At 41.5% G+C, this 56067-nt stretch carries 72 protein-coding genes, 2 pseudogenes and 2 other annotated features (1 of these 76 only partly in view); of the genes and pseudogenes, 3 read left to right on the forward strand and 71 right to left on the reverse strand.

The annotated features are described in order from the left end of the window. Positions 1–184: 184 nt before the first annotated feature. Positions 185–421 (reverse strand): hypothetical protein, encoded by a 237-nt coding sequence (locus tag OTG27_RS24435; protein WP_048677931.1) that lies wholly within the window; start codon positions 419–421, stop codon positions 185–187. A gap of 132 nt (positions 422–553) precedes the next feature. Here OTG27_RS24435 and pdaB point away from each other — a divergent pair, with 132 nt between their 5' ends. Then, a complete protein-coding gene (gene pdaB / locus OTG27_RS24440) occupies positions 554–1306 on the forward strand; it encodes a polysaccharide deacetylase family sporulation protein PdaB (RefSeq protein ID WP_034304945.1) in 753 nt (250 codons plus the stop codon). Between the two features lie 93 nt (positions 1307–1399). Here pdaB and OTG27_RS24445 read toward each other — a convergent pair whose 3' ends face one another. After that, complete coding sequence (locus tag OTG27_RS24445; protein WP_268938419.1) at positions 1400–2080, reverse strand: KinB-signaling pathway activation protein; 681 nt, start codon at positions 2078–2080, stop codon at positions 1400–1402. Between the two features lie 137 nt (positions 2081–2217). Here OTG27_RS24445 and gerD point away from each other — a divergent pair, with 137 nt between their 5' ends. Next, positions 2218–2778: a spore germination lipoprotein GerD gene (gerD, locus tag OTG27_RS24450; protein ID WP_034304948.1), complete on the forward strand. Its 561-nt coding sequence runs from the start codon at positions 2218–2220 to the stop codon at positions 2776–2778. Positions 2779–2823: 45 nt separating this feature from the next. Here gerD and OTG27_RS24455 read toward each other — a convergent pair whose 3' ends face one another. The 4 genes from OTG27_RS24455 to OTG27_RS24470 form a co-directional block, all read right to left on the reverse strand. Beyond that, on the reverse strand, positions 2824–3882 hold the full coding sequence (locus OTG27_RS24455; RefSeq protein ID WP_098185921.1) for an Mrp/NBP35 family ATP-binding protein: 1059 nt from the start codon (positions 3880–3882) through the stop codon (positions 2824–2826). 140 nt (positions 3883–4022) lie between these two features. Then, a complete protein-coding gene (gene cwlD, locus OTG27_RS24460) occupies positions 4023–4739 on the reverse strand; it encodes an N-acetylmuramoyl-L-alanine amidase CwlD (protein ID WP_191930677.1) in 717 nt (238 codons plus the stop codon). Positions 4740–4821: 82 nt separating this feature from the next. Then, positions 4822–5247: a DUF2521 family protein gene (locus tag OTG27_RS24465; RefSeq protein WP_034304952.1), complete on the reverse strand. Its 426-nt coding sequence runs from the start codon at positions 5245–5247 to the stop codon at positions 4822–4824. A gap of 549 nt (positions 5248–5796) precedes the next feature. Next, a complete protein-coding gene (locus OTG27_RS24470; protein ID WP_268938420.1) occupies positions 5797–6327 on the reverse strand; it encodes an ECF transporter S component in 531 nt (176 codons plus the stop codon). A gap of 187 nt (positions 6328–6514) precedes the next feature. Here OTG27_RS24470 and OTG27_RS24475 point away from each other — a divergent pair, with 187 nt between their 5' ends. After that, positions 6515–6664 carry a hypothetical protein gene (locus OTG27_RS24475; RefSeq protein WP_268938421.1) on the forward strand — a complete coding sequence of 50 codons (150 nt, stop codon included), beginning with the start codon at positions 6515–6517 and terminating at the stop codon, positions 6662–6664. Here the strand turns inward: OTG27_RS24475 and OTG27_RS24480 are convergent. The 65 genes and pseudogenes from OTG27_RS24480 to clpC all read right to left on the reverse strand — a co-directional run. After that, positions 6612–6767 (reverse strand): annotated as a pseudogene (locus tag OTG27_RS24480) (TetR/AcrR family transcriptional regulator); the annotation flags it as partial. The gene OTG27_RS24475 and the pseudogene OTG27_RS24480 overlap by 53 nt on opposite strands. Positions 6768–6905: 138 nt before the next feature. Then, on the reverse strand, positions 6906–7298 hold the full coding sequence (gene rpsI / locus OTG27_RS24485) for a 30S ribosomal protein S9 (RefSeq protein ID WP_034304957.1): 393 nt from the start codon (positions 7296–7298) through the stop codon (positions 6906–6908). 20 nt (positions 7299–7318) lie between these two features. Beyond that, the gene (gene rplM, locus OTG27_RS24490) at positions 7319–7756 is read right to left on the reverse strand and encodes a 50S ribosomal protein L13 (RefSeq protein ID WP_034304960.1); all 438 of its coding nucleotides are present in this window, start codon (positions 7754–7756) and stop codon (positions 7319–7321) included. 267 nt (positions 7757–8023) lie between these two features. Next, the gene (gene truA, locus OTG27_RS24495; protein WP_187050331.1) at positions 8024–8764 is read right to left on the reverse strand and encodes a tRNA pseudouridine(38-40) synthase TruA; all 741 of its coding nucleotides are present in this window, start codon (positions 8762–8764) and stop codon (positions 8024–8026) included. 14 nt (positions 8765–8778) lie between these two features. Beyond that, the gene (locus OTG27_RS24500) at positions 8779–9576 is read right to left on the reverse strand and encodes an energy-coupling factor transporter transmembrane component T family protein (protein WP_268938422.1); all 798 of its coding nucleotides are present in this window, start codon (positions 9574–9576) and stop codon (positions 8779–8781) included. After that, positions 9576–10442, reverse strand: coding sequence for an energy-coupling factor ABC transporter ATP-binding protein (locus OTG27_RS24505; protein WP_268938423.1), 867 nt, complete (start codon positions 10440–10442; stop codon positions 9576–9578). The genes OTG27_RS24500 and OTG27_RS24505 overlap by 1 nt, the downstream gene beginning before the upstream one ends. Beyond that, positions 10418–11257, reverse strand: a complete 840-nt coding sequence (locus OTG27_RS24510; protein WP_268938424.1) for an energy-coupling factor ABC transporter ATP-binding protein — start codon at positions 11255–11257, stop codon at positions 10418–10420. Before OTG27_RS24510 ends, OTG27_RS24505 begins: the two co-directional genes overlap by 25 nt. A 365-nt stretch (positions 11258–11622) precedes the next feature. Beyond that, positions 11623–11985: a 50S ribosomal protein L17 gene (gene rplQ / locus OTG27_RS24515; RefSeq protein WP_034304973.1), complete on the reverse strand. Its 363-nt coding sequence runs from the start codon at positions 11983–11985 to the stop codon at positions 11623–11625. Positions 11986–12068: 83 nt separating this feature from the next. Beyond that, positions 12069–13013: a DNA-directed RNA polymerase subunit alpha gene (locus tag OTG27_RS24520; protein WP_034304976.1), complete on the reverse strand. Its 945-nt coding sequence runs from the start codon at positions 13011–13013 to the stop codon at positions 12069–12071. A 177-nt stretch (positions 13014–13190) separates the two neighbouring features. Beyond that, positions 13191–13580: a 30S ribosomal protein S11 gene (gene rpsK / locus OTG27_RS24525; protein ID WP_028390438.1), complete on the reverse strand. Its 390-nt coding sequence runs from the start codon at positions 13578–13580 to the stop codon at positions 13191–13193. 22 nt (positions 13581–13602) lie between these two features. Beyond that, positions 13603–13968 carry a 30S ribosomal protein S13 gene (gene rpsM, locus OTG27_RS24530; RefSeq protein WP_034304978.1) on the reverse strand — a complete coding sequence of 122 codons (366 nt, stop codon included), beginning with the start codon at positions 13966–13968 and terminating at the stop codon, positions 13603–13605. Between the two features lie 22 nt (positions 13969–13990). Then, on the reverse strand, positions 13991–14104 hold the full coding sequence (rpmJ, locus tag OTG27_RS24535; protein WP_003156543.1) for a 50S ribosomal protein L36: 114 nt from the start codon (positions 14102–14104) through the stop codon (positions 13991–13993). 40 nt (positions 14105–14144) lie between these two features. After that, positions 14145–14363: a translation initiation factor IF-1 gene (infA, locus tag OTG27_RS24540; protein ID WP_028390440.1), complete on the reverse strand. Its 219-nt coding sequence runs from the start codon at positions 14361–14363 to the stop codon at positions 14145–14147. 42 nt (positions 14364–14405) lie between these two features. After that, a pseudogene (locus OTG27_RS24545) lies at positions 14406–14857 on the reverse strand (M24 family metallopeptidase); the annotation flags it as partial. A 71-nt stretch (positions 14858–14928) separates the two neighbouring features. Next, a complete protein-coding gene (locus OTG27_RS24550) occupies positions 14929–15582 on the reverse strand; it encodes an adenylate kinase (protein ID WP_048677894.1) in 654 nt (217 codons plus the stop codon). Between the two features lie 58 nt (positions 15583–15640). Continuing rightward, positions 15641–16936, reverse strand: a complete 1296-nt coding sequence (gene secY / locus OTG27_RS24555) for a preprotein translocase subunit SecY (protein ID WP_057276478.1) — start codon at positions 16934–16936, stop codon at positions 15641–15643. Continuing rightward, complete coding sequence (rplO, locus tag OTG27_RS24560) at positions 16936–17376, reverse strand: 50S ribosomal protein L15 (RefSeq protein WP_034304982.1); 441 nt, start codon at positions 17374–17376, stop codon at positions 16936–16938. The genes secY and rplO overlap by 1 nt, the downstream gene beginning before the upstream one ends. A 32-nt stretch (positions 17377–17408) precedes the next feature. Then, on the reverse strand, positions 17409–17591 hold the full coding sequence (rpmD, locus tag OTG27_RS24565; protein ID WP_034304984.1) for a 50S ribosomal protein L30: 183 nt from the start codon (positions 17589–17591) through the stop codon (positions 17409–17411). A gap of 16 nt (positions 17592–17607) precedes the next feature. Next, the gene (rpsE, locus tag OTG27_RS24570; RefSeq protein ID WP_034304987.1) at positions 17608–18108 is read right to left on the reverse strand and encodes a 30S ribosomal protein S5; all 501 of its coding nucleotides are present in this window, start codon (positions 18106–18108) and stop codon (positions 17608–17610) included. A gap of 22 nt (positions 18109–18130) precedes the next feature. Continuing rightward, positions 18131–18493, reverse strand: coding sequence for a 50S ribosomal protein L18 (gene rplR, locus OTG27_RS24575; protein WP_034304989.1), 363 nt, complete (start codon positions 18491–18493; stop codon positions 18131–18133). Between the two features lie 32 nt (positions 18494–18525). Further along, positions 18526–19062, reverse strand: a complete 537-nt coding sequence (gene rplF, locus OTG27_RS24580) for a 50S ribosomal protein L6 (RefSeq protein ID WP_048677892.1) — start codon at positions 19060–19062, stop codon at positions 18526–18528. A 30-nt stretch (positions 19063–19092) separates the two neighbouring features. Then, positions 19093–19491 (reverse strand): 30S ribosomal protein S8, encoded by a 399-nt coding sequence (rpsH, locus tag OTG27_RS24585; RefSeq protein WP_034304995.1) that lies wholly within the window; start codon positions 19489–19491, stop codon positions 19093–19095. A 30-nt stretch (positions 19492–19521) separates the two neighbouring features. Further along, positions 19522–19707, reverse strand: a complete 186-nt coding sequence (locus OTG27_RS24590; protein ID WP_034304998.1) for a type Z 30S ribosomal protein S14 — start codon at positions 19705–19707, stop codon at positions 19522–19524. 25 nt (positions 19708–19732) lie between these two features. Beyond that, on the reverse strand, positions 19733–20272 hold the full coding sequence (gene rplE / locus OTG27_RS24595) for a 50S ribosomal protein L5 (protein WP_048677889.1): 540 nt from the start codon (positions 20270–20272) through the stop codon (positions 19733–19735). 29 nt (positions 20273–20301) lie between these two features. Further along, the gene (gene rplX / locus OTG27_RS24600) at positions 20302–20613 is read right to left on the reverse strand and encodes a 50S ribosomal protein L24 (RefSeq protein WP_057276477.1); all 312 of its coding nucleotides are present in this window, start codon (positions 20611–20613) and stop codon (positions 20302–20304) included. A 43-nt stretch (positions 20614–20656) separates the two neighbouring features. Beyond that, a complete protein-coding gene (gene rplN / locus OTG27_RS24605; protein WP_034305005.1) occupies positions 20657–21025 on the reverse strand; it encodes a 50S ribosomal protein L14 in 369 nt (122 codons plus the stop codon). 41 nt (positions 21026–21066) lie between these two features. Next, entirely contained in the window at positions 21067–21330 is a 264-nt protein-coding gene (gene rpsQ / locus OTG27_RS24610) for a 30S ribosomal protein S17 (RefSeq protein ID WP_048677887.1), read from the reverse strand. 18 nt (positions 21331–21348) lie between these two features. Then, positions 21349–21552 carry a 50S ribosomal protein L29 gene (rpmC, locus tag OTG27_RS24615; protein WP_034305010.1) on the reverse strand — a complete coding sequence of 68 codons (204 nt, stop codon included), beginning with the start codon at positions 21550–21552 and terminating at the stop codon, positions 21349–21351. Next, positions 21542–21976, reverse strand: a complete 435-nt coding sequence (gene rplP / locus OTG27_RS24620) for a 50S ribosomal protein L16 (protein ID WP_034305012.1) — start codon at positions 21974–21976, stop codon at positions 21542–21544. The genes rpmC and rplP overlap by 11 nt, the downstream gene beginning before the upstream one ends. Position 21977: 1 nt before the next feature. Continuing rightward, a complete protein-coding gene (gene rpsC, locus OTG27_RS24625) occupies positions 21978–22634 on the reverse strand; it encodes a 30S ribosomal protein S3 (RefSeq protein ID WP_034305014.1) in 657 nt (218 codons plus the stop codon). A 3-nt stretch (positions 22635–22637) separates the two neighbouring features. Next, on the reverse strand, positions 22638–22979 hold the full coding sequence (gene rplV, locus OTG27_RS24630; RefSeq protein ID WP_034305017.1) for a 50S ribosomal protein L22: 342 nt from the start codon (positions 22977–22979) through the stop codon (positions 22638–22640). 17 nt (positions 22980–22996) lie between these two features. Continuing rightward, positions 22997–23275: a 30S ribosomal protein S19 gene (gene rpsS / locus OTG27_RS24635; RefSeq protein WP_034305018.1), complete on the reverse strand. Its 279-nt coding sequence runs from the start codon at positions 23273–23275 to the stop codon at positions 22997–22999. A gap of 60 nt (positions 23276–23335) precedes the next feature. Continuing rightward, complete coding sequence (gene rplB / locus OTG27_RS24640; protein WP_034305021.1) at positions 23336–24166, reverse strand: 50S ribosomal protein L2; 831 nt, start codon at positions 24164–24166, stop codon at positions 23336–23338. Between the two features lie 26 nt (positions 24167–24192). Further along, positions 24193–24477, reverse strand: coding sequence for a 50S ribosomal protein L23 (gene rplW, locus OTG27_RS24645; RefSeq protein WP_034305023.1), 285 nt, complete (start codon positions 24475–24477; stop codon positions 24193–24195). Then, positions 24477–25100, reverse strand: coding sequence for a 50S ribosomal protein L4 (gene rplD, locus OTG27_RS24650; protein WP_034305025.1), 624 nt, complete (start codon positions 25098–25100; stop codon positions 24477–24479). The genes rplW and rplD overlap by 1 nt, the downstream gene beginning before the upstream one ends. A 25-nt stretch (positions 25101–25125) precedes the next feature. Next, a complete protein-coding gene (gene rplC, locus OTG27_RS24655) occupies positions 25126–25755 on the reverse strand; it encodes a 50S ribosomal protein L3 (protein WP_048677885.1) in 630 nt (209 codons plus the stop codon). Between the two features lie 40 nt (positions 25756–25795). Next, on the reverse strand, positions 25796–26104 hold the full coding sequence (gene rpsJ, locus OTG27_RS24660; protein ID WP_019244375.1) for a 30S ribosomal protein S10: 309 nt from the start codon (positions 26102–26104) through the stop codon (positions 25796–25798). Between the two features lie 409 nt (positions 26105–26513). Beyond that, the gene (gene tuf, locus OTG27_RS24665; RefSeq protein ID WP_048677883.1) at positions 26514–27701 is read right to left on the reverse strand and encodes an elongation factor Tu; all 1188 of its coding nucleotides are present in this window, start codon (positions 27699–27701) and stop codon (positions 26514–26516) included. A 121-nt stretch (positions 27702–27822) separates the two neighbouring features. Then, complete coding sequence (fusA, locus tag OTG27_RS24670; RefSeq protein ID WP_048677880.1) at positions 27823–29901, reverse strand: elongation factor G; 2079 nt, start codon at positions 29899–29901, stop codon at positions 27823–27825. 44 nt (positions 29902–29945) lie between these two features. After that, on the reverse strand, positions 29946–30416 hold the full coding sequence (gene rpsG, locus OTG27_RS24675) for a 30S ribosomal protein S7 (protein WP_048677878.1): 471 nt from the start codon (positions 30414–30416) through the stop codon (positions 29946–29948). Positions 30417–30457: 41 nt separating this feature from the next. After that, complete coding sequence (gene rpsL / locus OTG27_RS24680; RefSeq protein ID WP_034305038.1) at positions 30458–30880, reverse strand: 30S ribosomal protein S12; 423 nt, start codon at positions 30878–30880, stop codon at positions 30458–30460. 104 nt (positions 30881–30984) lie between these two features. Beyond that, positions 30985–31233, reverse strand: coding sequence for a 50S ribosomal protein L7ae-like protein (locus tag OTG27_RS24685; protein WP_034305040.1), 249 nt, complete (start codon positions 31231–31233; stop codon positions 30985–30987). A 295-nt stretch (positions 31234–31528) separates the two neighbouring features. After that, entirely contained in the window at positions 31529–35125 is a 3597-nt protein-coding gene (rpoC, locus tag OTG27_RS24690) for a DNA-directed RNA polymerase subunit beta' (RefSeq protein ID WP_053537043.1), read from the reverse strand. A 185-nt stretch (positions 35126–35310) separates the two neighbouring features. Continuing rightward, entirely contained in the window at positions 35311–38880 is a 3570-nt protein-coding gene (gene rpoB / locus OTG27_RS24695; protein ID WP_268938425.1) for a DNA-directed RNA polymerase subunit beta, read from the reverse strand. Between the two features lie 238 nt (positions 38881–39118). After that, a complete protein-coding gene (locus tag OTG27_RS24700; RefSeq protein WP_063577540.1) occupies positions 39119–39724 on the reverse strand; it encodes a class I SAM-dependent methyltransferase in 606 nt (201 codons plus the stop codon). Between the two features lie 195 nt (positions 39725–39919). After that, positions 39920–40279 (reverse strand): 50S ribosomal protein L7/L12, encoded by a 360-nt coding sequence (gene rplL / locus OTG27_RS24705; RefSeq protein ID WP_048677872.1) that lies wholly within the window; start codon positions 40277–40279, stop codon positions 39920–39922. Between the two features lie 62 nt (positions 40280–40341). Next, a complete protein-coding gene (gene rplJ, locus OTG27_RS24710; protein WP_048677870.1) occupies positions 40342–40842 on the reverse strand; it encodes a 50S ribosomal protein L10 in 501 nt (166 codons plus the stop codon). A 39-nt stretch (positions 40843–40881) separates the two neighbouring features. Next, positions 40882–41032, reverse strand: a sequence feature (ribosomal protein L10 leader region). 50 nt (positions 41033–41082) lie between these two features. Beyond that, positions 41083–41775 (reverse strand): 50S ribosomal protein L1, encoded by a 693-nt coding sequence (rplA, locus tag OTG27_RS24715; protein WP_048677868.1) that lies wholly within the window; start codon positions 41773–41775, stop codon positions 41083–41085. 104 nt (positions 41776–41879) lie between these two features. After that, positions 41880–42305 carry a 50S ribosomal protein L11 gene (rplK, locus tag OTG27_RS24720; RefSeq protein ID WP_034305057.1) on the reverse strand — a complete coding sequence of 142 codons (426 nt, stop codon included), beginning with the start codon at positions 42303–42305 and terminating at the stop codon, positions 41880–41882. Between the two features lie 174 nt (positions 42306–42479). Next, positions 42480–43013, reverse strand: coding sequence for a transcription termination/antitermination protein NusG (nusG, locus tag OTG27_RS24725; RefSeq protein ID WP_048677866.1), 534 nt, complete (start codon positions 43011–43013; stop codon positions 42480–42482). A gap of 258 nt (positions 43014–43271) precedes the next feature. After that, on the reverse strand, positions 43272–43454 hold the full coding sequence (gene secE / locus OTG27_RS24730; RefSeq protein WP_034305062.1) for a preprotein translocase subunit SecE: 183 nt from the start codon (positions 43452–43454) through the stop codon (positions 43272–43274). Positions 43455–43504: 50 nt separating this feature from the next. Continuing rightward, on the reverse strand, positions 43505–43654 hold the full coding sequence (rpmG, locus tag OTG27_RS24735; protein WP_072273931.1) for a 50S ribosomal protein L33: 150 nt from the start codon (positions 43652–43654) through the stop codon (positions 43505–43507). Between the two features lie 193 nt (positions 43655–43847). Then, positions 43848–44480 carry an RNA polymerase sporulation sigma factor SigH gene (gene sigH, locus OTG27_RS24740; protein WP_094246690.1) on the reverse strand — a complete coding sequence of 211 codons (633 nt, stop codon included), beginning with the start codon at positions 44478–44480 and terminating at the stop codon, positions 43848–43850. Positions 44481–44565: 85 nt separating this feature from the next. Beyond that, positions 44566–45075: an NYN domain-containing protein gene (locus OTG27_RS24745; RefSeq protein WP_034305067.1), complete on the reverse strand. Its 510-nt coding sequence runs from the start codon at positions 45073–45075 to the stop codon at positions 44566–44568. Between the two features lie 4 nt (positions 45076–45079). Further along, entirely contained in the window at positions 45080–45823 is a 744-nt protein-coding gene (rlmB, locus tag OTG27_RS24750) for a 23S rRNA (guanosine(2251)-2'-O)-methyltransferase RlmB (protein WP_034305069.1), read from the reverse strand. Continuing rightward, complete coding sequence (locus tag OTG27_RS24755; RefSeq protein WP_034305071.1) at positions 45820–46242, reverse strand: Mini-ribonuclease 3; 423 nt, start codon at positions 46240–46242, stop codon at positions 45820–45822. The genes rlmB and OTG27_RS24755 overlap by 4 nt, the downstream gene beginning before the upstream one ends. 3 nt (positions 46243–46245) lie before the next feature. Then, positions 46246–47643: a cysteine--tRNA ligase gene (gene cysS / locus OTG27_RS24760; protein WP_057276472.1), complete on the reverse strand. Its 1398-nt coding sequence runs from the start codon at positions 47641–47643 to the stop codon at positions 46246–46248. A gap of 1 nt (position 47644) precedes the next feature. After that, the gene (cysE, locus tag OTG27_RS24765; protein WP_034305073.1) at positions 47645–48295 is read right to left on the reverse strand and encodes a serine O-acetyltransferase; all 651 of its coding nucleotides are present in this window, start codon (positions 48293–48295) and stop codon (positions 47645–47647) included. An 85-nt stretch (positions 48296–48380) separates the two neighbouring features. Beyond that, positions 48381–48629 (reverse strand) — a binding site (T-box leader). A 42-nt stretch (positions 48630–48671) separates the two neighbouring features. Then, positions 48672–50129: a glutamate--tRNA ligase gene (gene gltX, locus OTG27_RS24770; RefSeq protein WP_053537039.1), complete on the reverse strand. Its 1458-nt coding sequence runs from the start codon at positions 50127–50129 to the stop codon at positions 48672–48674. A gap of 89 nt (positions 50130–50218) precedes the next feature. Further along, positions 50219–50698, reverse strand: a complete 480-nt coding sequence (gene ispF / locus OTG27_RS24775) for a 2-C-methyl-D-erythritol 2,4-cyclodiphosphate synthase (RefSeq protein WP_268938426.1) — start codon at positions 50696–50698, stop codon at positions 50219–50221. Between the two features lie 14 nt (positions 50699–50712). After that, positions 50713–51402, reverse strand: a complete 690-nt coding sequence (gene ispD / locus OTG27_RS24780) for a 2-C-methyl-D-erythritol 4-phosphate cytidylyltransferase (protein WP_268938427.1) — start codon at positions 51400–51402, stop codon at positions 50713–50715. Between the two features lie 21 nt (positions 51403–51423). Further along, a complete protein-coding gene (locus OTG27_RS24785; protein WP_268938428.1) occupies positions 51424–52521 on the reverse strand; it encodes a PIN/TRAM domain-containing protein in 1098 nt (365 codons plus the stop codon). A gap of 224 nt (positions 52522–52745) precedes the next feature. Continuing rightward, positions 52746–53819 (reverse strand): DNA integrity scanning diadenylate cyclase DisA, encoded by a 1074-nt coding sequence (gene disA, locus OTG27_RS24790; RefSeq protein WP_034305085.1) that lies wholly within the window; start codon positions 53817–53819, stop codon positions 52746–52748. 2 nt (positions 53820–53821) lie between these two features. Beyond that, complete coding sequence (gene radA / locus OTG27_RS24795) at positions 53822–55210, reverse strand: DNA repair protein RadA (protein WP_268938429.1); 1389 nt, start codon at positions 55208–55210, stop codon at positions 53822–53824. 198 nt (positions 55211–55408) lie between these two features. Beyond that, positions 55409–56067: the 3' portion of an ATP-dependent protease ATP-binding subunit ClpC gene (gene clpC / locus OTG27_RS24800; protein WP_034305090.1), read on the reverse strand. The gene runs 1783 nt beyond the window's last position; the window shows 659 of its 2442 coding nt (coding positions 1784–2442); the start codon falls outside the window, past its right edge; the stop codon is at positions 55409–55411.

A 56067-nucleotide genomic window follows, 5' to 3' on the forward strand; every position in this document is an offset into this window, starting at 1 on the left:
TGTTCGCCGTCTCTCTTAGCGACTTTAATATCTTAACATCTTATCACCACTTCGTCAATAACTTTTTTTAAAAAAGTTTTTATCATTCTTTTTCAAATGCTTTGACGTTGCAGCAACTTTTATAATATACCAGCGTATAAATCAATAGTCAATAGGTTTTTTGAATTTAATTCACTTTTAACTTTCATGACTGATTCCACTTGGATAAATTCGATTTCCCCTTCATATACATTAGGATTTCCTCCTCGGTGCTCACCCTTTTAAACAGCCTGAAAAGGATGTTATATTTCTCGTTTATTGCCCTTTTGACTATGTGATCGATTCTGTCATCCTGCAAATCGAATAGTATTTCATCCATCTCTCTTTTTAAAAGGTACTCCAATTCCATTTTTTCTTTGTCATTGATCAATAAACCGAGCATGGTTCACACCTCCATCAGACATCTTTCCCCATTCCCATCAATTTTATGAATTTTCAACCCGTTTTTTTGCATAACAATAATCCTCGCGCATAAATTTGAAGACAAGAGTACTTTGGACAAGGGGATGGATTAATGAAATTTTTCATGGTGCTTCAAGCCAAAAACATCAAGTATTATTCGTTAATTTTGCTTACCGCACTTTTTACCGCTTGGTTTCTTTTTGTACAAAACATTCTTCATGCCCCCGTTTTTTCAACGGAAGATGGGCCGAAAGCGGTTTATAAAGGGGAAAAGAATGTTGCGATCACGTTCAATATTGGCTGGGGTGATGAGAAAGCCGCTCCGATAATAGAGACATTAAAAAGAGAAAAGATTAAATCGGCCACCTTTTTCCTTTCGGGATCCTGGGCAGAACGCCACCCTGACATAGTAGCTGAAATTGTGAAAGAAGGATATGAAATCGGCATGCTTGGTTACGATTATAAGGATTATACCGAAATGGAAGATCAAGAAATCATCCGGGATATTTCTAAAGCCCAGGAAGCATTTAAAAAACTTAATGTAAAGAATATAGAACTTTTACGCGCTCCCACCGGCCACTTTGATAAACGACTCTTGAAGATCAGTGAGAAATTCGGATATACCGTTGTCCATTGGAGCATCGATTCGAAGGATTGGACCAATCCAGGTGTGGATCGGATCATACAGAACATCACCAAGGCCCAAAAAGGTGATATCATTTTATTACATGCTTCAGACTCAGCAAAACAAACGAATAAAGCATTACCGGAGTTATTAAGTGAACTTCGATCAAAAAATTTAAACTTCGTTAACGTTTCAGAGATGATTTCCAATTCCTCGGCAAGCAGTGAGGAAGTCCGCTAACTTAAAAAACTGCGTACTAATGGTCTCCCTGAACCTTTAGTACGCAGTTTTTCTGTTTTGACTTCTTTATGTAAGGTCCGGCCTACATATTGGTCAGCTGCCTTTACCTAATTGACCGGCTTTCATCTTTCCCTTTGCTGGAGTTTGCTTACGCTCTCTTCTATCGGCCAATTCCTTTTGTGAAATTTCAATCAATTTGCCAAGGACCAATAATTGATAAGCATTGCAGACTAGCAATGGAAACAGCATGAAGTAAAGCCAGCCTTCATCATTGGTTTTCAGGACAGGTACCCACTCCAATACCGTGACCACGACCATGAAAAACAAGGCCGGTATGAAGGACTGTTTATTCGTTTGTTTCATTTTGAAATAAGCTGTAATAAGCCCTGCGGCCAATACAACCAATGCTAACACGATATACGAACTGATTCCCTCGCCTGAACCAAAGCTAAGATATCGCAGGTAAACAAGATCGAATACAACAAAAAGAATGAGTACAAGTTGAACGGCATTCCATAAGGAAGCGCTTTTAAATATCCCCAGACCAAAACGATGTATTGTTAAATAGGCAAAAAAGCCGGCTTGGCTTATGACACTGAAAATTAATCCAACACCGAATAACCAAATAAAAGTTGATAGGATGGCACTGACTTCAAAAGAAGCAAAATAAGGCTTAAACTCACTCCATCGAGCCAAGAACCCTACAACTCCGCCAGTTACGCCACCTATAAGCAATGTTGTTAAAAACAATTTAACTAAATTACGGCTGTTCATTGTTTTCCTCCATACATTTCTATTTCATATCCTTAATTGTACCAACCAAATTTGGAAAAATCCACTTATTCCACCAAGGAATAATATCGCCGATTGGAACCATATTAACAGTAAGAAGGATGAAAGGGGCCCTGCGTATGAGAGTGGGAGTTGCTTTGCTTTTCACGTCATTCTTACTCGTTTGTTCCGGTTGTGCTCAAAATGGGGCAGGCGGAGAAAAAATGGAGTACGAAGAGACAAAGAAAATGGTCGTCGATATCTTGAAGACAGATGATGGAAAAAAGGCCATCCAGGATATCATTACTGATGATAAAACGAAAGCTGAACTCATTATGGATTCGGATGCCATTAAGAAATCCATTGAAGATATGGTCACTTCAGATAAAGGGAAGGAATTTTGGAAAAAGACATTCAATGATCCTGAATTTGCTTCCGCTTATGCTAAAGCATTAGAAGACGAACATAAAAAGGTATTGAAGGACTTAACTGCTGATCCTCAGTATCGTGGAATGCTCATGGAAATAATGAAAGAACCGGATATGGAAAAAGAAATGAATAAATTATTAAAAACCAAGGAAATGCGATCGGTCTATAAAGAGCTGATCATCGAGACAATGGAAAGTCCTCTCGTCCAAGCGAAAATGCAAGAGAAATTGGATAAAGCAGCCACAAAGGCGGCCGAGAAGGAGAAAAAGTAAAAAGAATGAAAAAAGGCTGATTCCCAATCGGAATCAGCCTTCTTTTTATTGCAGTTTTTCAATGACCTTTTTAGCAATATCTTCGTAAATCCTGCCAAGCCTATGGTCCGCTGCGTAAATGGATGGAGCAAAGTCCTCTTCGTTCCAATCTGGCTGTTGCAGGGGAAGTTGACCTAAAACTTCTGTACGAAGCTCTTCTGCAAGCTTCTTTCCGCCGCCTTTTCCGAATACATATTCCTTTTCACCGGTCGTTTTACTTTCGAAAAATGACATATTCTCTATGACACCAATGACTTCGTGTTCTGTCTTGATGGCCATGGCACCAGCTCTTGCAGCAACGAAGGCTGCAGTCGGATGCGGTGTCGTAACAATGATTTCTTTACATGAAGGGAGCATCGTATGCACGTCCAATGCAACATCGCCTGTACCCGGCGGTAAGTCAAGGACCAAATAGTCCAAATCTCCCCATTCCACTTCATTAAAGAAACTGTTAAGCATTTTACCCAGCATCGGCCCTCTCCAGATGATCGGCGCGTTATCCTCTACAAAAAAGCCCATTGAGATAACTTGAACGCCAAACCGTTCTACAGGAATGATTTTTTCCCCGCGAACAACCGGTCGTTTTGTTATCCCCATCATATCAGGTACGCTGAATCCGTAAATATCGGCATCAACCAGTCCGACCTTTTTGCCTAGACGAGCAAGTGAAGTGGCAAAATTCACTGAGATCGTAGATTTTCCCACTCCGCCTTTACCACTGGCGATCGCGATGAATTGTGTCTTACTGTTAGGTCCAAGCAAACCTTGGTCCGCCTCACCCTGGGGAATGCTTTCACGATGCTTGGCTAATTCCTCTTCTGAAAGTTCCGTGAAACGGATGCCTACCGATTCCGCTCCGTTCGTTTTCAGCAAGTCCACAACTTCGGATTGCATTTGCATTTGCTCGGCAGTCCCCGTTTTCGCAATCGCAAGTTTAACGCTTACATGACTCTTTTCAGGTTTTATTTTGATTTCTATAATTCCATTTGTCTCTTCAAGGTTTTTATGTAGAAAAGGGTCTTTAAGATCCTTTAATAAATTCAGTACTTTCTCTTCTGTTAACAAGTCGAGCACCCCTTTGAATTTTATTTTCCCATTTTTCAGTATAACATATTACCGAAAGAAAACTTATTATCTGCCTTGTATGCTGGGCCAGATTATTTCCCCATGATAAAAAGGCCTTGTACCTTACAAGACCCCCGACATCACTCTTCATCCGATAGTTTTTCTTCTGTGAAGTACCGTAAAATCCCCATATAAATTGAACTGGCAATCTTTTCCTGGTATTTATCACTGATAAGGCGTTCCCTTTCCTCAGAATTGGAAAGAAAGCCAATTTCCACAAGCGCACCTGGTTTCTTAGCATAATTCATCAAATACACATGATTGATCGTTCTTGCATCACGCTTTGTATTTTCCAGGTTTCTGATGATTTCAGTCTGAATGAATTTAGCCACCTGTTCATTTTCCTCAAACCTGCTTGTATAAAAGGTTTGGGCACCCTTCGATGACGCCGATGGAAAAGAGTTCAGATGAATGCTTAAAAATAAGTCCGCTTCCGAATCATTGATCATTTTAACCCGATTCCGTAAGTCCTCCTGTTTTCGCTGTCGGATCCCCTTTGTATTACCCTGTGCCAGATCCTCATCCTTCTCACGGGTCATGATGACAAGTGCTCCTTGTTCCTGCAAATAGTCCCTGACCTTTAATGAAACGGAAAGGGCAATTTCCTTTTCCATTATCTCTTGTACATTTGCACCGCCGTCCATTCCCCCGTGACCTGCATCCAGAATGATGACCTTCCCTGCCAACGGAAGGTTCCAGGAGTCCCAAGAATCATCTTCTACGAATTTAAAAGTCACAATTAAAAAAAGGACAAACAATCCCATTGCGATTCCTGTATATTTCAGCTTTCTGCGCATGACCGTTCCCCTTCCATGATCTCTATACTAAAAAGTATGGGACAAACCATGGAATTAGAACAAGGAATGGGATTTTGCCTTCTTAATGCAGTTTCATTTTATATCGTTTCTCTCCAGTCTTAAAACCGTCCAGCCACCAATCCCCCACAAATCCTTCACAACAATAAAACAATCCTTCATCGAAAGCGTTATTCGCTGTAACTTCCCGCCAATACAAAATAAAGTTAAAAAGAGTATCGACCAAAAACTTCTCTTCCTTCCAGCACCTGGACCTTACATCATCTTCCGACTCCCCATAATAGCCAAACTTACTATAGTTCGCTCCTAATAAATAAGCTTCGATGGCAACATCGAAGTAGCCTTCCTCCAAAACATCCATCAAATCCTGTCCAAAGTAACGCTGAATCCTCCCCTTCATATCCTCGATAGAAAGTTCCCTGAGCAACCTGCGTTCGAACTTCAATTGCCTTTCCCTTTGCATCTCCTGTAAACCTAATATCACAGCCATAATTCACCTCCGGGGCAATTCCCCATTTCCCAAAATTATTTCCCAAGACATAATTTAGTTTTAGCGTTCTATTTTGAACCATTCATTTATTCCATTGGCAAAAAATAATGAGGATAGGTTCAACAGGTAATTGAAATGCCCTCATATGCTATCTTCCATAAGAAGCTTAAAAGGACAGCCCAAACATTTCGGATGATATTTACTCGCAGAAAAAATTGATACTATCACCCGTAACCCGTTAATTTAGGATGCTACCCGAGGCGGACCTTGCGACTTGGGCAGCTCACTGCGCATGCCTTACATTGATCACACCTGATTATTCATATCGTGTTCTTCCTTAAATTCAAGCAAGCTTTGTGATCTATCGATAAAAAGGACATCCGTGGTAAACGGATGTCCTTTTCTAACATGATATTACATTTTATAATAGCGAATTTATTTAAATACATACCTACTTAGCAGGATGAACTGCCAGAGGTTCATAAAGCACAGTGTATCCAGTCGCCGGTACTACACAAAGTTTGAATGGCTTCCTATATTCATTTCACTTTATATCTGTCCAGCCCTCTTCTTTAATCGGCCAGCTAGAGGCACGACGATTATTCCGGCTATTACGACCTGCATTACGTTTCCGGGGATGGAGCCGAATGGCTGGATCCAGTTACCGTAAAGGATAACTTCAGTAAAATAATAGCCCACGATTTTTATGAACAATGCAACGGCAACGGCCAAAGTGTATACAAGTTCTCTTTTGCCCGGTACCTTTTCAGATATAAGGCCGGCTAGAAAGCCCATTGCTCCGACGATGACGAATGTAAACGGTGCCCATGCTGCCCAACCAGAGAATAAATCGAAGAAGGCCATACCGAAGGCGCCTGCTATCGCCCCTGTTTTTTTGCCATATACCAAGGCTGCTATAAAAAGGGGAACGTTGCCCAAATGGACCAGGCCTCCGTTACCCATAATTGGGAGCTTGATGTTGATGAACATTGTCGCTACAAGGGTTAACGCAATGAATAGTGCATTGATGACCAAGGCTTTTGTTTTAGTTGTTTCAATCGGTGAGTATGTTGAATTCATATGAAGTCCTCTTTCTTTTTTTAAGTATTATCATACTCCTAAGCAGAGACTTAATAAATATCGATTTTACAAATAATTCTGTATTCCACAAATAAACTCATGTGTAAACAAATGGGACCTACCATCCCCAACATCCGAAGCACCCTCCCCACGGCGTTAAATCGTTTTGTGGCTGGGAGGCTGGGACATGACGCAGAAGGGTTCATGGAGCGTGATGTGGGTCATATTATCCCGGTCATTAAAAGGACTTAATGAAATTCAAATTCATTCTAACGGATTAAGAATCATTGCACTCTGTACATTAAATAAATTTGATTGGCAATATAATCCGAACTAAAATGAAGCCCCTTTCTTAACCACCATATTATAATGCCTAGCAATGAGGCCGTTTTAATGTCAATATCAACATAATCAGCAGGTAAATCCTTCTTGGTCTTCTTATTTCCACTAATTGTTTTTAACTGAAATATTTAAAATAAAGCATATCCGGGAGATCACGGATATGCTTTACTAATATTTCGGTCAAAAAAAAGACCCCCAACCAAAATGGTTGAGAGCCTTTCGAGACGGTAATAGAATTAACGTTTTGAGAACTGAGGTGCACGACGTGCGCCTTTAAGACCGTATTTTTTACGTTCTTTCATACGTGGGTCACGAGTTAGTAAACCAGCAGTTTTAAGAGATGGACGGTATTCTGGATCAACTTGTAGCAATGCACGAGCGATACCGTGACGGATTGCTCCAGCTTGACCAGTATATCCACCACCGCTAACGTTTACTAGAACGTCGTAATTTCCAGTAGTTTCTGTTGCAACTAGTGGTTGGTTAACAACTTCACGTAATGCTGCAAAAGGAATATATTCATTGATGTCACGACCGTTAATAACGATGCGACCTTCGCCTGGTACTAAACGTACACGAGCTACTGAGCTCTTACGGCGACCAGTACCATAATATTGAACTTGTGCCAAGATAGTAACCTCCTTAGTAATTATCCGCGTAATTCGTATACTTCTGGTTGTTGAGCAGCGTGTGGGTGCTCAGCTCCAGCGTATACGTGTAATTTTTTGTAGATTTGACGACCAAGAGAATTCTTTGGAAGCATACCTTTGATAGCAAGTTCAAGCATTCTCTCAGGGTAGTTTGTACGCATTTCAAGAGCAGTTCTAGTTTTAAGACCGCCTGGATGCATAGTGTGACGGTAATAAATTTTGTCAGTCAATTTTTTACCAGTCAAATGGATTTTTTCAACATTGATAAGAATTACATGATCACCAGTGTCAATGTTCGGTGTAAAAGTTGGTTTATGTTTACCACGTAAGATGGATGCTACTTCAGTAGAAAGGCGACCCAAAGTTTTGCCTTCAGCGTCAATCACATACCATTTACGTTCTACTTCATTAGCTTTCGCCATAAATGTCGTACGCATGGTTAACCTCCTAAAAAACTTTTTAATTTTTTATATTTATTTTCAATCACAATAAACTTCCGGGGCTTATCGTGGGATTAAAATACATACCATATTATATTAACTTCTCCCAGATTCATTGTCAAGGGAATGTTACACTAGGATAAGTTGTCTATAAAACACTCTCTGCAACTCCAGGAAAAGCTCAGTATCGCATCAAACCGCTCCATTACTGATTTCAGCCCATTACCCACTTGTAAAAAAACTGGTATCACTTTGAAAATATTTTTATTTGTAAAATACTTTCCATAAATACAAGCCTTGGGCTGGGGCTGTTTTCCCTGCAAAGCTGCGGTCCTTCTTGTCCAAAATCCCGCTCATATCATGGGGTGACATCTTGCCGCTGCCGACATCCAGGAGCGTCCCAACCAAGATACGCACCATATTATATAAAAAGCCTTCGCCAACGAAGCGGAATACCAGGAAATCATCGCTCTCTTCAAAATCCATTTCTTTTATGGTTCGAACTTTATCGACCACTTCCGTTTTTGCCGAACAAAAACTTGTAAAGTCATGGGTCCCTATCAAATAGGAGATTGCTTCCCTTATCGCCTCCATATTTAAAGGGTATGGATAATGATAGGCGTAATTCCGCTTAAACGGATCCCGCAGTTTCGAACGGGCTACGATATAACGGTACTCTTTCCCAGTAGTATGGAACCTCGCATGAAAATCGTCAGGCACGATATCGACCTCCAGAGCGATGATATCGGTCGGAAGAAGAGCGCTGAACGCCTTTATCCAATTTTCAGTAGGGAATGTAAGGGGAGACTCAAAGTGAAGTACCTGCCCCTTTGCATGGACCCCTGAGTCTGTCCTGCCTGAAGCAGTCACTTTTATAATTGTGCCTTTATGCATTTGGGCCAAGACTGCCTCGAATTCACTTTGTATGGTGCGTTTCTCAGGCTGCACCTGATAGCCAGCAAAATCCGTGCCATCATAAGCGATCACACATTTATATTTTGGCATAGTTCTCTTCCTTATTATGAACGTAATAAAAATAACATGACCGTTAGAACACCAATTGAGACCATCAAAAGACTATCACTCGTCTTCCAGTTCAATTGGCGATATTTCGTGCGGCCTTCCCCGCCACGGTATCCTCTTGATTCCATGGCAGTTGCCAATTCCTCGGCCCGTTTGAACGAACTTACAAATAAAGGAACCAGCAGAGGTACAATCGATTTAACTCTGTCCTTTATCGGGCCAGATGAAAAGTCAACGCCCCTTGCAGTTTGGGCCTTCATGATTTTTTCTGTTTCCTCCATTAGCGTCGGGATGAATCGAAGGGCAATGGACATCATCAATGCCAGTTCATGTACAGGCATCTTCCACTTTTTCAAAGGTCCCAACAGCTCTTCCATCCCGTCTGTAATGGATATCGGGGATGTCGTCAAAGTTAAAAGTGACGTAACAAGGATTAGTAAAGTAAATCTAATGGATATGAAAAAACCTTGAATCAAACCGCCTTCATAGACTTCAAACCAACCGTATTCAAAAAGCAATTCCCCTTCCTTCGTAAACAATATATGGAGAAGGAATGTAAATACGATCAAGAAAAAGATTGGCTTCAACCCATTATAAAGATAGCGAAGCGGTATTTTGGAAAGACTGATCAAAAGGATGGTGAATACAGCAAGCAAACCGTAAGAAACGACATTATTCGCCAAAAAGACGACACAAACAAACAGGAACACGAGGAGCAGTTTAGCCCTTGGGTCCATCTTGTGCATCAATGAATTTGCAGGGACATAACGCCCGATAATCATTTTATCCAGCATCAGCGGTTCCCCCGTTTCATGGCTTTATCTATTTCTATCGCTAAATCACCGATATTAAGACATGGATGATCAAATCGAACACCAAGTTCCTTCTGAAGCTTTAGCTGAAAGCGGACCGTATCAGGAACATTCAGGCCTAGCTCCATTAATTGTTCCGGCTCTGAGAAAATTTCCTGTGGGGTTCCTTTTTTGAACACCGTACCCTTATGCATGATGATGATGTCATCCGCGTACTTGGCTGCATCCTCCATGCTATGGGTCACCAGAATCGTTGAAATGCCCCTTGCTTTATGCAGATCATAAAACATATCCATGATTTCTTTGCGTCCTCGCGGATCCAGTCCCGCTGTGGGCTCATCAAGCACCAATACTTCCGGCTCCATGGCAAGTACCCCAGCGATGGCCACACGTCGCATCTGTCCGCCGGATAAGTCGAATGGAGACTTTTCAAGTACTTCCTCATTCAACCCGACTTGCGCGATGGCTTTCCTGGCCAGTTTCTTTGCATCGATTTCAGAAACGCCAAAATTCATAGGACCGAAACATATATCCTTTTCAACCGTTTCATCAAATAACTGATGTTCCGGAAACTGAAAAACAATTCCGACCTTTTGTCTTATGGGCCGCAAAGCCTTTTCTTTTCTTCCTGCTTCAATCGTCCGATCCCCAATGAAAACCCGACCCTTCGTCGGTTTTAAAAGAGCATTCAAATGCTGCAGTAGCGTGGATTTCCCGGACCCTGTATGCCCGATGATTGCGGTATAGGTTCCCGGCTCCATTGAAATATTGACATCATGAAGGGCTAGATGTTCAAAAGGAGTATTCACCTGATAGCGGTATTCTACATCATCGAGTGTAATTCGCATAAATCCTTCACCAACTCTTCCTCTGTCAAATGCCCATCAACTACACGAACACCATTTTTTTGTAACTCCTTGGTTAGTTTCACTGAAAAGGGAATATCCAGACCAAGAGCAATCAATTCTTCCTCTAACTCAAAAATATCCTGAGGCGAACCTTCACGATATAACCGACCTTGGTTCATGACTATCATTCGATCAGCTTTCGCAGCTTCCTCAAGATCATGGGTGATTGATATGACAGTGATCTCGTTTTCCTGTTTTAATTCCCTAACTGTTTCAAGCACTTCTTCACGGCCTCTTGGGTCAAGCATGGAGGTTGCTTCATCTAAGATGATTATGTCTGGCTGCAAGGCTATTACACCTGCAATGGCCACTCTTTGCTTTTGACCGCCGGATAGATGGTGCGGCTCTTGATTAAGAAAGGCATTCATCTTAACCTTATTTAACGCACCATGAACACGCTCCACCATAACCTGCTGAGAAACACCGGCGTTTTCTAAACCAAAAGCCACATCATCCTGAACTGTAGTGCCTACAAATTGATTATCTGGGTTTTGAAAAACCATGCCAATTTTCTGGCGTACATCCCAAACGGATTCTTCTGTCAAAAGTTGATTATTAATCGTAATGGTACCTGAGTTAGCGAACTGAAGGCCATTCAATAACTTCGCTAATGTCGACTTGCCAGAACCATTATGTCCGACAATCGCTAGCCACTCCCCTTGATGAATATCAAAAGAAACATCATCCAAGGCGTTTCGAGACTGACCCTCATATTTAAAAACAATATTATTTAAAGAAACCAGCTTCTTCACCATGTGGCCCTCCTCATCCTCGACTGCACTCGCCTAAACTAAGCTCTGCTCACTCAATATAAATATAGTAGTTTTTCCTTCTGAAAATATAAAAAAACGCTGCACCCCTTCCACCGAAAGAATTTTCGGTAAATTAAGAGCAGCTAACAGCGGACCTGTTACGAAAAACAGGTTATCTTATAATCGCTTATCAAAAGCGGGAAGGGGTGCTTGAGCTAGACGTGAAGGCTCCCCGTATGTACAGGTTCCGCCAGCCATCGTAACACTCAATGCGAATTTCTAAAGTACAGAATTTCTATTTAAAAAAAGAAAAAGGGCATAGAACAAGTGAGTATATTCATTTGTCCCGCCCTTTTTCATCGTTGTTATTAAACTAATTCAATAACCACGACTGGTGCACCGTCACCGCGGCGTGGACCAACTTTCATGATACGAGTGTATCCACCTTGACGTTCTTCATAACGTGGAGCCACGTCACTGAATAGTTTTTGAAGGGCATCTGTGCCATTCTCAGCGTCAGCGATTTCGTTACGGATGAAAGATGCAGCTTGACGGCGTGCATGCAAGTCACCACGTTTACCAAGAGTGATCATTTTATCTACTACAGAACGTAATTCTTTTGCACGTGCTTCAGTAGTTTCAATGCGCTCATGGATAATAAGATCCGTAGCTAAATCACGAAGTAATGCTTTACGTTGTGCGCTAGTGCGTCCTAACTTTCTGTAACCCATTAGAGATTCCCTCCTTTGTTGAAGTTCTATATTGTGTGTCAATAACAAGGCTCACAACATAATGGATTGATTCCGCCATGTTATCAGTCGTCTTTACGAAGACCTAAGCCTAATTCTTCTAGTTTCGCTTTCACTTCTTCAAGTGATTTACGACCTAGATTACGTACTTTCATCATATCTTCTTCCGTTTTATGAGCTAGCTCTTGAACGGTATTGATTCCAGCACGTTTCAAGCAGTTGTAAGAACGAACAGAAAGGTCTAATTCTTCGATCGTCATCTCAAGAACTTTTTCTTTTTGATCTTCTTCTTTTTCAACCATGATTTCAGCATTTTGAGCTTCATCGGTTAAACCAACAAAGATATTTAAATGCTCTGTTAAAATCTTAGCTCCAAGTGCTACCGCTTCTTGCGGACCAGTACTGCCATCAGTCCAAACATCAAACGTTAACTTGTCAAAGTTAGACAACTGTCCAACACGTGTATTTTCAACTTGGAAAGATACGCGTGAAACCGGAGTGTAAAGAGCATCGATTGGAATTACACCAATTGGCTGGTCTTCTCTCTTGTTTTGAACAGCAGGAGTGTAGCCGCGGCCGCGACGTGCAGATAAACGCATACGCATATGACCGTTTTTACCAATTGTAGCAATATATAAATCCGGATTAAGAATTTCTACATCACTATCATGAGTGATATCAGCAGCCGTGATGACTCCGTCACCCTGAACGTCAATTTCCAGCGTCTTCTCTTCATCAGAGTAAATCTTAAGAGCTAGTTTTTTCACATTAAGAATGATAGATGTTACATCTTCCACGACGCCTTCAATTGTTGAGAACTCATGTAGCACTCCATCAATTTGTATAGCTGTGACAGCAGCACCTGGGAGTGAGGATAAAAGAATACGACGTAAGGAGTTACCCAATGTAGTACCATACCCACGCTCTAGTGGCTCTACGACGAATTTACCGTACTTGGTATCGTCGTTGATTTCAACCGTTTCGATTTTTGGTTTTTCTATTTCGATCATCAATAAACCCTCCTTCAAAACGTCAAAACCCCGGCAAGTAAACGAAGTCACTTAAACCGAAATTCCCCATGTATACGTTCCCGCTGTGCGCAACAACTGAAAATTAATCCTCTGTAAGAACGCAAACTCAGTATTATATCCCATTATTGACAGGAATACAAAATCTATACAGAAAAATTAAACACGGCGACGTTTTGGTGGACGGCATCCGTTATGTGGAACTGGAGTTACATCTTTAATTGCAGTTACTTCTAGGCCAGCAGCTTGAAGTGCACGAATGGCAGCCTCACGTCCAGCACCAGGTCCTTTAACTGTAACTTCAAGAGTTTTCATACCATGTTCAATTGATGTTTTAGCAGCTGTTTCAGCAGCCATTTGTGCAGCAAATGGAGTGGATTTACGAGATCCACGGAATCCTAGAGCTCCAGCACTTGACCAAGAAATAGCATTACCATGAGAGTCAGTGATCGTAACGATAGTGTTATTGAATGTTGAACGAATATGTGCAATACCAGTTTCTATATTCTTTTTCACACGACGTTTACGTGTATTAGTTTTACGTGCCATGAAAAGTAACCTCCTTTACTAATTATTTTTTCTTGTTAGCTACAGTACGACGAGGTCCTTTACGCGTACGAGCATTGTTTTTTGTATTTTGACCGCGAACAGGAAGACCACGACGGTGACGTAAACCACGGTAAGAACCGATTTCCATTAAACGTTTGATGTTTAGGGAGATTTCACGACGAAGGTCGCCTTCTACTTTAAGCTTGTCAATGATATCACGAATTTTGTTCAATTCGTCTTCCGTTAAGTCACGAACGCGAGTTTCTTCAGAAACGCCTGCTTCTGCAAGAATCTTAATCGCTGTTTGTTTTCCAATACCATATATATATGTTAATGAGATAACAATACGTTTGTCACGGGGAATATCTACTCCAGCAATACGTGCCATGCTTGAGTGCACCTCCTTCTATTTAGCCTTGTTTTTGTTTATGTTTAGGGTTTTCGCAAATAACCATTACTTTACCTTTTCTGCGGATAACTTTACACTTTTCGCAGATTGGTTTGACTGATGGTCTGACTTTCATTGCTATCTAACCTCCTTATACAGATCGGAGCGTAACCGGATTATTTGAACCGGTATGTGATTCTGCCGCGAGTTAGATCATACGGGGAAAGCTCAACCGTAACTTTATCTCCAGGCAAAATGCGAATAAAGTGCATACGAATTTTACCGGATACATGAGCTAAAACAGTATGACCATTTTCTAATTCTACCTTAAACATTGCATTTGGCAAAGTCTCTTGTACTGTGCCTTCTACTTCAATTACATCATCTTTCGCCATTAAAGTGATTCTCCCTTCTCTATGCGTGAACCTATTAAAGGTGCACATCTTTCCGTCAACATTACTACAGTCCAATTATCCTCATAAGTCTTACAATTCTGCATCAAGTATTCACCATTTTGTAGAACCAGGCTTTAACTGAGGACCTTTATCAGTTGGACCGAAATGAGGATTTTATGGGTCCTCATGTAAGTCTTGACCGATTCCGTGACCGACATACTCTCGAAATAGAGAAGCAATTAGTCTCGACATAGGTTTGAATAGCATGGGAGATGTTTGAAAGGCGCACGCCTGACATAGCTTCTTTCAACCCTCTATATCACGACTCTTTAGGAATCCCAATAGAGTCACTGCATTTCTTCATCAATTTTGCCGACCGGATATGTCCATGAAGATCACTTAAAAAGTAATCGCCCAATTCAGGGAATACCAAGTACAAGAACCTGATTAATAAATGTGCGAATGCTCTCGCGAAATCCATTATACCCTTTGTATTATAGGAATGCACCAAGTTTAACTAGTAAGTTATAAAAATGGTATGAATTTCATAAATCAATACATATGATTAATTTTGTAAAGCACCAAGCAACACATCGATATCTTCAAATACCTTATTAATATCTTGCTGTCCGTTAATGTTGACCAAGTAACCTTTGTCTCCGTAGAAATCAAGAAGTGGCTTGGTTTGTTTCAAATTCACATCTAAGCGATTTTGAACCGTTTCAGCATTATCGTCGGCACGTTGATATAATTCTCCGCCGCAGCGGTCGCATACATCATCTTTAGCAGGAGGATTGAATACAAGATGGTATGTCGCACCACATGATTTGCAAATACGACGTCCTGTCAATCTTTCCATTAAGATGCTTTTATCAACATCGATATTAATGACAAAATTCATATTGCGATCTAAATCAGTTAGAATGCTTTCAAGTGCCTCTGCCTGTGCCACAGTACGTGGAAATCCATCAAGCAAAAATCCTCTTAGGCAGTCTTCCTTGCTTAAACGCTCACGTACGATGCCAATGGTAACTTCATCAGGTACCAATTCGCCTTTGTCCATGAATGATTTCGCTTTTAGACCTAGGTCTGTTCCATCTTTGATAGCTGTTCGGAACATATCTCCAGTAGAGATATGAGGGATATTATATTTTTCTACGATTTGTTCAGCTTGAGTGCCTTTACCAGCACCCGGCAGACCCATTAACACTAGATTCAATTTTCTTCCCCCTCAAACTCTATAATGGGTAAAGGGAACAAGCCGTTCCCAAAACTCATTACTTTATAAAGCCTTTATAGTGTCTCTTCACAAGTTGTGATTCCAGCTGCTTCATCGTATCAAGGGCAACCCCGACTACGATCAGCAAACTGGTACCACCAATCTGTGCAGATTGAGGTAGATCAGCAAGCTTAATGAAAAATACCGGTAAAACGGCAATGATGGCCAAGAATATCGAGCCTACAAACGTCAAACGGTATAAAACACGTGTTAAATATTCTTGTGTACTCTTACCTGGACGAATCCCCGGCACATAGCCACCTTGCTTTTTCAAATTCTCAGCCATTTGTTCAGGATTAACCTGAATGAAAGCATAAAAATACGCAAAAGCAATGATAAGAGCAACATATATGATCATACCAATTGGTTTGGTGTAATCAAGATTTGTTGATATCCAGCTAGTCACGCTGTTCTTTCCAAAGAAAGAAGCGATTGTAGTGGGAGTAATAATAAATGCCATTGCAAAGATTACCGGAATAACCCCCGCAGCATTTACTTTCAATGGTAAATGAGTAGACTGGCCACCCATTTGCGTACGACCTACCGCAGCACGTTTCGCATACTGAATAGGAATTTTACGTAATGCCTGCTGAATGAAGATAACAGCAACCACGATTGCTAATACTGCTAAAACTATGAGGATAATCGTTATGATTCGTAAGAATAATTGATCACCGGCATTTTCAAATTGCTGTGCGTAAATCTGATTTGCCGTATTTGGCAAACTAGCTACGATACCAGCAAAGATAATGATGGAAATCCCATTACCCACACCCTTAGCAGTGATCAGCTCCCCTAACCACAAAAGAAAAGCTGTTCCTGCCGTTAAGACAGTCGCAATAAGCAAGTATGTTGCAATTCCAGGATTTTCAATCAACTGTCCACCTGACATATTATTGAACCCATAGGACATTCCAACTGCTTGGATAAATCCTAGGATAATAGTGAAGTAACGAGTGAATTGCGCTAATTTACGACGCCCTGCTTCCCCTTGTTTAGACCATTCAGTGAACTTAGGAACAACATCCATCTGTAGCAGCTGAACGATGATGGATGCCGTGATGTACGGCATGATACCCATCGCTAAAATAGAAAAGTTTTGCAGTGCCCCGCCGCCAAAGGTATTTAAAAGCCCGATGACGCTAAGCTGGTCCTGTTCAGCGAGAAAATCGGCATTCACATGCGGTACAGGTATAAATGTACCGATGCGATAGACGATTAACATTAGAAGGGTAAAAATAATCTTATTCCTTATTTCACCCACGCGCATAAAATTGGAGATCGTGCGAAACATTAGATCACCTCTGTATTACCGCCAGCAGCTTCGATAGCTTCTTTAGCAGTAGACGAGAATTTGTGAGCTTTAACAGTAAGCTTTTTCTCAATGCTTCCTTTGGCAAGAATCTTGATTCCTGCTTTTTCTTTACTTACAACGCCAGTCTCAAGTAGAAGAGCTGGTGTTACTTCAGTACCGTCTTCGAAAAGATTTAACGTATCAAGGTTCACGATAGCATAGTCTTTACGGTTGATGTTGGTAAATCCACGTTTAGGTAAACGTCTGAATAGAGGAGTTTGACCCCCTTCAAATCCAAGACGCACACCGCCGCCGGAGCGAGCGTTTTGTCCTTTGTGTCCTTTACCTGCTGTTTTACCGTTACCAGATCCAATACCGCGACCTTTACGTTTACGTTCTTTACGAGAACCTTCTGCAGCTTTTAACTCATGAAGTTTCATGTTGGCACCTCCTTGTTAAGTTAAAAATTATTTTATTGTTCTTTTACAGTAACAAGATGAGCAACTTTGGTAATCATACCGCGAATCGCAGGGTTATCTTCTTGAACAACCGTTTGATGCATTTTGCGTAAACCCAAAGTGTTAACTGTAACACGTTGATCTTCAGGACGACCAATCAAGCTGCGAGTGAGGGTGATTTCTAATTTATTAGCCATAATTCGATTTCCCTCCTTATCCTAACAGTTCTTGTACTGATTTTCCACGTAACTTAGCTACGTCTTCAGCACGTTTCAATTGCTTCAATCCTTCGATAGTTGCGCGAACCATATTAATAGGTGTATTAGTACCTAGTGATTTAGACAAGATATCGCTAACTCCGCCTAATTCAAGTACCGCACGAACAGGACCACCAGCAATTACTCCTGTACCTTCAGAAGCTGGTTTCAATAGAATGTGACCTGCGCCATAGCGACCGTTCACAAGGTGAGGAATAGTAGTACCAACCATTGGTACTGTAATTAGATTTTTCTTAGCATCCTCAATAGCTTTACGGATAGCATCCGGAACTTCTTGAGCTTTACCAGTACCAAATCCAACATGACCATTTTTATCACCAACAACAACTAGTGCAGTGAAACGGAAACGACGTCCGCCTTTAACAACTTTAGCTACACGATTTACTGTAACTACGCGTTCTTCAAGTTCTAATTTATTAGGATCAATGCTACGCATCTGTTATGTCCCTCCTTATCCATTAAAATTCTAAGCCGTTTTCACGAGCAGCGTCAGCCAATGCTTTAACACGACCATGGAAGAGGTAACCACCGCGGTCAAAAACCACAGCTTTGAAACCTTTTTCAACAGCACGTTTCGCAATAAGTTCGCCAACTTTTTGAGCTGCTTCAGCATTGCTACCTGCTTCGATACCGATCTCTTTATCAAGAGTTGAAGCACTTGCCAATGTTACGCCTTTTGCATCGTCAATTAATTGTGCGTAAATGTGTTTGTTTGAACGAAACACATTTAAACGAGGACGAGCTTCTGTTCCAGAAAGCTTAGCACGTACACGCGCATGTCTTTTCTGACGAGTAGCATTTTTATCAAGCTTCGTAATCATTTACGTCACTCCTTTCGTTTACTTATGCGGCATTACTTACCTGTTTTACCTTCTTTACGACGAACGAATTCGCCTTCGTAACGGATACCTTTACCTTTATACGGTTCAGGCGGGCGAACATCACGGATATTAGCTGCTAGAGCTCCTACACGTTCTTTGCTTGCACCTTTTACGATTACTTTTGTATTAGAAGGAACTTCGACTTCAACGCCAGCTTCTGGCTCTATTTCTACAGGGTGGGAATATCCTACGTTAAGGATAAGCTTGTTACCTTGCTTTTGTGCACGGTACCCAACCCCAATAAGTTCAAGTGATTTTACGAAACCTGTTGATACACCTTCAATCATGTTAGAGATAAGCGCGCGAGTAGTACCGTGTAAAGAACGGTGAGTCTTCTCGTCAGACGGGCGTGTTACAGTTAACACGTTCTCTTCAACAACGATTGAAAGGTCAGGACTGAATGATCTAGATAATTCACCTTTAGGTCCTTTAACAGTTACTTCACTTCCAGTAACAGTAACTGTTACGCCTGCAGGGATTTCAATAGGTTTTTTACCTATACGAGACATAATGTGCACCTCCATTCTTGTGAAAATGTATTACCAAACGTATGCTAAAACTTCTCCGCCAACTTGTTTAGAGCGAGCTTCTTTGTCTGTTAAAACTCCGTGAGAAGTAGAAACAATTGCGATACCTAAACCGTTAAGAACGCGTGGTACCTCTCCAGTTTTTGCATATACACGCAAACCAGGTTTGCTGATACGTTTTAGACCAGTGATAACACGTTCGTTGTTTGCACCGTATTTTAAGAAGATACGGATGATACCTTGTTTGTTGTCTTCGATTAATTCAAAGTCACGTACGAAGCCTTCACTTTTTAAGATCTCAGCAATTTCCTTTTTGATCTTTGAAGCAGGAACTTCCAGTTTTTCGTGACGAACCATATTCGCATTACGGATGCGAGTAAGCATATCTGCAATAGGATCTGTCATGACCATTATATTTTACCTCCTTCCCAAACTCGGGTTTTACCAGCTAGCTTTTTTAACGCCAGGAATTTGTCCTTTATATGCAAGTTCGCGGAAACAAATACGACAAAGTTTAAATTTACGTAATACAGAATGTGGACGTCCGCAACGTTCGCAACGTGTATATTCTTGTACTTTAAACTTCTGTTCGCGTTTTTGCTTTACGATCATAGACTTTTTAGCCACGATTTCGCCTCCCTTTATTTAGAGATTACTTTTGGAACGGCATTCCAACTTGAGTAAGTAGTTCACGAGCTTCTTCGTCAGTGTTGGCAGTCGTTACGATAACGATGTCCATACCACGAACTTTGCTCACTTTATCGTAATCAATCTCAGGGAAGATAAGTTGTTCTTTAACGCCTAATGTATAGTTCCCACGTCCGTCAAAGGATTTCTTTGAAACGCCACGGAAATCACGTACACGCGGTAAAGATACAGATACTAGCTTATCAAGGAATTGATACATACGCTCACCACGTAATGTAACTTTCGCTCCGATAGGCATACCTTCACGCAAACGGAAGCCTGCGATTGATTTTTTTGCTTTTGTTATAACTGGTTTTTGACCAGTGATCAATGTAAGTTCTTCAACAGCTGTATCTAAAGCTTTCGAGTTAGAAACTGCGTCACCCACACCCATGTTAATAACGATTTTCTCAATGTTTGGTACTTGCATTACTGATTGATAGTTGAATTTACCCATCAATGACGGTGTAATTTCACTTTTGAATTTTTCTTTAAGGCGGCTCATTGCTTAGTGTACCTCCCTTCATTTATGACTTATTTATCTAAAGTTTCACCTGATATTTTAGCTACGCGTACTTTTTTACCATTTTCGATCTTATATCCAACACGAGTCGGTTTACCTGATTTAGGATCAAGTGGCATTACATTGGATACGTGAATAGCAGCTTCTTTACTGATAATTCCACCTTGTGGATTAAGTTGAGATGGCTTTGAATGCTTTTTCACGATGTTAATTCCTTCAACAAGTACACGATTTTGTTTCGGATATGCAGAAAGAATTGTTCCTTGTTTGCCTTTGTCCTTACCAGAGATGACTACGACTTTGTCACCTTTTTTAACATGCATTAGCTTGGCACCTCCTTGAAAGGCTTTATACAAATTTTACATATTATAGAACTTCTGGAGCAAGAGAAACGATCTTCATGAAACTATTGTCACGTAATTCACGAGCAACAGGTCCAAAAATACGTGTTCCACGTGGACTCTTATCGTCACGGATAATTACACATGCGTTTTCATCGAAACGAATGTAAGAACCGTCAGGACGACGCATACCACGTTTTGTACGGACAACAACAGCCTTAACGACTTCACCTTTTTTAACAACGCCTCCTGGTGTTGCCTGTTTAACTGTACAAACGATGATATCACCGATGTTTGCAGTCTTACGGCCTGAACCACCTAGGACTTTAATTGTTAGCACTTCACGAGCACCTGAATTGTCAGCGACTTTTAAACGAGATTCTTGTTGAATCATGTACGGTACCTCCCTTCGGAATTAGCTTAATCCGAACTAGATTAAATGATTACTGCTTTTTCTACTACTTCTACAAGACGGAAGCGTTTTGTAGCTGAAAGTGGACGAGTTTCCATGATACGTACTACGTCGCCTGCTTTAGCTTCGTTTAGCTCGTCATGAGCTTTAAACTTTTTAGAATATTTCACGCGTTTACCGTATAAAGAATGCTTTTTATAGGTCTCTACAACAACTGTAACTGTTTTATCCATTTTGTCGGATACTACGCGTCCAGTGTAGATTTTGCGTTGGTTGCGTTCGCTCATTCTGCAAACCTCCATTCATTATCGATTAGTGACACCGATTTCTCTTTGACGAACAACTGTTTTCATACGAGCAATCGATTTGCGAACTTCACGGATGCGAGCTGTATTTTCAAGTTGTCCAGTAGCTAACTGGAAACGAAGATTAAATAGTTCTTCTTTAAGAGATTTTAGTTTTTGTTCAATTTCAGCAGTGGTTAGATCTTTGATTTCATTAGCTTTCATTTGTTTCACCACCAATTTCCTCTCTTTTTACAAACTTGCATTTGATTGGAAGTTTGTGTGCTGCAAGGCGCAATGCTTCTCTTGCCACCTCTTCAGATACACCAGAGATTTCAAACATAACTTTGCCCGGTTTAACAACTGCTACCCATCCTTCAGGAGCACCTTTACCGGAACCCATCCGTACTTCAAGCGGCTTAGCTGTGTAAGGTTTGCTTGGGAAGATTTTGATCCAAACTTTCCCTCCACGTTTCATATAACGAGTCATCGCAATACGAGCTGCTTCGATTTGACGGTTCGTGATCCAGGAAGCTTCTTGAGCTTGAAGTCCAAATTCTCCGAAGTGAACTTCAGTGCCGCCCTTAGCCATCCCTCTCATCTTACCGCGGTGTTCACGACGGTATTTTACGCGTTTTGGCAATAACATATTATTTTCCTCCTTCCTCAGATTTCTTCTTAGTAGGAAGAACTTCTCCACGGTAGATCCAAACTTTCACGCCTAGCTTACCGTAAGTAGTATCTGCTTCAGCATGAGCATAGTCTATGTCTGCACGAAGTGTGTGAAGTGGAACTGTTCCTTCGCTGTAATGTTCAGCACGAGCAATATCAGCACCGCCAAGACGACCAGAAACTTGAGTTTTGATTCCTTTTGCTCCAGAACGCATAGTACGTTGGATAGCTTGCTTTTGAGCACGACGGAATGAAACACGGTTTTCTAATTGACGAGCGATGTTTTCTGCAACCAATTTTGCGTCAAGATCTGCTCTTTTAATTTCGATGATATTGATATGAACTCTTTTGCCAGTCAACTGGTTCAAAGCTTTACGAAGTGCTTCGACCTCAGTACCGCCTTTACCGATAACCATTCCTGGTTTAGCAGTGTGGACAGATACATTGATACGGTTAGCTGCACGCTCGATTTCAACTTTTGAAACAGAAGCATCATTTAGACGTTTCGCGATATATTCACGAACTTTGATGTCTTCATGCAAAAGAACTGCGTAGTCTTTATCAGCGTACCATTTGGATTCCCAGTCACGGATTATCCCGATACGCATACCGATTGGATTTACCTTTTGACCCACAGATTACCCCTCCTTCTTTTCTGATACAACGATTGTAATATGACTAGTACGTTTGTTAATTGCACTCGCACGACCTTGAGCGCGAGGACGGAAACGTTTTAATGTTGGTCCTTCATTAACGTATGCTTCTGAAACGACTAGGTTATTAATATCCATTTCGTAGTTATGTTCTGCATTTGCGATAGCAGATTTCAGAATTTTTTCTACGACTGGAGAAGCAGATTTTGGTGTTAAGCGAAGAATCGCTACTGCTTCACCTACTTGTTTTCCTCGAATTAAATCTGCGACTAAACGCACTTTACGAGGAGCAATACGAACTGTTTTAGCGACAGCTTTAGCTTGCATGAGATGCCCTCCTCTCATTAACGTCTTGTTTTCTTGTCATCACTTGCGTGACCTTTATAAGTGCGTGTAGGCGCGAATTCGCCTAGTTTGTGACCTACCATATCTTCTGTTACATAAACCGGCACGTGCTTACGACCGTCATAAACGGCGATTGTGTGTCCGATGAATTGCGGGAAGATTGTTGAGCGACGAGACCAAGTTTTTACTACCTGTTTCTTGTCAGCTTCATTTAATTTTTCAACTTTTACCAATAAATGATCATCAACAAAAGGCCCTTTTTTTAAGCTACGACCCATGCGAGTACCTCCCTTCGTGACTGTTCTACGGTTCTATTTATGAACCGTAGCTCAATCCCGTTATTTTTTACGACGACGTACGATAAATTTATCGGATTTATTTTTCTTCTTACGAGTTTTGAATCCAAGAGTAGGTTTACCCCATGGAGACATTGGTGATTTACGTCCGATTGGCGCTTTACCTTCACCACCACCGTGTGGGTGATCATTCGGGTTCATTACAGATCCACGAACTGTTGGGCGTTTACCTAACCAACGGTTACGGCCAGCTTTACCAATGTTGATAAGTTCATGTTGTTCATTACCGACTTGACCGATTGAAGCACGGCAAGTAGCAAGAATCATACGAACCTCACCTGAGTTTAAACGTACAAGTACATAACGGCCTTCTTTACCAAGTACTTGAGCAGATGTACCTGCTGAACGGACTAATTGTCCACCTTTTCCTGGTTTAAGCTCGATGTTATGAATTACTGTACCAACTGGGATGTTAATTAGAGGTAGTGCGTTACCCACTTTGATGTCAGCTTCTGGACCTGACATAACTTCCAAACCTACTTCTAAGTTTTTCGGAGCTAGGATATAACGTTTTTCTCCATCAACGTAATTAATTAATGCAATGTTTGCAGAACGATTTGGATCGTACTCAATAGTAGCAACGCGTCCTGGTATACCATCTTTATTCCGTTTGAAATCGATGATACGGTATTGACGCTTGTGGCCGCCACCTTGATGACGAACTGTTAACTTACCTTGGTTATTACGGCCGCCTTTGCTGTGTAAAGGAGCAAGTAATGATTTTTCCGGTTTGTCTGTAGTGATCTCAGCAAAATCGGAAGTTGTCATATTACGTCGACCGTTAGAGGTAGGTTTATACTTCTTAATCGCCATTTGTATTTCCCTCCTTCTCTAATGAATTAAGCCTCGAATAGCTCGATTTCTTTGCTGTCAGCAGTTAATTTAACAATAGCTTTACGGCGCTTGTTAGTATAGCCTGCATGTTTGCCCATGCGTTTGAATTTACCTTTGTAGTTCATGATGTTTACTTTCTCAACTTTAACGCCGAAAATTTCTTGAACAGCATCTTTAACTTGAGTTTTATTAGCTCTAACATCAACTTCAAAAGTATATTTCTTTTCAGCCATTATGTCTGAAGAGCGTTCAGTGATTACGGGGCGCTTAATGATATCGCGTGCATCCATTATGCAAGCACCTCCTCTACTTTTTCGACAGCTGATTTAGTCAAGATCAATTTGTTGTGTGAAACAACATCAAGAACATTAAGACCATCAGCTTCAACTACAGTAACACCAGGGATGTTACGTGCAGAAAGAGCAACTTTCTCATCTAAACCGTCAGTAACCACTAACGTTTTAGTATCTACAGAAAGGTTTTTAAGTACCGCTACAAACTCTTTTGTTTTTGGAGCTTCGAAAGACAAGCTTTCAAGTACCAAAATGTTCTCTTCCAATGCCTTTGCAGACAATGCAGATTTAATAGCTAAACGACGTACCTTTTTTGGTAGCTTGTAAGCGTAAGATCTTGGAGTTGGTCCAAAAACAACGCCACCGCCACGCCATTGTGGAGAACGGATAGACCCTTGACGCGCACGTCCAGTTCCTTTTTGTTTCCAAGGTTTACGTCCACCGCCTGCAACTTCAGAACGGTTTTTAACTTTATGAGTTCCTTGACGTAAGGAAGCTCGTTGCATGATGATTGCTTCAAATAATACGTGATTATTAGGTTCGATACCAAAGATGGATTCATTTAGTTCGATGTCGCCAACTTGTGAACCTGTTTGGTTGAACAATGTAACTTTTGGCATTCTATTGCTCCTCCTTTCTCAGAAATTACTTTGCTTTAACAGCAGATTTAACTTTGATCAATGCTTTTCTAGCACCAGGTACATTACCTTTGATCAATAGTAGGTTACGTTCAACATCAACTTTAACGATAGCTAAGTTTTGAACAGTGATTTGATCTCCACCCATACGTCCTGGTAAAAGTTTACCTTTGAATACGCGGTTTGGAGCTACAGGACCCATTGAACCTGGGCGACGGTGGTAACGAGAACCATGAGACATAGGTCCGCGAGATTGTCCATGACGCTTGATAGAGCCTTGGAAACCTTTACCTTTTGAAATTCCTGATACATCTACTAAATCGCCTTCAGCGAAAATACTAACATTGACTTCTTGACCGATCTCATATTCAGTAAGATCCGTTCCGCGGAATTCGCGAATGAAGCGCTTAGGAGTAGTATTTGCTTTTTCAACATGGCCCTTTTCAGGTTTGTTAGAAAGCTTTTCACGTTTGTTTTCAAAACCAACTTGAACTGCTTCATAGCCATCAGTTTCAACAGTTTTCTTTTGAAGAACCACGTTATTAGCAGCTTCGATAACTGTTACCGGAATAAGTTCACCGTTTTCAGCAAAAACTTGAGTCATACCGATTTTTCTTCCTAAGATTCCTTTGGTCATAAGTCACACCTCCTAGAGTAATTGTTCATATTTATATGAATTATAATTTGATTTCAATGTCAACGCCTGATGGTAAATCTAAACGCATCAATGAGTCAACTGTTTGTGGAGTTGGGTTAACGATGTCGATTAGACGTTTATGCGTACGCATTTCGAATTGTTCACGAGAATCTTTGTATTTATGAACCGCACGTAGGATCGTGTATACCGATCTTTCAGTAGGTAATGGAATCGGACCAGATACAGCCGCACCAGAACGTTTTGCAGTTTCAACAATTTTCTCAGCAGATTGATCAAGGATTCTGTGATCATATGCTTTTAAACGGATACGAATTTTTTGTTTTGCCATAATTTTCCCTCCTTTTCGCCTATTTTAAAATAGACCTTCTCAATGGAAATTTCCCACACACTCGCCATGGCAAAGCGGCCGGGTGTGTCAGCAACCTTCCATATCATCGCAGTCAAAGACCAACATTGTCTATTATACATATAACACAAGTGAAATGCAAGTCAAACTTATATTTTTCTTGTGCAACACACTTTTATTATTATACATACTATCACAAGTATTTACAAGTACATTCTACGAGGTCTTTCGTATCCATTTTCTTCATTTGTAATTATCAAGAAACCCATTAAGTAAACTCCAGTTATTATAGAAGAAAGTATGAATATCCTTTACAAATAAAAAAGAAGCAGATGGCGTCCCATCTGCTTCTTCCGGAAGGCGTCCCTTCCAATATTGTTTTATCAATCAATTATTCTTGGATTGTAGCAACTACGCCAGCGCCTACAGTACGTCCACCCTCACGGATAGAGAATTTAGTACCTTCTTCGATAGCGATTGGAGCGATAAGTTCTACAGTCATTTCGATGTTATCTCCAGGCATAACCATTTCTACGCCTTCAGGAAGGTTACAAATACCAGTTACGTCAGTTGTACGGAAGTAGAACTGAGGACGGTAGTTTGTAAAGAATGGAGTGTGACGTCCACCTTCTTCTTTAGAAAGAACATAAACTTCAGCTTTGAACTTTGTGTGTGGAGTGATAGTGCTTGGTTTAGCAAGAACTTGTCCACGTTGGATATCTTCACGGGATACACCACGAAGAAGTGCACCGATGTTGTCACCAGCTTCAGCATAGTCAAGAAGTTTACGGAACATTTCAACACCAGTTACAGTTGTTGGTTTAGACTCTTCGTTGAAACCGATGATGTCAACAACGTCACCGACTTTAACTTGTCCACGCTCAACACGACCAGTTGCAACTGTTCCACGACCAGTGATTGAGAATACATCCTCAACTGGCATCATGAATGGCTTGTCAGTGTCACGAGTTGGTTCTGGGATGTACTCGTCAACAGCTGTCATTAATTCATGAATTTTTTCTTCCCAAGCAGCGTCTCCTTGAAGAGCTTTTAGGGCAGATCCTTTGATAACTGGAATGTCATCGCCAGGGAATTCATATTCAGATAGTAGATCACGGATTTCCATTTCTACTAATTCAAGAAGTTCTTCGTCATCTACCATGTCGCATTTGTTCATGAATACTACTAGGTATGGTACACCTACTTGACGAGAAAGAAGGATGTGCTCACGAGTTTGTGGCATTGGGCCATCAGCAGCAGATACTACTAGGATTCCGCCGTCCATTTGTGCAGCACCTGTGATCATGTTTTTAACATAGTCAGCATGTCCTGGGCAGTCAACGTGTGCATAGTGACGAGTAGCTGTTTCGTACTCAACGTGTGCAGTAGAGATTGTGATACCACGTTCTCTTTCTTCTGGAGCACCATCGATTTGGTCATAAGCGCGAGCTTCAGCTCCACCAGATTTAGCAAGTACAGTTGTGATTGCAGCAGTTAGAGTTGTTTTACCATGGTCAACGTGACCAATTGTTCCAACGTTAACGTGCGGTTTTGAACGATCAAATTTAGCTTTTCCCATTAGGAATTCCTCCTTAAAATTATAAATAAAAAATTAAGTATATAGGGGCTGTGAAAGAAGACTAATTCTTCCATCACAGCTTACATAAGATAGTTATACTTTAATAAGAGATGAAAATCAATTATTCACCTTTATTTTTTTTGATGATTTCTTCAGAAATGCTCTTAGGTACTTCTTCATAATGATCGAAGTGCATAGAGAATGTTCCGCGTCCTTGAGTGTTAGAACGTAAAGATGTAGCATATCCGAACATTTCAGATAGTGGAACCATCGCTTTAACCATTTGCGTGTTACCGCGAGCTTCCATACCTTCTACACGACCACGACGAGATGTGATATCTCCCATGATGTCGCCTAGGTAATCTTCTGGAATAACTACTTCCACTTTCATGATCGGTTCAAGGATGACAGGACTACATTTAGATGCTGCATTTTTAAGTGCCATAGATGCAGCGATTTTAAATGCCATTTCGTTGGAGTCAACGTCATGGTAAGATCCGTCGAATAATTTAGCTTTGATGTCGACTAGCGGGTAACCAGCAAGTACACCACGGTCAAGTGAATCAACTAATCCAGCTTGTACAGCAGGGATATATTCACGTGGTACTACACCACCGACGATAGCATTTTCAAATTCGAATCCTTTACCTTCTTCGTTTGGACCAAATTCAATCCATACGTGTCCGAATTGTCCACGACCACCAGATTGGCGAACGAATTTACCTTCAACTTTAGCTGAACCACGGAAAGTTTCACGGTATGCTACTTGAGGAGCACCAACGTTTGCTTCCACTTTGAATTCGCGACGCATACGGTCAACAAGGATGTCCAAGTGAAGTTCACCCATACCAGCGATGATCGTTTGACCAGTTTCTTGGTCAGTATGCGCACGGAATGTTGGATCTTCATCTTGAAGCTTTTGTAAAGCTTGAGACATTTTGTCTTGGTCTGCTTTTGATTTCGGCTCAACTGATAGAGAGATAACTGGCTCTGGGAATACCATGGACTCAAGAATTACTTGGTTCTTGTCATCACATAGAGTATCTCCAGTTGTAGTATCTTTCAAACCAACGGCTGCTGCGATATCTCCTGCATATACAGTAGAAATTTCTTCACGGCTGTTTGCGTGCATTTGAAGGATACGTCCAATACGCTCACGTTTTCCTTTAGTTGAGTTGATTACATAAGATCCTGATTCTAGTGTACCAGAGTACACACGGAAGAATGTAAGTTTACCAACGTAAGGGTCAGTCATAACTTTAAACGCTAAAGCAGAGAACGGTTCAGAATCATCTGAATGACGTTCAACTTCATCTTCTGAATCCGGTAATGTACCTTTGATAGCTGGTACATCCAATGGAGAAGGAAGGAAGTCGATAACGTTATCAAGCATTAATTGAACACCTTTGTTTTTGAAAGCCGATCCGCAGATAACTGGGAAGAATTCAACATTAACGGTTGCTGTACGGATAGCTGCTTTTAATTCAGCAATGCTGATTTCTTCGCCGCCAAGGTATTTTTCCATTAAGTCTTCATTAACTTCTGCTACTGCTTCAATTAACTTTTCACGGTATTCTTCAGCTAATTCACGGTGTTCTTCAGGAATTTCACCGATAGTGATATCAGTTCCTAGGTCATTACCGTAGAAATGAGTTTTCATTTCAATTAGGTCAATGATTGCAGAGAATTGATCCTCTGCTCCGATTGGTAACTGAACTGGGTGAGCGTTAGCTTGTAAACGATCGTGGATAGTTCCAACTGAATACAAGAAGTCTGCACCGATTTTGTCCATTTTATTTACGAATACGACACGTGGTACACCGTAAGTTGTAGCTTGGCGCCAAACCGTTTCAGTTTGAGGCTCAACACCTGATTGGGCATCAAGTACAGCTACAGCTCCATCAAGTACGCGCAAAGAACGTTCAACTTCAACTGTGAAGTCTACGTGTCCCGGTGTATCGATGATGTTTACACGGTGACCTTTCCACTGCGCAGTTGTTGCAGCGGATGTGATCGTGATTCCGCGTTCTTGTTCCTGTTCCATCCAGTCCATTTGTGAAGCACCTTCGTGCGTTTCACCGATTTTGTGAATTTTACCAGTATAATAAAGAACACGTTCTGTTGTTGTCGTTTTACCAGCATCGATGTGAGCCATGATACCGATATTACGAGTGTTTGCTAAGGAGAACTCTCTTGCCATTTGTCTTTCTCCTTCCTTCTATAAGGATTTTATAGTGTTTAATCTTACCAGCGATAATGTGCGAAAGCTTTGTTGGCTTCAGCCATTTTGTGTGTATCTTCACGTTTCTTAACTGCTGCTCCAGTATTGTTGGCAGCATCCATGATTTCATAAGCTAAACGCTCTTCCATCGTTTTTTCTCCACGAAGGCGAGAGTAGTTTACTAACCAACGAAGTCCTAGAGTCGATTTACGGTCTGGACGCACCTCAACTGGTACTTGGTAGTTAGCTCCACCCACACGGCGTGCTTTTACTTCTAGTACAGGCATGATGTTTTTAAGTGCTTGATCGAAAACTTCGATCGGCTCATTGCCAGTACGTTCTTTGATTAAATCAAATGCAGAGTAAAGAATTTTTTGTGATTTACCTCTTTGTCCATCAACCATTAATTTGTTGATTAAGCGAGTCACAAGTTTTGAATTATATATTGGATCTGGTAATACGTCTCTTTTCGTTACAGGTCCTTTACGAGGCATTATATTTCCTCCTTTCAAGAAAGTTCAATTTTGGTTTTAGTTTATTTTTTTGCTGCTTTCGGACGCTTAGTACCGTATTTAGAACGGCCTTGCATACGATTGTTAACTCCAGCTGTATCAAGAGCACCACGTACGATATGGTAACGTACCCCTGGTAAATCTTTTACACGTCCGCCACGGATAAGAACCACGCTGTGTTCTTGTAGGTTGTGACCGATACCTGGGATATAAGCTGTTACCTCGATACCGTTTGTTAGACGTACACGCGCATATTTACGTAACGCGGAGTTTGGTTTTTTCGGTGTCATAGTACCCACACGAGTGCAAACACCACGTTTTTGCGGAGATGATACGTTAGTTTGTGCTTTTTTAAAGCTGTTGTAGCCTTTGTTAAGTGCTGGAGATTTTGAATTAACCTCTTTAGACTCGCGTCCTTTACGCACTAATTGATTAATAGTAGGCATTACATTTTTCCTCCCTTCACGTTTTCATTTCTAGTACCACACATCCAGGTGGTTCATAAATGGGTAAAAACAAAGTCTTTGCAAATATTATTGCAAAAACATTTTTACTTTTTAATGGCAACAGTTGCTGCTCCGACATCAATACCACATGCTTTGCCAAGCATTCTCATCGAATCAACATATGTGATAGGAACATCCAATTCTTTGGCGGTCTCAACGACACGCCCAGTCAAGTATATATCTGCATCATCAGCGATGATAACTTCTTGAATTAAATTGTTTTTAAGAGCTCTAACTGCTTGCTTCGTCCCTATAATCACTGACTTTGCCTGTATTACTTTTTCATAAGACATGGTCCATATCCTCCAAAGTTACAGGGTAACATAGGAGCACCTTTGCTATAGTATCATTATAAGTCGGATACTGTCAACTTCTTTCAAAAAAATAATTCAAGCAAAAGGTTTTCCTTACATAATTCTATTAAGATTTTCAATTTGCCCAAACGGAAATTATCAAATTCTCATAGGCTTTTCAGCCTTCCATGAGTAATAAGAGAGACCAGCTCAATAAATTCTGATCCTTCATCTCCTCCAATAGGAAACGGGAGTGTGGTTTTCAGTTTAAATTATTGAGCTGGTCCTTTTTCCATTAATCCACTGTTACTGTATCGGCACTTTCGTCAACAACGACAGGGTTTGCTTTTCTGTATCTAAGCATTCCCGTTCCTGCAGGGACAAGTTTACCGATGATGACATTTTCTTTAAGCCCAAGCAATTCATCACGTTTTCCTTTTATTGCTGCATCAGTCAAGACCCTAGTTGTTTCTTGGAATGACGCGGCGGACAAGAAGGAATCCGTTTCAAGAGATGCTTTTGTGATACCTAGCAATACAGGACGGCCTGTAGCTGGTAATTTGTTGGTCAGCAATGCATCAGTGTTTGCAGTAGTGAACTGGTTGACATCCAATAATGTTCCTGGAAGCACTTCAGTTTCACCTGCATCAAGCACACGGACTTTACGCATCATTTGTCTAACCATTACCTCGATGTGCTTATCACCGATTTCAACACCTTGCATCCGGTATACTTTTTGAACTTCATGAAGCAGGTACTCCTGAACAGTAAGCACGTCTGTAACCTTCAGCAATTCTTTCGGATCGATTGAACCCTCTGTCAACTCTTCACCACGACGGACAGGTGTATCAACAGTTACTCTTAAACGTGCTGTGTACGGCGCAGTATATGTGCGTGATTCAACAGCACCTTGAACAACGATTTCCTGTTGTTTATCCCGAATTTCATTGATGGAAACAATCGTTCCTTCAATTTCGGAAATGACAGCTTGACCTTTAGGATTCCTTGCTTCAAATATTTCTTGGATACGAGGAAGACCTTGAGTGATATCGTCCCCGGCAACCCCACCTGTATGGAATGTACGCATCGTCAACTGTGTACCAGGTTCTCCGATTGATTGAGCGGCAATGATACCGACTGCTTCGCCCACTTCAACTTCTTGACCGGTAGCCAAGTTGCGTCCATAACATTTTTTACATACACCATGGCTGGTGTTACATGTAAAGGCAGAACGGATCCATGCTGTTTCGATTCCAAGTGATTCAATATAGTTAGCAAGATCTTCAGTGATAAGATCGTTTTCAGCCACGATTACTTCATTTGTTTCTGGATGTCTGATCGCTTTTCTTGCATAACGGCCAACTAGGCGCTCTTCAAGATGCTCAATTATTTCAGTACCCTCTCTCAAGGCTGAAATTTTCAAGCCGCGGTCCGTTCCACAATCGTCATCACGGATGATGACATCTTGGGCAACGTCAACAAGTCGACGGGTAAGGTAGCCGGAATCGGCTGTTTTAAGCGCTGTATCGGCAAGACCTTTACGCGCACCATGTGTAGAGATGAAGTACTCCAACACGGTTAAACCTTCACGGAAACTTGATTTGATCGGTAATTCAATGATACGTCCAGCCGGGTTGGCCATCAAACCACGCATACCAGCAAGCTGCGTAAAGTTGGAAGCATTACCACGGGCACCGGAATCACTCATCATGAAGATCGGGTTGCGTCGGTCCAGGGAGTCCATAAGTTTGGACTGAATGGTATCCTTGGCAGCACTCCAAATCGAAATGACGCGATCATAACGCTCATCCTCAGTAATAAGACCGCGTCTGAATTGCTTCAAGACGTTATCCACTTTTGTTTGAGCCTCAGTAATGATTTCTTGTTTTTCTTTTAAAACGACAATATCAGCCACACCAACGGTAATACCAGCTTTTGTCGAATATTTGAATCCAAGATCTTTCATCCGGTCAAGCATTTTGGATGTTTCGGTAATTTTAAAGCGTTTAAAGACTTCCGCGATGATATTTCCAAGAATTTTCTTCTTGAAAGGATCGATAGCAGGTTGGGACTTAATCAATTCAGGGATATTAGCGCCCTTTTCCACAAAATATTTCTCTGGAGTTTTGGTTTCCAGATTATAACGTGTCGGTTCGTTAATATACGGGAATGATTTAGGTAAAATTTCATTGAAGATCAATTTTCCAACAGTCGTAATTAGAAGTTGGCCGTTTTGTTCTTCAGTGAATGTTTCATTATTTAGTGACGATGCATGTACGGCACAACGGGAATGTAAGTGTACATATCCGTTTTGGTATGCAAGTAATGCTTCACTTGTATCTTTAAAGATCATACCCTCACCGATAGCGCCTTCTCTTTCCAGCGTTAAGTAATAGTTACCTAATACCATATCTTGAGAAGGTGTAACGACAGGTTTACCATCTTTAGGGTTCAAAATGTTCTGTGCTGCAAGCATAAGCATGCGTGCTTCGGCTTGTGCTTCAGAAGATAGAGGAACATGGACCGCCATTTGGTCACCGTCAAAGTCAGCGTTGTAAGCTGTACATACGAGCGGATGCAAACGAATTGCGCGACCTTCAACCAACGTTGGTTCAAATGCTTGGATCCCAAGTCTATGAAGAGTCGGTGCACGGTTCAATAGTACTGGGTGTTCTCTAATAACTTCTTCTAGGACATCCCATATTTCAGGAGATAAACGTTCAATTTTGCGCTTAGCGGATTTGATGTTATGCGCCAGACCTCTTTGAACAAGCTCCTTCATTACGAATGGTTTGAATAATTCAATCGCCATTTCTTTCGGAAGACCACATTGGTACATCTTTAAGTTTGGTCCGACTACGATAACGGAACGGCCAGAGTAATCAACACGTTTACCAAGAAGGTTTTGACGGAAACGACCTTGTTTACCTTTTAACATGTGAGATAAAGATTTTAACGGACGGTTACCTGGTCCAGTTACCGGACGGCCACGACGGCCATTATCGATAAGAGCATCGACAGCTTCTTGCAGCATACGCTTCTCATTTTGAACGATAATGCTTGGTGCTCCAAGGTCCAGTAATCTCTTCAACCGATTATTACGGTTGATAACACGGCGATATAAATCATTTAAATCAGATGTGGCAAAACGTCCTCCATCAAGTTGAACCATAGGACGAAGCTCCGGTGGAATGACCGGAAGCACGTCAAGGATCATCCATGAAGGCTCATTTCCGGAGTTACGGAATGCTTCAAGCACTTCCAAGCGTTTGATTGCACGGGTTCTGCGTTGTCCTTGGGCTGTTTTAAGCTCCTCTTTCAACGACTCTACTTCCTTTTCCGTATCAATATCTTGTAAAAGTTTTTTAATAGCTTCCGCACCCATGGCAGCTTGGAATTTCTTACCGTATTTTTCACGGTATGTACGATATTCCTTTTCAGAAAGAAGCTGTTTCTTTTCTAAAGTCGTATCGCCCGTTTCAGTTACTACGTAAGATGCAAAGTAAATAACTTCTTCCAAAGCCCGTGGAGACATATCAAGAACAAGTCCCATACGGCTAGGAATTCCTTTAAAATACCATATGTGTGAAACTGGTGCTGCCAGCTCAATATGACCCATACGCTCACGACGCACCTTAGCACGGGTGACTTCAACGCCACAACGGTCACAGACTACGCCTTTATAACGAACACGTTTATATTTTCCGCAATGACATTCCCAGTCCTTTTGAGGTCCAAAAATTCTCTCACAGAATAAACCGTCTTTTTCTGGCTTTAACGTACGATAGTTGATTGTTTCTGGTTTTTTAACTTCTCCATGTGACCAAGAACGAATCTTGTCTGGTGAAGCAAGACCAATTTTCATATACTCAAAATTATTAACGTCTAACAAGGGGCCTACCTCCCTTTTAATCTCCAGGTTTAACCCTTGATTGCCGTCACGTTATGAGGCAATCTTACACCGGATGATGGTTGATTGAATCAATAAGGCTCTAACAAGGCAGCATGATTTTCTAATGAACATCTCGCTGCCAGTCAGAGCAGGTAATATATAACTGGATATGTTTATATTTAATTTTATTCTTTGACAGGTGCCCCTACTTCGGAAGCAACAATATCTTTAGTTTCTGAATCAAGGCTTAATTTGTCTGCTTGGTTGGCTTCATCTTCATCTTCCAAATCACGCATTTCGATTTCACGATCTTCGGCATTGAGGATTTTAACATCCAATCCTAAACTTTGAAGCTCCTTAATCAATACTTTGAATGACTCAGGAACGCCTGGTTCAGGGACATTTTCACCTTTGACAATCGCTTCGTACGTTTTAACACGACCCACGACATCATCTGATTTAACGGTTAGGATTTCTTGTAATGTATAAGCGGCACCATAAGCTTCAAGTGCCCATACTTCCATCTCACCGAAACGCTGTCCACCAAATTGCGCTTTACCACCAAGTGGCTGCTGCGTAACAAGGGAGTAAGGTCCAGTTGAACGTGCATGAAGTTTATCATCGACCATATGCGCCAGTTTGATCATGTACATGACACCAACTGATACACGGTTATCGAATGCTTCACCTGAACGGCCATCATAAAGGACAGTTTTTGCATCACGGGACATCCCGGCTTCTTCAATCGTACCCCAAACGTCTTCCTCAGTGGCACCATCGAATACAGGAGATGCTACATGAATGCCAAGTGCGCGTGCAGCCATACCCAAGTGTAGCTCCAACACCTGTCCGATGTTCATACGTGAAGGTACACCCAATGGGTTTAACATGATGTCGACTGGAGTGCCGTCCGGTAGATAAGGCATATCTTCTTCAGGAAGAATCCTGGAGATTACCCCTTTGTTACCATGTCGTCCGGCCATTTTATCGCCTTCATGGATTTTACGTTTTTGAACGATATATACACGTGCGAGTTGGTTTACACCAGGAGGCAGTTCATCGCCGTCTTCTCTGTTAAATACTTTAACATCAAGAACGATTCCTCCGCCGCCGTGAGGTACACGAAGTGATGTATCCCTTACTTCACGTGCTTTTTCACCGAAGATTGCATGTAATAGACGTTCCTCAGCAGTCAGTTCCGTTACACCTTTAGGCGTGACTTTACCAACGAGAAGGTCTCCGTCTTTCACTTCAGCACCCACACGGATAATTCCGCGCTCATCAAGATTACGAAGCGCATCTTCCCCTACGTTAGGGATATCACGGGTGATTTCTTCAGGCCCTAATTTTGTATCGCGTGATTCAGATTCATATTCTTCAATATGAATGGAAGTGTACACATCATCTTTAACCAATCGTTCACTCATGATGATGGCATCTTCATAGTTATATCCATCCCATGTCATGAAGGCTACCAATACGTTACGTCCAAGTGCCAACTCACCTTTTTCCATTGAAGGACCATCAGCAAGAATTTCACCTTTAACGACATTGTCGCCAACACTTACGATAGGGCGTTGATTATAGCACGTTCCTTGGTTGGAACGAATGAATTTTAATAGACGATATTTATCAAGATTTCCTTTTACTTGCTGCCCGTCTACTTCACTTACCCTACGTACCCATACTTCACGTGATTCAACGTGCTCTACGATACCAGGGTGTTTACAGATTACGGCAGCACCGGAGTCTTTCGCTGAAACATACTCCATACCCGTTCCTACCCGAGGGGCTTCCGGTTGAAGCAAAGGAACTGCTTGACGTTGCATGTTCGCTCCCATAAGGGCACGGTTGGAGTCATCGTTTTCCAAGAAAGGAATACATGCAGTCGCGGCAGATACAACCTGTTTAGGAGATACATCCATGTAATCTACGCGGTCACGCGGAACAACGGTATTTTCACCGCGGAAACGTGCAACAACATCGTTATCAAGGAATGAGCCGTCATCCGACAGTCGTACATTCGCTTGGGCAACTACATAGTTATCTTCCTCATCAGCTGTTAAGTAATCGATTTGGCTTGTAATTTTACCTGTTTCAGGGTCCACACGGCGGTATGGTGTTTCAATGAAGCCATATGGGTTAACCTTTGCAAAACTGGATAACGAGTTAATCAAACCAATATTCGGTCCCTCAGGCGTTTCAATCGGACACATGCGGCCATAGTGGGAATAATGAACGTCACGTACTTCAAAGCCAGCACGCTCACGTGTCAGACCACCAGGTCCCAAAGCAGATAGACGACGTTTATGCGTCAACTCAGCCAACGGGTTCGTTTGATCCATGAACTGGGAAAGCTGTGAACTTCCAAAGAACTCTTTAATGGATGCGATGACAGGGCGAATGTTGATTAGTTGTTGTGGAGTGATTGTGTTCGTATCCTGAATGGACATTCTTTCACGGACAACACGCTCCATACGGGATAAACCAATTCTGAATTGGTTTTGCAGCAATTCACCAACGGAACGCAGACGACGGTTACCTAAATGGTCAATGTCATCCGTGATTCCCACACCATGCAATAAATTAAAGAAATAACTGATGGAAGAAATGATATCAGCCGGTGTAATGTTTTTGACCTGGTCGGTCACATAAGCATTACCGATGATATTGATCACTTTTTCGCCTTCAGCATCGTTTGGTGCAAACACTTTAATAGGTTGAAGAAGAGTTTCTTCCTCTACTACACCACCTGATGGATGGAATGTTTTGAATCCTATTCCACCTTCGATATGAGGCAGAATCCTATCAAGAGTCCGGCGATCAAGCATTGTACCTTTTTCAACAATGATTTCTCCCGTTTCAGGATCAATCAAAGTCTCTGCAATACGTTGTCCGAATAAACGGTTCTTAATATGCAGTTTTTTGTTTATTTTATAACGGCCTACATTAGCTAAATCATAACGTTTCGGATCAAAAAAGCGTGATACTAAAAGACTTTTCGCGTTTTCGACAGTAGGCGGTTCACCTGGGCGTAGACGCTCATAGATTTCTAGTAATGCTTTTTCCACACTCTCGGTGTTATCCTTTTCGAGAGTGTTGCGAAGGTATTCGTTGTCACCGATCAAATCGATGATTTCTTGATCTGTTCCGAATCCAAGGGCACGCATCAATACCGTTATCGGTAATTTCCTGGTGCGGTCGATTCGAACATACACAACATCCTTGGCGTCTGTTTCGTATTCGAGCCATGCGCCACGGTTAGGAATAACGGTCGCAGAGAACCCAAGCTTACCGTTTTTATCCATTTTCCCATTGTAGTAAACACTCGGTGAGCGCACTAATTGGGATACAATTACCCGTTCAGCACCATTGATGACAAATGTACCTGTTTCAGTCATCAGCGGGAAGTCGCCCATAAATACATCTTGGTCTTTTACTTCCCCTGTTTCTTTGTTAACAAGGCGCACTTTCACACGAAGTGGTGCAGAATACGTAACATCGCGTTCTTTTGTTTCTTCCACAGAATACTTCGGCTCAGCTAAGCTGTAATCGATGAATTCTAACGATAAATTACCTGTAAAATCCTCAATAGGAGAAATATCCTGGAACATTTCCTTTAAACCTACATCTAGAAACCATTGATAAGAAGCTGTTTGAATTTCAATCAGATTCGGAAGGTCCAAAACCTCACTGATTCTTGCATAACTTCTACGTTGGCGGTGTCGTCCATACTGAACAAGTTGACCTGTCAACTGATTCACCCCTTAAATCAAGCGTTATAAGGATCCATTTGCCTCGGAAAAGGAATCATTTCCATAGACAAAAAGAAAATGGTTTTTATTTTAAAAACCACTATTTCTCATAAAACGAACTATTATTTATATATTTTTCCCATATTATCCATCGATTATACACCAATGGTATAAAAATTGCATAGTTACGGAATTATATATATGCATTTTATAATACTAACATAGCGAAAATTTAGAGTCAAACCTTTTTGGATAATAGTATATAGTAACCTTTTTTCTTAACAGGCACTTCAACATTTCCAAATAATTGCTCCATTTTATCCATTGCGGATGGAGCCCCTTGTTTTTTTTGAATGACAACCCATAATTCTCCACCAGCTACCAAACTGCGATAGCTTTCTTCTAAAATTTCGTGGACTACACTTTTACCTGCGCGAATGGGAGGGTTCGTAAGAATCGCAGCGAATTGATTGGAGGCAACTTTGTCAAAACGATCGCTTTCGTAAATCTTCACATTTGCGATCCCATTAGAAGCAGCATTCTCTTTTGACAATTCAACTGCCCGGCTATTTATATCAATCATTTCTATCGTTCTATCGGGATAAGCTGCCGCAATCGATATTCCGATCGGTCCATACCCGCAACCAACATCGAGAATATTTCCTTCCACAGCTTCACTAAGGTTGAAACTCTCAACCAAAAGACGCGATCCGAAATCAACTTCCTTTTTCGAAAAAACACCATTATCACTTTTGAAGCGAAATGTACGTCCCTTTAATGTGAAATCCCAAAATTTCGGATTGCTTACGACATCCGGTTTATGTGAGTAGTAATGCTCTGTCAGAGTCATCTCCCCCTATCAGAAAGGAATATTGAAGATTTAATGAGAGAAGAGAATTGAAGAATGGATGCTTGCACGCCGGAATGTTCCAGTAACGATATCCCCGTTACCAAACCATTAACGGCCAGTTCCCGTCATTTCTTTAAAAATGAAGAAAAAAAGCCCGCCAATGATAGCGAGCTTTTTGTTTATGCAAGATTACTTAACTTCAACGCCAGCTCCAACTTCTTCAAGTTTAGCTTTGATTTCTTCAGCTTCTTCTTTAGAAGCGCCTTCTTTGATTGCTTTTGGAGTGTTGTCAACAAGTTCTTTTGCTTCTTTAAGTCCAAGACCTGTAACTTCACGTACAGCTTTGATAACTTTGATTTTTTGATCTCCAGCAGATGTAAGAACTACATCAAACTCAGTTTTTTCTTCAGCAGCAGCGCCACCAGCAGCAGCTACAGCTACAGGTGCAGCAGCAGTTACGCCAAATTCTTCTTCGATTGCTTTTACAAGGTCGTTTAATTCTAAAACAGTCATGTTTTTAACTGCTTCAATGATTTGATCTTTAGTCATTTTTATTTCCTCCTCGAAATGGTTGGTTTTTTTTGATTCAGCAGGCTAAATAAGCGGTTAGCTTACGCGCCTTGTTCTTCTTTTTGCTCTGCAACAGCTTTTGTAGCAAGAGCAAGTCCGCGCATAGGTGCTTGTAGCACGCTGAGTAGCATTGAAAGTAGGCCTTCGCGTGAAGGTAGTTCTGCAAGAGCTTTAATTTCTTCAGCAGTTGCAACATTTCCTTCGATAACTCCAGCTTTGATTTCTAACGCTTCATGTTTTTTCGCAAAATCGTTAAGGATTTTTGCTGGCGCAATAACATCTTCAGTTGAGAATGCAATTGCGTTTGGACCTGTTAATGATTCGTTCAAAGCGCTAAGCTCAGCACTTTCAGCAGCACGGCGAGTCATAGAGTTTTTGTAAACTTTAAACTCAACGCCAGCTTCACGAAGTTGCTTACGAAGTTCTGTTACTTCAGCAACAGTCAATCCACGGTAGTCAACAACTACTGTTGATTGGCTTGAAGTTAACTTTTCAGAAATCTCAGCAACGATTTTTTGCTTTTGTTCAATAATTGCGTTCATCCTTACACCTCCTGTAGATTTGCTTGAAAACATTTATACCGTTTCAAAGAAAAAGCCTTCATCTCTATTGCAGACATGAAGGCAGTAATTTCAAAAGTCATAGTCAAGGACTATTATTATCGAATTACCTCGGCAGGGAATTAAGCTCGTAATGAGCACCTACTGTCTACGGTACAAATAGTATTCATTTATTCACAACAAAACTTATTATAACAATAATAGTTTTGGTATGTCAATTATTTATTTGAAAGAAGAAGGATCAACTTTCACGCCAGGGCCCATTGTAGTTGTTACAGAAACGTTTTTCATGTAAGTTCCTTTAGCAGCCGCAGGTTTAACTTTCAATAATGTATCATAGATAGTAGTGAAGTTTTCCACTAGTTTAGCATCTTCGAAAGATACTTTACCGATTGGAGCATGGATGTTACCAGCTTTATCTACGCGGTATTCAACTTTACCAGCTTTGATTTCATTAACAGCTTTCGTTACATCGAAAGTTACTGTGCCAGTTTTAGGGTTAGGCATTAAACCTTTAGGTCCTAATACACGGCCAAGTTTACCAACTTCACCCATCATGTCTGGAGTCGCAACGATTACATCGAATTCGAACCATCCTTGTTGGATTTTGTTGATGTAGTCAGATTCGCCAACGTAGTCAGCACCAGCAGCTTCCGCTTCTTTTGCTTTTTCGCCTTTTGCGAATACTAATACGCGTTGAGTTTTACCAGTACCATTCGGAAGAACAACAGCTCCACGAATTTGTTGGTCAGCTTTCTTAGGGTCTACGCCTAAACGGAAAGCAACTTCAACAGTCGCATCGAATTTTGCGAAGTTTGCTTTTTTAGCAACTTCGATTGCTTCAGTTACAGCATAAGCCTTAGAAACTTCTACAAGCTTAGCTGCTTCAAGATACTTTTTACCTTTTTTCGCCATGATATAAATCCTCCTAAATTGTGGTTTTAACGGAATGACCTCCCACGAATAAAGGTTGCGAGTATCAATCGCAACCCCGTAGAAACAAATAGCAATTACATGGATTAGTCTTCGATGACAATACCCATGCTGCGAGCAGTACCTTCAACCATACGCATTGCAGCTTCAACGCTTGCAGCGTTTAGGTCAGGCATTTTAGTTTCAGCAATCTCGCGCACTTGATCACGCTTGACTGTAGCAACTTTATTACGGTTAGGTTCACCAGAACCAGACTCGATACCAGCTACTTTCTTAAGCAATACTGCAGCCGGTGGAGTTTTTGTAATGAATGTAAATGAACGGTCTTCAAATACCGTGATTTCAACAGGAATAATTAGACCAGCTTGATCTGCTGTACGAGCGTTGAACTCCTTACAGAATCCCATGATGTTTACACCAGCTTGACCTAATGCAGGACCGACTGGCGGTGCCGGATTCGCTTTACCAGCAGGAATTTGCAATTTAACCATTTTAATTACTTTTTTAGCCACGAGACACACCTCCTTATAAGTCCGTGATGTGGTAATAGGGTAATACCCTCCCACTCATCTTGAATTCTTTATCTATTAATAAAGAATGCTTGTATCGTTGAGGCCTAAAAATTGAAACATACTGACCTTTGAAATTTTACCACTTTCAAAAGGTAATTTCAAGTTTTTTTCCGTTTATAATTTTTCCACTTGATTAAAATCAAGTTCTACCGGTGTATCACGGCCGAACATATTGACTAGGACCCTTACTTTCCCTTTGTCTTTATCAAGTTCTTCAATCGGTCCTGCAAAAGTTGCAAATGGTCCTTCTTTAACTTGAACCGTATCACCGATTTCAAAATCAACTTCGATTTTGCTTTCATCTACGCCCATACGTTTAAGAACGACTTCAATTTCCTCCGGAAGCAATGCAGTCGGTTTTGACCCAGCTCCAGATGAACCCACGAAACCTGTTACCCCAGGCGTATTACGGACAACATACCATGAATCATCCGTCATGATGATCTCAACCAACACATAACCTGGAAACACTTTCTTTTTGGTCACTTTCTTTTTGCCATCTTTCACTTCTGTTTCTTCTTCTTCTGGAACTACAACGCGAAAGATCTTGTCTTCCATCCCCATAGTTTCAACACGTTTTTCCAAGTTAGCTTTAACCTTGTTCTCATAACCTGAATAGGTGTGAACTACATACCAATTCTTTTCCATGTGTTAGGACTTTAACGTCCTTCCCTCCCTGCAATCGATCATTTTCTTTATTAATCTTTATCTTTGAACGTTTTAGCCAAAAAACCATACAGGCGTCATCCCGAACTTAACTAGAATATATTGTGATGATTCGTATTACAGCAGCACTCGTTTTTGAACTTCTTCACTTATTAAAAAAGACAAATTAAAAAACCCGTTTCCGGGCTTTTCTGCTGACACATATTATTCTATCACTATTATACCTTATTTTCGAATCTCTTATTCAATAACTAAGCGAATTAATTCGGAAATACCCAAATCGACCACTGTAAAGAATAAAGCCATAAATACTACAGTCGTTACCACCACGATTGTATATTTGGTAAGCTCCTTGCGTTTCGGCCAGCTTACCTTTTGCATTTCGCGAGCGACTCCGCTGAAAAATTCGGTAAAACGTTTCATGAATGTACCTCCAAGCATTAGAAGCTTCTGTCAATCTATTTATAAAACGGTTATTTCGTTTCTTTGTGAATCGAGTGTGAGTTGCACGTACTGCAAAATTTCTTGATTTCCAGCCGTTCGCCGCTTGTCGATTGTTTGCTCTCATAACTATAATTTCTTGAACCGCAATCGTTGCAGGCAAGAACTATTTTTTTTCGCATTAGATACACCTATCCTATCTACTATATCCATAAAACCTTATCACGACTGTTTTTTATTGTCAATATCAAAGCGGGTTCCACCCATTATGGACAACGTAAATCAAAACATCGGCTTGCATCTAAAAATCTTAGTGAATAAAAAACTTCCATGTGGAGAAGGGACAGATGAAATTAAGCGGAAAAAGCGGAGGGATTATAAACTGATTTCCCTTACTTCCAGATAGCGCTCGAGCTTTCTTTTCACCCGCTGAAGGGCGTTGTCGATTGACTTAACATGCCGGTTCAACTCTTCCGAAATTTCTTGGTAGGTTTGTCCATCCAGGTAAAGAGCTAACACTTTTCTCTCAAGATCACTCAGGAGCTCGGCCATCTTTAATTCGATATCGTCAAACTCTTCTTGGTTGATGATCAGTTCTTCCGGGTCCAAAACCTTCGTACCCGATATGATATCCATTAGAGTTCGGTCCGATTCCTCATCATAAATTGGCTTGTCCAGGGAAACATAGGAATTGAGCGGAATATGTTTTTGACGTGTTGCTGTTTTGATAGCTGTAATGATCTGCCTCGTAATGCATAGTTCTGCAAATGCTTTAAAAGAAGATAACTTATCCCCTTTAAAATCACGGACGGCTTTATATAAACCAATCATACCTTCTTGCACGATGTCTTCCTTATCGGCACCAATCAAGAAATAAGTCCTTGCCTTCGCTCTTACAAAATTACGATACTTTTGGATCAAATAATCAAGCGCTTCACTGTCTCCAGTGTGCACCAACCCTATCAATTCATCATCCTCAAACTGAAGATACTTTTCGTTCAGCTTCATTCCGAATTTGAGACCCACATTATATCCCCCTGACCTGACTCAGATAGAAATATTATACAGCAGGTAAATTTTACCCGTCAATGGTTCAAATTTTCCCCCGGCGCCATTTTTCGAAAATTTCTGCCACTTCTTCACTTAAAGGAATTTTAGCAACGGGTCTTATCGTTGTTGTTTTTCTTACATCTTTCTTGATTTCGCCTTGAATTTCTTCCATTTCAATTAGCAGTTCACGAGCGGATTTCCTTAGGGCCCCTTGGCCAAAGATCACCCACTGTTCCGTGAAGTCAGAGGTTGCCACTTGAATTTGCGTTTTGACATTATTCAGTTCGATGGCCATCTTTTCTATTCTTTCATCCGCAGTTTCATTTTCTTTTGTAAAAATTACGTCAACCTTGTGATTTTTGAATATGCGGGCAATTCCCTGAACATATTGAGCATCAAATACGACAATTACACGGTATCCGGTAAATGCTTGATATTCCGCCATCATTTCTATCAATCGGTCCCTTGCAGCAGCAAGATCCCGTTCTTTTAATTCTCTCAGTTCCGGCCAAGCTCCAATAATGTTATAACCGTCCACCAACAGAATATTCATTTCGTCATTGCCCTAGGGGATTTCTTTTTCTATAAACCTCATACATCAATAAACCGGCTGCTACCGATGCATTTAACGAAGTTACTTTTCCTGCCATTGGAAGACGGATGAGAAAATCACATTTCTCCTTCATTAACCGGGCCATGCCTTTTCCTTCGCTGCCGATAACAAGTCCGATAGGCATCTTTCCGTCCATGTTACGGTAATCATCGCTGCCTTTCGCATCGGTACCGACTATCCATACCCCTCGCTCTTTCAATTCTTCCACCGCTCTTGCCAAATTTGTAACGCGAGCTACAGGAATATATTCGATTGCACCCGTCGAAGCTTTTGCCACTGTTGCCGTCAAGCCCACCGCTCTTCTTTTTGGTATGATGATTCCATGGGCCCCGACTGCATCGGCCGTCCTCATGATCGAACCTAAATTATGCGGATCTTCAACCTCATCAAGGATCATGAAAAAAGGTGCTTCGTCCCGTTCAGCCGCTTTAGCGAATAAGTCATCCAGCTCCACATATTCATATGCAGCCACTTGTGCGATAACACCTTGATGGATGCCTTCTACCATTTGGTCAATTTTTTTCTTCGGTACGATTTGCACGAGAACCTTCTTTTCCTTCGCGAGACCGATAAGTGGTTGCATCGAGCCTTTTTGCGAGCCCTCGGCTATCCAAATTTTATTAACTTCCCGTTCGGAGCGAAGTGCTTCCAATACGGGGTTTCTGCCAATGATATATTCTTCGCTCATGGGTTACTCCCCTTTTCTTCTTCAATGTATTCAATGGATTTTTTGATGAGTTCTTCCATTCTTTCTATTCGACCGGATAAATACAAAAATCCCATAAGAGCCTCGAAGGCTGTACTGTAGCGATACGTTTGCACATCTGTATTCTTCGGTACCGTACCGGATTTCGCATTTCGGCCGCGCCGAACGACAGCGGATTCCTCTTCCGATAGCCAATCTGACTCCAGAAAGAAGTGGATGATTTTATTTTGCGCTTTAGCAGCTACAAAAGATGTAGCTTTTTTGTGAAGTAGATTGGGCTTGACCGCCCCTTTTTGAATGAGGTGATGCCGTATATACGTTTCGTATACAGCATCACCTATATATGCTAAAGCAAGACTGTTCAGCATTTTTGCATCTACCTTACTATCGTAATGAAGCATTAATTACCCTCTTTTCCATCTTGTACCTTGAGGGGTATCCTCTAATATGATATTCATATTTTTCAAGCGATCGCGAATTTCATCAGATAATCCAAAATTGCGGTCTTTCCGCGCTTGAATCCTTTGCTGTATCAACCCTTCAATTTCCTCATCCAAAAGCCCCTCTTCTTCAAGGGACAAACCGAGGACAGAAAATAAGGTGTTGAATTTATCAAGGAAAGCATCAATTACTTCCTTGTCTGTGTTTTTCTCCATCAAGTAATAATTTGCCTGTTTGGAAAGTTCAAAAAGCATGGATATTGCATTAGCTGTGTTGAAATCATCGTCCATTTCCTTAATGAATTGTTCATGTAAATCATTCAGCTTCTCCAACCAAACATCATTATTCTCAGTCAATCCGTCACTTACTTGAAGGCGATGCTTTAAATTTTGATATGATGTCCTTAAGCGTTCAAGGGACGCTTTTACATTTTCAAGCACTTCTTCACTATAATTGATCGGATGACGGTAATGTACTGATAACATGAAGAAGCGTAACACTTGTGGATCATGCTTCTGAATGATGTCATGCACAAGGACGAAATTGCCTAAGGACTTAGACATTTTTTCATTCTCAATATTTATATACCCATTATGCATCCAATAATTCGCAAAGGTCTTACCCGTCAATGCTTCGGATTGTGCAATTTCATTTTCATGATGCGGGAATGCCAGATCTTGACCTCCTGCATGAATATCGATGGTATCCCCCAAATACTTTTTGACCATTGCCGAGCATTCGATATGCCAGCCAGGACGCCCCTTACCCCATGGGCTCTCCCATGATATTTCATCATCCTTGGCCGCTTTCCAAAGGGCAAAATCAAGGGCATCTTGTTTTTTCTCCCCTATTTCAATACGTGCCCCCACTCGAAGCTCATCGATGGACTGATGTGAAAGCTTGCCATATCCCTCAAACTTACGAGTGCGGTAGTACACATCCCCTTCCGATTCATAAGCGAATCCTTTCTCGATTAGCGCCGAGATGAATTCAATGATTGCATCCATGTTCTCCATTACGGTCGGGTGAGCATCCGCTTTTTTGCAGCCCAATGCCGACACGTCTTCAAAATACGCTTTGATGAAACGCTCAGATATGGTCGGAACATCTTCCCCCAATTCTTTTGCCGCGCGAATCAGCTTATCATCCACATCCGTGAAGTTAGAAACGAATTGCACATCATATCCACGGTAATCCAAATACCTACGAACGGTATCGAATACGATTGCCGGTCTTGCATTGCCAATATGAATGTAATTATAGACAGTGGGTCCGCATACATACATCTTCACCTTTCCCTCTTCAATCGGGACGAAGGTTTCCTTTTTTCTTGTTGCCGTGTTATATATTTTAATCGCCATATTATAGACTCCTTTCTTCCTGCTTCTGTTCGGCCAACCTTGCTCTTAAGGCTCTGATTTCACTATCCAATTCCTTAAAGCGATCAGCGATTGGATCAGGAAGATCACAATGATTTAGGTCTTTATTGATTTTGATGCCATCTTGAATGACCACTTTACCTGGAATGCCCACCACTGTAGAATTAGGTGGCACTTCCTTTAGAACGACCGATCCCGCACCGATTTTCGAGTTTTCCCCAACAGTGATGGAACCCAGCACTTTTGCTCCTGTAGCTATCAAAACATTATCCTTTATCGTAGGATGACGTTTTCCCTTTTCTTTTCCGGTCCCCCCAAGTGTTACACCTTGAAAGACGGATACATTGTCGCCAATTTCACAAGTTTCGCCAATGACAATCCCCATTCCATGGTCAATGAAGAAACGACGGCCAATCGTAGCCCCTGGATGAATTTCAATTCCGGTAAAAAACCGGCTGATTTGAGATATGCTTCTCGCCAGGAAAAAGAATTTCCTCTTAAATAGCGCATGAGCCATCCTATGACTCCAAATCGCATGTAAACCAGCGTACGTCAATATGACTTCCAAATAGCTGCGCGCAGCAGGATCTTGATCAAAAACCACTTCGATATCTTCTTTAAACATCTTTAACAAAATGATTCCCCCCTATGTTCCGTCCTTTTCCAACATCCCCTTTTGAAGCTTTTAAAGCATATAAAAAAGCGTCTCTGTCCAAATAGACAGAGACGCTTGAAGCGCGGTTCCACTCTGTTTGGAATGTACGAACCAGGTAAAGCTCTTTCCTGTTTTTTCATCCCCAACTTTAATCCCTGTAACGGAGGACATTCCGCCTGTGCCTACTATAGGTTAGTTCAGCAAAGGACTCAAGGGTGCATTTCAGAAAACGAGAGGCCTGAACCACTTTCAGCAGGTTATGGTTCTCTCTAAAAAGCTTCGTTTACTTACTTCTCCCCATCTACGCGTTCTTTTGTAAGATTATTAAATACTATATTACATTTTCGACAAATTGTTAATATAAAATACTCTGAATACGCTGTTTAATTTTTTCTTTGCCCAGTAATGAAATTGCCTTAGGCAAGTCAGGACCATGTGTTTGACCCGTGACGGCAGCCCTTATCGGCATGAATAATTTTTTCCCTTTATGCCCTGTGCTTTTTTGTACGGCTTTAATCGACTTCTTGATTTCATCCGCATTAAATTCTTCAAGCCCTTCGATCTCCTGAAGGAAAGCTTTCATGACTTCAGGTACCTGTTCTTCAGCCAGCACTTCCTTAGCTTCTTGCTCGAACTCGACCTCATCCTTGAAAAACAGTTCAGAAAGCTCGACTATTTCCGCTCCATAGCTCATCTGCTCTTGAAAAAGTGAAACAAGCCCATGTACCCACTCTTCTTCTTCGGCGGTCAGTGTCTCTGAAACCTTCCCGGCTTTAATTAAGTGAGGCAATGACAATTCCACTGCACGATTGACGTCCAATTGCTTCACATATTGGTTATTCATCCATGTAAGCTTTTGCTTATCGAAAAGTGCAGGTGATTTAGACAGGCGGTCAGCATCGAAAAGATTAATGAATTCTTCCTTCGTGAAAATCTCTTCCTCCCCGACCGGAGACCATCCTAGTAATGTAATGAAATTGAATAAAGCTTCAGGTACATAGCCAAGCTCTTCATATTGCTCAATGAATTGGATGATCGACTCATCACGTTTACTCAGTTTCTTCCTGCTTTCGTTTACAATCAGTGTCATATGTCCGAATACCGGCGGTTCCCAGCCGAAAGCTTCATAAATCATCAATTGTTTTGGAGTATTGGAGATATGATCATCACCGCGAAGGACATGGGAAATCTTCATCAAGTGATCATCGACGGCCACTGCAAAGTTATAGGTTGGAATGCCATCTTTTTTAACGATGACAAAATCACCAAAGCCATCTGTTTCAAATGAAACCTCATCCTTGACCATATCTTTGAAAGTAAGGACCTTCCCAGCTGGAACGGCAAAGCGAATGCTCGGTTTTCTTCCTTGTGCCACTAGTTCCGCTTGCTCTTCCTCAGTTAAATGCTTGCACTTCCCGGAATATTTTGGCGTTTCATTGCGTTCGACCTGTCCTTCACGCTCTGCTTCAAGCTCTTCTTCCGTACAATAGCATTTATATGCTAAACCCTTATCCAAAAGCTCTTGATACAATTCCTGATAAAGGTCGTTCCTTTCGGATTGACGGTATGGACCGTATTCACCGCCAACATCAACACCTTCATCCCAATCCATGCCAAGCCATTTCAAATATTTAAGCTGACTTTCCTCTCCGCCCTCAATATTTCTCTTTTGGTCGGTATCTTCAATACGGATGATGAATTTCCCGCCTTTATTTCGTGCGTATAAATAATTAAATAAAGCAGTCCGTGCATTACCAATATGTAAATGTCCAGTCGGACTCGGTGCATAGCGAACTCGAATATCGCTGCTCATGATATATATAGACCTCCCAGTCGTTCTATTCTATTGTTTATATTATCATTTAAATACATTGGGATAAAGGCATCCACTCTAAAAACGATTTAGTTTGATTTGACCAATAAAACAACAGCCTGTGCAGCGATTCCTTCGCCCCTGCCTGTAAATCCAAGTTTCTCCGTTGTGGTCGCCTTTACATTAACCCTGTCTATCGAGGCATCTAAAAGTTCTGCAATCCTGCCTCGCATTTCCTCGATATACGGTGCCATTTTCGGGCTTTGTGCAATGATTGTACAATCCGCATTGCCTAGGGAATATCCTTCTTTTTTTACGATCGCCCAAATATACTGCAGCAGTTTTGCCGAATCGGCATCTTTAAATTCAGGGTCGGTATCCGGAAAATGCTTACCGATATCCCCTGCACCAATTGCCCCCAAGCAGGCATCGGCAACAGTATGCAGAAGGACATCCGCATCCGAATGACCCAGCAGTCCTTTCTCATACGGAATCGTAATCCCGCCAATTATCAAAGGCCTGCCTTCCACAAGCTGATGAACGTCATATCCTTGTCCTATTCTAAACATATCATTCTCCCCAATCATCGTTTTCCATGTTGTTGTTTATGTAAAATCGCTTCTGCAAAATAAAGGTCTTCCTGAGTCGTAATCTTAATATTATCATAATTGCCCTCAATAATAACTACCTGTTCATTGATCCGCTCTAGTAAACTTGCATCGTCCGTCCCTAAAAATTCTTCAGCTTCTGCCTGTTCATACGCACTTTTTAATATGGATACACGAAAAGCTTGTGGAGTTTGCACCGCCCACAAGCTTGATCGTTCCACTGTTTCCAATACCTTTTTGTTTGCCGCTTTTTTAATCGTATCCTTAACGGGCACTGCAATTACGGCACCTCCATGAAGGGAGGCAGCAGTAGTCAATTCACTGATTTGCCCTAGGGTAATAAAAGGGCGGGCACCGTCATGGACCAGGACGATGTCTTCTTCTGCATGTTGCAGTCCATTATAAACGCTTTGTTGGCGCTCCTTGCCACCCAAGACCAGTTTCTTGACCTTTTTAAGCCCATTCGCTGCTATCAATTGATTGAAATAATCCTTTTCTGCCGGGTTTATCGAAAGGATAATCCCCCGACAGTCAGGATCTTCTTCGAAGACACGCAGTGTATAAACAATGATCGGGATACCCGATAGTTCAATAAAAAGTTTATTCTTGCCCGCTTTCATTCTTTTGCCTTGTCCAGCTGCAGGTATCACTACTTCATAAAACATAACGGTTTCTCCTACTCTTCTTTATAATGCTTTTTCTAATAGTTTCGGTTTAGCGAATATCATCCGGCCTGCAGAGGTTTGCAATACACTTGTGACAAGTACGTCGATCCGTTTCCCGATATGGTCACGGCCACCCTCGACAACGATCATGGTTCCATCGTCCAAATAAGCGATGCCCTGGTTCTGCTCTTTCCCGTCCTTTATGACCTGAACGTTCATCTCTTCCCCAGGAAGTACAACTGGTTTTACGGCATTGGCCAGGTCATTGATATTAAGTACCGCCACATTTTGAAACTCGCATACTTTGTTTAAATTGAAATCATTGGTAACGACCATTCCACCCGATATTTTGGCAAGCTTCACCAGTTTACTGTCGACTTCCTGAATGTCTTCAAAATCCCCCTCGTACATCTCCACTTTAATCGGCAGGTCTTTTTGAATCCGATTCAGGATATCCAAACCGCGCCTTCCACGATTCCTTTTCAATGCATCAGATGAATCGGCAATGTGCTGCAATTCGTTTAATACGAATTGAGGAATGACGATGGTACCCTCCAGAAAGCCTGTCTGACAAATATCCGCAATTCTGCCATCAATGATGACGCTTGTATCGAGAATCTTCAGGCGCTTGCTATACCCGTCTTCATCCTCTTCGCTTGCTTCACCATCCGAGTTCTTTTTCTTATTGCTTTTCGTGAATAAACTCAATAGCTCATCACGTTTTTTAAAGCCCACCTGAAAACCAAGATATCCAAATAAAAGCGTAAGGATGATAGGTACCACTGTATTCAAAATGGGAACCTTGATGGCACTGAATGCGGATCCAACCAAGAACGCTGCCAGCAATCCAACTAAAAGACCTACGCTGCCAAAGATTATATCCGTAATCGGTATCTTTACAAGCTGTTCCTCCAGCCATTTCATAAAGTAGATCACATGATCTACTGCCCAAAAAGTTATAAGATAAAAGATAATGGCACCCAACAGTACACTTACATAAGGATTGTTTAATAAAGCAATATCGTCTGCATGTAAGACAGTTAATAATTCCGGAATAAGCAACATACCAAGTGTTCCGCCGACTATTAAGAAGCATGCTTGTATAATGCGTTTTAACATCCCTTTCACCTCCTTCTACTCATTATTGACCAATAAAATAAAATGAAACCTTGAAAATTCGTTTTCACTATATACATTAAATTCACTTAAGGAATAGTGGATTTATAAATATGAATTCTTCTCTTTTTCGTAATATTAGCCTAGCACCCCGAGTTTTGAGTGTCAAAAATAAACACCAATCAATTTCAAGCCCGTTCAGGAGTTTTTTAAAAGCCGGCTGCACCTTACATCCTTCTATTTGTGACCAGCTGATTTTTCAAAATTCGGAGTCCTTCTTTAATTTTATTTGCCCGGACTTCACCTATGCCCTCCACATCGTCAAGGTTTTCAACCGTAGCTTTATTGACTTCACTAAAGCTTCCGAACTGTTTCACTAAATTTTCGATGATCAAACCCGGCAAGCGTGGGATTTTATGAAGAATACGGTAACCACGGGGATGTACTGACTCATCAAGATGAATGTATCCATGATAGCCCAGCACCTTAAGAAGAATGCTTTCATCCAGTTTTTCCTGCATGGCCAACTCTTGAAGCCTAAAAATGATTTCCTCGGGATTTTCATCATTACTGGAGGTATAATCCTTGATAAGCCATTTCCCTTCCGTTTCAATATCTGCCAGGATTTCATTCATTTGCAAACGGATCAGCCTTCCTTCCGTACCAAGCTCATTAAGGTACGTCAGCAGCTCCGCCTTGATCCTGAGCACCATCACATAACGGTGAAATACCTGCAAAAGATCGGCATAGGTCACGATTTCCTCAAACTCGAGCGCTCCTAAAACCGATATGCTCTGCTGCAGGACCACCTTGTATTTTTCCAAGGTCTGGATGGCTAAATTCGCTTTGGCAAGTATGACTCCTATATCTTTAAGGGCATACCGGAAATTGCCCTGATATAAAGTGATGACATTCCGGCGCTGTGAGATTGCGATGACCAACGACTTGGTCTCCCTTGCCACCCGTTCCGCTGTCCTATGCCTCATTCCCGTTTCAGTGGAAGGTGTACTGTTATCAGGCACTAATTGGGCATTTGCGAAAATGATCTTATCGGCGGTTTCATTTAAAATGATGGCCCCGTCCATCTTCGCCAACTCATATAATGTGCTGGGGGTACAGCTGCAGTTGATTTCGAAGCCGCCATCCACGATCGTTCGCACCTTCTCATTATATCCGGCCACTATCAAACCGCCCGTGTTTGCCCTCAAGACATTTTCAATCCCCTCCCGAAGCGGGGTACCGGGTGCTACGATTTGCAGAATTTCCAATTTTGTTTTCTCATACCCTTTTTTATCTGTCATGCTTAACCCCCTAACGATTGTTTAAGAGCCTCCGAAACCGATGAAACACCAATGATCTTAATACCTTTCGGCGCGGTCCACCCTCCTATATTATTAGCCGGTATGATAACCCGCTCAAACCCTAATTTCGCTGCTTCCTGCACCCTTTGTTCAATTCGTGACACCCTTCTCACTTCACCAGTCAGCCCCACTTCACCAATGATGCAATCGGCAGGGTTTGTTGGTTTATCACGGAAGCTTGATGCAATGCTTATTGCGACAGCTAGGTCAATTGCTGGTTCATCCAGCTTGACACCGCCAGCAACCTTTAAATACGCATCTTGGTTTTGGAGCAGCAAGCCCACTCTCTTTTCCAGGACAGCCATTAAAAGCGAAACTCGATTGTGGTCAATTCCTGTGGCCATCCGCCTCGGATTGCCAAAACTCGTAGGAGAAATCAATGCTTGAACTTCAACAAGCACCGGCCTTGTGCCCTCCATGGATGCGACGACTGTGGACCCCGAAGCTCCTTGCGACCGTTCTTCAAGGAAAATTTCCGATGGATTCGCCACCTCTTCCAATCCATGTTCCTTCATTTCAAAAATACCCATCTCATTCGTCGAACCAAAGCGATTTTTAACCGCACGTATAATTCGATATGTATGGTGTCTTTCCCCTTCAAAATATAATACGGTGTCCACCATGTGCTCAAGCAGCCGTGGTCCCGCAATGGCCCCTTCTTTTGTAACGTGACCGACGATAAAAATCGCAATCCCGTTCGTTTTAGCAATGCGCATGAGTGAGGCTGTGCATTCCCTCACTTGTGAAACGCTTCCCGGGGCAGATGTAACCTCAGAATGGTAAACCGTTTGAATCGAGTCAATTATGACCAAATCCGGTTTAACGTCTGTAATTGCCTGTTGGATATAGTCCATATCGGTTTCAGAATAAACGAATAGATTTTCTGACATGGTCCCAAGCCGGTCCGCTCTCAATTTGGTTTGCTTGACTGATTCTTCACCTGATATATAAAGCACTTTTTTCTGTTTATGCGCCAATTGGGATGATACCTGTAGAAGCAGGGTGGACTTCCCGATACCCGGGTCCCCTCCGATCAATACAAGTGATCCCTGTACGATCCCGCCCCCAAGAGCACGATTCAATTCCATTAGATCCGTCTTAATGCGTGGTTCTTTTTCTGACTGAATGGTCGTTATGGGTGCTGCCTTCTCCCGTTCCCCGGAAACTCTAACCTCTGAATGGGTAAAAGCGCCTTTTCTTGCAGGTTTAACGATTTCGGTTTCCTCGACCATTTTGTTCCATTCACCGCAGCCTGGGCATTTCCCCATCCATTTCGCGGACTCATACCCACAAGACTGACACATAAATTTTGTTTTCTTTTTTACAGCCATAAATTACTCCTCTTCCTTTGGAAAAAATATCTATATTAAGGATATTATATCTCTGTTTTATTTAAACCTTCTTAAGGCTAAGTTTTTTTAAAAAAATATTCACTTTGCTTTTCCCGTTTATACTCATATCTACCTATAGATAAAAAACAGAGGTACACTGCAAAAGAATCTGCGTGTACCTCGAAGTTTAGGATCAGGTTATTCACTTACATTAACAGGCTCGCCTTGTCGGATTGCAAACTCATTATTCACGACATCCATTACGACCGTTTGCCCTTTTTTCACGTTGCCTTTAAGCAACTCTTCGGATAGATAATCTTCTACATGCTTCTGAAGCGCCCTGCGGATTGGCCTTGCCCCATATTCCGGATCAAAACCTTCCGTAGCAATTTTTTCTCTTGCCGCATCTGTCAGCTCCAAGTATATCTCCTGTTCTTTCAAACGGGTAGTAAGCTGATTTGACATTAATGTAACGATTTGTTTCAAATGATCCTTCTCTAATGAGTGGAACACGATAGTTTCATCAATACGATTCAGGAATTCCGGACGGAATGCACGTTTGAGTTCTTCCATCACTTTCCCTTTCATATTTTTATAGTCCTGCCCAGTATCCTGGATGTTAAAGCCGACATACTTATCAGTTTTCAAGGCAGACGCCCCTACATTCGATGTCATGATCAGAATGGTATTCCTGAAATCGACAGTACGCCCCTTGGAATCTGTCAGTCTTCCGTCTTCCAACACTTGAAGAAGAATATTGAAGACATCCGGATGCGCCTTTTCTATTTCATCAAGCAGAACGACGGAGTATGGTTTCCTCCGCACTTTTTCTGTTAACTGACCGCCTTCTTCGTACC

Origin of the sequence: Peribacillus sp. AS_2, from assembly GCF_026891895.1 — a bacterium.
Lineage (GTDB): Bacteria > Bacillota > Bacilli > Bacillales > DSM-1321 > Peribacillus > Peribacillus frigoritolerans.

Excerpts from the sequence above, each read along its gene's own strand:
- OTG27_RS24435 (WP_048677931.1), bottom strand. The coding sequence starts at position 421 with ATGCTCGGTTTATTGATCAATGACAAAGAAAAAATGGAATTGGAGTAC.
- pdaB (WP_034304945.1), top strand. The coding sequence starts at position 554 with ATGAAATTTTTCATGGTGCTTCAAGCCAAAAACATCAAGTATTATTCG.
- OTG27_RS24445 (WP_268938419.1), bottom strand. The coding sequence starts at position 2,080 with ATGAACAGCCGTAATTTAGTTAAATTGTTTTTAACAACATTGCTTATA.
- gerD (WP_034304948.1), top strand. The coding sequence starts at position 2,218 with ATGAGAGTGGGAGTTGCTTTGCTTTTCACGTCATTCTTACTCGTTTGT.
- cwlD (WP_191930677.1), bottom strand. The coding sequence starts at position 4,739 with ATGCGCAGAAAGCTGAAATATACAGGAATCGCAATGGGATTGTTTGTC.
- OTG27_RS24465 (WP_034304952.1), bottom strand. The coding sequence starts at position 5,247 with ATGGCTGTGATATTAGGTTTACAGGAGATGCAAAGGGAAAGGCAATTG.
- OTG27_RS24470 (WP_268938420.1), bottom strand. The coding sequence starts at position 6,327 with ATGAATTCAACATACTCACCGATTGAAACAACTAAAACAAAAGCCTTG.
- OTG27_RS24475 (WP_268938421.1), top strand. The coding sequence starts at position 6,515 with ATGACGCAGAAGGGTTCATGGAGCGTGATGTGGGTCATATTATCCCGG.
- rplM (WP_034304960.1), bottom strand. The coding sequence starts at position 7,756 with ATGCGTACGACATTTATGGCGAAAGCTAATGAAGTAGAACGTAAATGG.
- truA (WP_187050331.1), bottom strand. The coding sequence starts at position 8,764 with ATGCCAAAATATAAATGTGTGATCGCTTATGATGGCACGGATTTTGCT.
- OTG27_RS24500 (WP_268938422.1), bottom strand. The coding sequence starts at position 9,576 with ATGCTGGATAAAATGATTATCGGGCGTTATGTCCCTGCAAATTCATTG.
- OTG27_RS24505 (WP_268938423.1), bottom strand. The coding sequence starts at position 10,442 with ATGCGAATTACACTCGATGATGTAGAATACCGCTATCAGGTGAATACT.
- OTG27_RS24510 (WP_268938424.1), bottom strand. The coding sequence starts at position 11,257 with ATGGTGAAGAAGCTGGTTTCTTTAAATAATATTGTTTTTAAATATGAG.
- rplQ (WP_034304973.1), bottom strand. The coding sequence starts at position 11,985 with ATGGGTTACAGAAAGTTAGGACGCACTAGCGCACAACGTAAAGCATTA.
- OTG27_RS24520 (WP_034304976.1), bottom strand. The coding sequence starts at position 13,013 with ATGATCGAAATAGAAAAACCAAAAATCGAAACGGTTGAAATCAACGAC.
- rpsK (WP_028390438.1), bottom strand. The coding sequence starts at position 13,580 with ATGGCACGTAAAACTAATACACGTAAACGTCGTGTGAAAAAGAATATA.
- rpsM (WP_034304978.1), bottom strand. The coding sequence starts at position 13,968 with ATGGCACGTATTGCTGGAGTAGATATTCCCCGTGACAAACGTATTGTT.
- rpmJ (WP_003156543.1), bottom strand. The coding sequence starts at position 14,104 with ATGAAAGTCAGACCATCAGTCAAACCAATCTGCGAAAAGTGTAAAGTT.
- infA (WP_028390440.1), bottom strand. The coding sequence starts at position 14,363 with ATGGCGAAAGATGATGTAATTGAAGTAGAAGGCACAGTACAAGAGACT.
- secY (WP_057276478.1), bottom strand. The coding sequence starts at position 16,936 with ATGTTTCGCACGATCTCCAATTTTATGCGCGTGGGTGAAATAAGGAAT.
- rplO (WP_034304982.1), bottom strand. The coding sequence starts at position 17,376 with ATGAAACTTCATGAGTTAAAAGCTGCAGAAGGTTCTCGTAAAGAACGT.
- rpmD (WP_034304984.1), bottom strand. The coding sequence starts at position 17,591 with ATGGCTAATAAATTAGAAATCACCCTCACTCGCAGCTTGATTGGTCGT.
- rpsE (WP_034304987.1), bottom strand. The coding sequence starts at position 18,108 with ATGCGTAGCATTGATCCTAATAAATTAGAACTTGAAGAACGCGTAGTT.
- rplR (WP_034304989.1), bottom strand. The coding sequence starts at position 18,493 with ATGATTACGAAGCTTGATAAAAATGCTACTCGTCAGAAAAGACATGCG.
- rplF (WP_048677892.1), bottom strand. The coding sequence starts at position 19,062 with ATGTCTCGTATAGGTAAAAAACCTATTGAAATCCCTGCAGGCGTAACA.
- rpsH (WP_034304995.1), bottom strand. The coding sequence starts at position 19,491 with ATGGTCATGACAGATCCTATTGCAGATATGCTTACTCGCATCCGTAAT.
- rplE (WP_048677889.1), bottom strand. The coding sequence starts at position 20,272 with ATGAGCCGCCTTAAAGAAAAATTCAAAAGTGAAATTACACCGTCATTG.
- rplX (WP_057276477.1), bottom strand. The coding sequence starts at position 20,613 with ATGCATGTTAAAAAAGGTGACAAAGTCGTAGTCATCTCTGGTAAGGAC.
- rplN (WP_034305005.1), bottom strand. The coding sequence starts at position 21,025 with ATGATTCAACAAGAATCTCGTTTAAAAGTCGCTGACAATTCAGGTGCT.
- rpsQ (WP_048677887.1), bottom strand. The coding sequence starts at position 21,330 with ATGAGCGAACGCAACCAACGCAAAATCTACACTGGACGCGTAGTATCC.
- rpmC (WP_034305010.1), bottom strand. The coding sequence starts at position 21,552 with ATGAAAGCTAATGAAATCAAAGATCTAACCACTGCTGAAATTGAACAA.
- rplP (WP_034305012.1), bottom strand. The coding sequence starts at position 21,976 with ATGTTATTGCCAAAACGCGTAAAATACCGTCGTGAACACCGCGGTAAG.
- rplV (WP_034305017.1), bottom strand. The coding sequence starts at position 22,979 with ATGCAAGCTAAAGCTGTCGCTAAAACAGTTCGTATTGCTCCTCGTAAA.
- rpsS (WP_034305018.1), bottom strand. The coding sequence starts at position 23,275 with ATGGGTCGTAGCTTAAAAAAAGGGCCTTTTGTTGATGATCATTTATTG.
- rplB (WP_034305021.1), bottom strand. The coding sequence starts at position 24,166 with ATGGCGATTAAGAAGTATAAACCTACCTCTAACGGTCGACGTAATATG.
- rplW (WP_034305023.1), bottom strand. The coding sequence starts at position 24,477 with ATGGATGCACGCGATATCATTAAGCGCCCCGTAATCACTGAACGCTCT.
- rplD (WP_034305025.1), bottom strand. The coding sequence starts at position 25,100 with ATGCCAAAAGTTACATTGTTCAACCAAACAGGTTCACAAGTTGGCGAC.
- rplC (WP_048677885.1), bottom strand. The coding sequence starts at position 25,755 with ATGACCAAAGGAATCTTAGGAAGAAAAATCGGTATGACTCAAGTTTTT.
- rpsJ (WP_019244375.1), bottom strand. The coding sequence starts at position 26,104 with ATGGCAAAACAAAAAATTCGTATCCGTTTAAAAGCATATGATCACAGA.
- tuf (WP_048677883.1), bottom strand. The coding sequence starts at position 27,701 with ATGGGAAAAGCTAAATTTGATCGTTCAAAACCGCACGTTAACGTTGGA.
- fusA (WP_048677880.1), bottom strand. The coding sequence starts at position 29,901 with ATGGCAAGAGAGTTCTCCTTAGCAAACACTCGTAATATCGGTATCATG.
- rpsG (WP_048677878.1), bottom strand. The coding sequence starts at position 30,416 with ATGCCTCGTAAAGGACCTGTAACGAAAAGAGACGTATTACCAGATCCA.
- rpsL (WP_034305038.1), bottom strand. The coding sequence starts at position 30,880 with ATGCCTACTATTAATCAATTAGTGCGTAAAGGACGCGAGTCTAAAGAG.
- OTG27_RS24685 (WP_034305040.1), bottom strand. The coding sequence starts at position 31,233 with ATGTCTTATGAAAAAGTAATACAGGCAAAGTCAGTGATTATAGGGACG.
- rplL (WP_048677872.1), bottom strand. The coding sequence starts at position 40,279 with ATGACTAAAGATCAAATCATTGAAGCAGTTAAAAACATGACTGTTTTA.
- rplJ (WP_048677870.1), bottom strand. The coding sequence starts at position 40,842 with ATGAACGCAATTATTGAACAAAAGCAAAAAATCGTTGCTGAGATTTCT.
- rplA (WP_048677868.1), bottom strand. The coding sequence starts at position 41,775 with ATGGCGAAAAAAGGTAAAAAGTATCTTGAAGCAGCTAAGCTTGTAGAA.
- nusG (WP_048677866.1), bottom strand. The coding sequence starts at position 43,013 with ATGGAAAAGAATTGGTATGTAGTTCACACCTATTCAGGTTATGAGAAC.
- secE (WP_034305062.1), bottom strand. The coding sequence starts at position 43,454 with ATGAAACGTTTTACCGAATTTTTCAGCGGAGTCGCTCGCGAAATGCAA.
- rpmG (WP_072273931.1), bottom strand. The coding sequence starts at position 43,654 with ATGCGAAAAAAAATAGTTCTTGCCTGCAACGATTGCGGTTCAAGAAAT.
- sigH (WP_094246690.1), bottom strand. The coding sequence starts at position 44,480 with ATGAAGCTGAACGAAAAGTATCTTCAGTTTGAGGATGATGAATTGATA.
- OTG27_RS24745 (WP_034305067.1), bottom strand. The coding sequence starts at position 45,075 with ATGAATATTCTGTTGGTGGACGGTTATAACATTATTGGAGCTTGGCCG.
- rlmB (WP_034305069.1), bottom strand. The coding sequence starts at position 45,823 with ATGAGCGAAGAATATATCATTGGCAGAAACCCCGTATTGGAAGCACTT.
- OTG27_RS24755 (WP_034305071.1), bottom strand. The coding sequence starts at position 46,242 with ATGCTTCATTACGATAGTAAGGTAGATGCAAAAATGCTGAACAGTCTT.
- cysS (WP_057276472.1), bottom strand. The coding sequence starts at position 47,643 with ATGGCGATTAAAATATATAACACGGCAACAAGAAAAAAGGAAACCTTC.
- gltX (WP_053537039.1), bottom strand. The coding sequence starts at position 50,129 with ATGAGCAGCGATATTCGAGTTCGCTATGCACCGAGTCCGACTGGACAT.
- ispF (WP_268938426.1), bottom strand. The coding sequence starts at position 50,698 with ATGTTTAGAATAGGACAAGGATATGACGTTCATCAGCTTGTGGAAGGC.
- ispD (WP_268938427.1), bottom strand. The coding sequence starts at position 51,402 with ATGTTTTATGAAGTAGTGATACCTGCAGCTGGACAAGGCAAAAGAATG.
- OTG27_RS24785 (WP_268938428.1), bottom strand. The coding sequence starts at position 52,521 with ATGTTAAAACGCATTATACAAGCATGCTTCTTAATAGTCGGCGGAACA.
- disA (WP_034305085.1), bottom strand. The coding sequence starts at position 53,819 with ATGACAGATAAAAAAGGGTATGAGAAAACAAAATTGGAAATTCTGCAA.
- radA (WP_268938429.1), bottom strand. The coding sequence starts at position 55,210 with ATGGCTGTAAAAAAGAAAACAAAATTTATGTGTCAGTCTTGTGGGTAT.